Raw genomic sequence first — 57,671 nt, 5'->3', positions numbered from 1 at the left:
TCCACGCGTCGTAGTTGTCGGGACGATCCTCGAACATCTGGAACACATTGCCCCGTGCGCCTGGCTTGAGCACCTCGCGCCGGGCCGCGATGTCGTACAGACGGGTGAATGCGCCGCAGGCGTCCAGCTCCGCTTCATAGAAAGGCGTGGTAATGCGCCGCCCGTCTTCGGAGACCTGCGCAAAGGGAACGGGCGCAGAGGCACAGCCGGCAAAGCGGTAGTGCCGCCAGCCCTTGGCGGGCAGCTCTGCGGCCACAAAGCACAGCTCGCCGTCCGCCCAGCGGAAGGGCAGGGGACGGCCGTCGGCCAGCACGCCCGCGACAGGCGCTTCCACAGGCACGCGCACCAGCGCGTCCCGTGCAAAGCCGAGCTGGTTGAACACCAGAACGCCGTCGCCGTCTGCGCGCACCAGCGCGGCCAGCGCGTTTTGCGCATCGCCGATGAGCGAGGCGTCGGAGGCCAGCACCTGCTCATACTGCTCCATGGAATCCTCGTACACCTTTTCAATGGAGGATCCGGGCAGGATATCGTGGAACTGGTTGAGCAGCGTCAGCTCCCAGTTGTGGGCCAGCGCTTCGGCGGGATAGGCATGGGCTGTGCCGCAGGCCAGATTCAGCGCGCTGAACAGCTCCGCGTCGGCGTTTTTGAACTCGGCCAGGCGGTTGTAGCGCTTGTTGCGTGCCATGGTGGTGAATACGCCGCGGTGGTATTCAAAATAGAACTCGCCGCACCAGCAGGGCACGTCCTGTCCGGCAAGGCGGCGTTCCAGCTCTTCAAAGAACGCCAGCGAAGTGCTTTGGCGTGTGCGGGGCGCGCCGGGGATGCCGTAAGCAAGGCGGCGCTGCAGCTCCAGCATCTCGGCCGTGGGGCCGCCGCCGCCGTCGCCGTAGCCGTAGCATTGCAGCACGTCGTCCGTCAGCGTCTTGTCCTGGAAGCGCTGCCAGCAGCCCATCACCTGCCTGGGCGCGAGAATGCCGTTGTAGGTGGTGTTAAACGAGGGGTTAGGGTCCTTGTCCGGCTTTTTGACGTAATCTTTTGTGGAGATGAAATAAGCCAGCACCTCGCTGCCGTCGATGCCGCGCCAGTGCGTCACATCGTGGGGCATCATGTCGGTGTCGTTCCAGGCCAGCTTCGTTGTCATGAAGTAATCCGCCCCGCACTGCTTCATGATCTGCGGCAGCGCGCCGCTGAAGCCGAAGGCGTCCGGCAGCCACAGAATGCGGTTCTCACGGCCGAACGCATCGCGGAAGAACCGCTTGCCGTGCAAAAACTGGCGCACCAGGCTTTCGCCCGAGGACATGTTGCAGTCGGCCTCCAGCCACATGCCGCCCTCCGGCTCCCACCGGCCCTGGGCCACGCGCGCCCGGATGCGCTCATACAGGGCTGGGCAGTCGCGCTTGACGAAATCGTAAAGCTGGGGCTGGCTGGACATAAAGGTGTATTCGGGATAGCGTTCCATCAGGTAATCCACGCTGGCAAAGCTGCGGATGGCCTTTTCCCGCGTTTGGGCAAGGCTCCACAGCCACGCCACGTCGATGTGCGTGTGGCCCACGCAGGCTTCGGTGGCGTCTGTCCGGCCGCAGAAGCCGTCGTAAAATTCCGTGCGCAGATACTCGCGCGCGTCCCGCACGCTTTGGGCGAAGGCTCCGCTGTCCAGATCCCTCAGGTCCAGCAGGTTGAGGGCGCGGTTCAGGTGCTTCATGATGCCGATGGCACGCGTGTCGTCATCCGCAAGAAGCGCGCACACCTCGTACGGGGCGCGCAGGTCATAGTAAAGCCCCGTTACGTCGTCGTCGCGCTCGGCGGTCTCCACGCGCAGGAACACATCCCGCGCGGGTGTGTTGCAGTAGACGTACAGCGCCAGCTCGTGGCTTTCGCCGGGAACCGCGCAGGCTGCAAGGTCGAACTCGTTGTGGTTTACGTCCAGCCCGCATACCAGCCGGCCGTCCACATAGGCCAGAAACTGGGGATTGTTGTTGTTCCAGATATCGGAGGCGCCGGTGGATACCAGACAGACCACGCGTTTTCCGGCGCTGGCCTCGGGCAGCGTTACTGTGCCTTTGAAGCAGTGGTGCGCCTCCAGCCCGCCGAAAGCGTCGCCGGGGGCAAAGGGCTCCCAGCTTGCGGCATCGGCGTGTACGGTGTCCCAGCCGTGGTAGGCGCATTCGGTGCGGCGCAGGCCCTCCACCGGTGTGCGCCCGCGCAGGGAGCGTTCCTTCAGCGCCTTCAAAATGGGAGGCATGCGGTGGCGCAGTTGTTCAGTCGTCATGTGTTTCCCTCTCTTTCTCACGGGGCGTGCGGTGCGCGCCCCGGCTGTTCCGTTCCATTCCGCCGCCGCGCGGCGGCCACGGCGCATCCGCCGTGTTTTAGGCGCACCCATTATAGCACGCGCCGGAGCGCCTGGCTATCCGTTTTTTGCTTTGCTTGCGGCGGCAAGCTTGCATTCGTTGCTTTGCGGCGCACCCCTGCGCAAGCCCGCGCCGTGCCGCTCCGCCGTCAGCCGCTGCCGAGCAGGGCGTCCAGAGAACGCTCGAACACCGTGGCCGCCGCGCCGATGACGCCCGCGTCCGCGCTCACCGAAGGCTCCACGCGCACGGGCGTGCTCTCGGGCAGGGCGGCGCGCAGCGCTTCGGACACTTGAGTACAAAGCTGCATGCCCAGGGCGCCGGGCACGATGCCCGCCAGCACGCACAGCTCCACGTCCAGCGTCATCACAAGGCTGTAAACAGCGCCGCTCAGCGGGCCGCACAGATAGTCCCGCATGGCCTGTGCGCTGGCTTCGCCCGGCTGTGCGCCGTCCCGCAGCGCTGCGCCGAAGCGGCGCTCCAGCGCGGCCAGACACACGGCGTCCTCCAGCGTTTCCCGCGCGGCGCTGCGCCCGGGCGCACCCAGCGCCGGCTGCAGAAGCATCGCGCCTACCTCGCCCGCGCGGCAGCGCGCGCCGCGGCGCAGTTTTCCGTCCAGGCGCACCGCGCCGCCGCAGCCCGAGCCGATGGACAGATAAAGCATATTGGCCGCTCCGCCCGCGCCGCGCCGCAGGAATGCCTCGCCCTCGCAGGCGAGGTTCGCATCGTTTTCCAGATAGACGGGCAGCTCCACTTCCCGCCAGAACGCGGGGAATACCTGCGCAAAGGAGGTGGGCTGCTGGATGTCCATGGCCGCGTAGCTGACGATGGCCGCCGCGTCCGGGTCCAGGTTGGCGGGAAAGCCGATGCACACGCCCAGAACAGGAGCGCCGTTTGCCGCAGCGCACATGCGCCGGATGGCCGCCGCAAGGGGGGAAAGGTCCCGCGTGCGTGCGAAATCGCCCAGCTCGATGGTTTCCCGCGCCTGCACGCCGCCCGCCATATCCGCCAGCCCCACGCGGGCAAAGCGTCCCTCGCATTCCACGCCCACAGCGCGGTAAGCTCCCGGCTCAAAGCGCAGCAGGCGCCCTTTCCGCCCGGCGCCGGCCGCGGGGCCGGTTTCATCCAGCTCCACCAGCAGGCCCTTTTCCAGAAAGGCGTCCACTACCTTCATTGCGGTGGGGAAGCTCATGCCCGTGTCCCGGGTGATCTCCGCGCGGCTCATCTGGCCGCGCTCACGCAGCAGGTCGAACACGAGGCGGCGGTTTTTTCCCTTGAGATAATTCGGAAGATATGGTTCCATACGGCCCTCCCGCGCGCTGCAGCGCGCACAGATATCCAAAAGTTATGATAATCATACCATCCCTGTGCCCGGCGGTCAAAGGGGAAAGCGGCCGCCGCGGGGTGGAGAATAAATTTTTTTGCAGGAGGGCTTGCGCTCCCGGCCGCGTTATGCTATAGTGAAAACAAATTACTAAACAAACTTTAGTAATTGAAGTGCAAATGCAGATACGGACAAAATCAAAAAGCAAGGGAGCAGAGGAACGATGCATGAAGAAAAGATCGCACTGGTGGACGGCCAGGTAAAAGCAGTGCAGCAGGCTGTGGCGGCCCGCGCTGTGGAAAACGTCTATTTTGTGGCCTGCGGCGGTTCGCTGGCCACGCTGTACCCGGGCAAGTATATCCTTGAGCGCGAAACGGCGGCGGTGAGCACCGGGGCCTATACGGCGGCGGAGTTTTTGAACGATCCCCCCGCGCGCCTGGGCGAAAAGAGCCTGGTGGTGCTCAATTCCCAAAGCGGCGGCACGCCGGAGACCGCCGCGGCGGCACGGCTGGCCACCGGGCGCGGCGCGCTGACGGCGGCGTTCACCACCACGCCCGGTTCGGCTCTGGAGCAGGCGGCGGACCATATCGTTTATTACTTCGACGACCCGGCGTCCCCGTATCCCGCGGTGCTGACGATCTTTCCCGAGGTATACAAGCTGACCTACGCGCTGCTGGATGTGTGGAACGGCACGGGCCGCCTGCCGGAAGTGAACGCGGCCATGCTGCGCCTGCAGGATACCTTCGACGAAGCGTGCGCGGCCTACCGCCCCGCGGCGCGGGCGTTCGGCGCAAAATACGCTGGGGAACCCATCCTCTATTCCATTGCGGCGGGCCTGGACGCCTGCGTAGGCTATGTGCTGACGAACTGCCTGGTGATGGAATCCCTGTGGAAGCACTCCTCGCCGCTGCACGCGGGCGAGTTTTTCCACGGTGCGTTTGAGGCTGTGGATGATACGGCCGCGGTGTTTGCGCTGCTGGGTCTGGGCAAAACGCGGGCCCTGGAGGAACGCGCGGTGAAGTTTTTACAGCGCAAGACCGGGAAGCTGACTGTGCTGGACGCGGCCGCGCTGGATCTCGAGGCTTATCCCGGCTGGCTGCGTGCGCCGGTATCCGCACTGGTGCTCAACCGTCTGGCCGCGCTGTATTGCGACGAGATGTCCTATGCGATGGGACACCCTATTTCCTCGCGCCGGTACATGGGGGTGGAAAAATACTGATGAAGCTGCTTGGCATAGGAGACAACGTGCTGGACGATTACCGCTGGCGGCAGGAGCTGTACCCGGGGGGCAACAGCGTCAATGTGCCCGTGCTGGCCCGCCGCTACGACGGAAGCACAGCAGCCTATATCGGCGTGCTGGCCGATGACGGCGCGGGGCTGCATTTTGCCTCCGCCCTGCGGGAGGAAGGCGTGGATATCAGCCGCGTGCGTGTGATGCACGGCATCAGCGCGCGCAATTACATCGAGCTGGACGAGGCGGGCGACCGCCACTTTGTGGGCAACAACGGCCGGGAGACCGCGCAGTACCAGGCGCTGCTGTGCCTGACGCCCGGCGACTACGCCATGATGGAGCAGTACGACCTGGCGCACACCAGCATCCACAGCTGGCTGGATGCCTACCACCCGGCCATCAGCCGCCGGGTGCCGCTCTCTCTGGACTTTTCCGGCGAGTACGACCGGGTGAACATCGCCCAGCTCTGCCCGCTGCTGCGGTTTGCTTTCTTTTCCGGCGGCGCCGCCAGCGAGGAAGAGGTGCGGGCGCTGGCCCGCACTGCGCTGGACGCCGGAGCGCGCACGGTCGTGGTGACGATGGGCGTGCGCGGTTCTTATCTGCTGGAGCAGGGGCGTGAGCACAGGCAGGAGTGTGTGCGTGCAGACGTGGTGGACGCGCTGGGCGCGGGCGATGCGTTCATTGCGGCATTTCTTGCGGAATACCACGCGGGCGGCGGGGATCTGGCGGACGCAGCGCAGAAGGCGAGCGTATTTGCCGCGCAGTGCTGCGGCCATTACGGCGCGTTCGGCCACGCCATGCCGCATCCGGACAGGTGCGCCGGGGAGCAGGCGGATCTCTGTTTATAATATAACTTACTTTATATAAAAAACACAAAAGACGCAGAAGAGGGCCTGCCGCGGCTCCGCTTTTGCGTCTTTTATCTGTAGGGACATAGAAAGGTTACGAAATTATGACAATGCGATATTGCATTTTTTTCTTTGCCTTTTCCCGTGGAACGGGCTTTGGCAGGCGCTTTGCTGCAAAACGCACACAGATTTGATAGATTTTGATTGGGATTATTACCAATTTTGAACAAAATGCTTGATGCATTTTGCCTAAGATGAAAAATGCAAAGCAAAAAATGCAATACAATCTGAAGCAACACAGCAAAATAGGAGTAGTTTCCGCGAAAGGGCGAATGCTATACTTAAGGCACAGAAAAACGGCGGCGGCACATGCTTCCCGGGAGATGCGCGTCCCGCTGTTTTGAGGAAGAAACCTGCGCCCGCAGGGCGCAGCGGTAATCTTTAGGAGGTTTAACGTATGAAAAAGGTACTTTCCCTGCTTCTTGTTGCCGCCATGGCGCTCATGCTCGTCGCATGCGGCGGCAGCTCCAGCAGCACGCCTGCGGCTTCCGGTTCCACGGCGGCGTCCGGCTCTGCCGAGGCGCCTACGGGCCAGACGCTGAAGGTCATGCTTTCCGAGGAGCCCAGCAGCGGCGATTCCTTCACCACGACACTGAATAAATGGGCCGAGGAGACCGGCAACAGCGTGGAGCTCATGGTCATTCCCTACGACGACCAGCTCACCAAGTTCCCCCTCATGGCCAAGAACAAGGACCTGCCCGACCTCGTTTCCACCACGCGTCTGAGCCGTCTGTATCCGGATGAGTTTGTGGACCTGGGCCAGGTCGTCGACACCTCGATCTTCGAGCCGATGGCACTGGAGATCATCAGCCAGGAATATAACTCCGACAAGCTCTCCTGCCTGCCCCTGCAGTTCACCATCACCAACGTGTTCTACAACAAGGACGCTTTCGAGGCCGCCGGCCTGGAGGTTCCCACTGTGGACGACCGCTGGACGATGGATGAAGTGTACGAGGCCGCTGCGAAGCTGATGGCCGACGGCGGTGTGAAGTACGGCATGGCCGTGGATTTCTCCCGCGCCCGTTATGACAACCTGATGTATATGAACGGCGGCTCCATGGTGGAAAAGGATGGCGATTCCTTCAAGGTCGCCATCAACAGCCAGGCCAATATCGACACCCTGCAGACCTTCGTGGACAAGAACAACGAGGGCATTATGCCCAAGGCCATCTGGGCCGGCGGCTCCACCGACAACCCCGGCGATTACTTCAAGAACGGCGACGTGGGCATGTACTTCTCCGGTTCCTGGAACTACAATGCATTCACCACGGACATCACCGGCTTTGAATGGGGCGTTATGCCTTCTCCGGTCGGCTCTGTGAGCGGTTCCGCGATTCTGGGCGGCTCCGGTCTGGCCGTGCCCGAGAACTCCGCCAACAAAGATCTGGCGCTCTCCTTCATCAAGTGGTTCTATGAGGAGGAAAACTTCTCTTACTACCTCGATCTGGACAAGGGCCTGTCCTCTCTGACGGGCGTGACGTACCAGCCCGCCGACGAGAAGGCTGCCGCGGACTACACGGTCCTGCAGGCGGAAGTCGGCCAGACGACTACCCTGTTCAGCGTGGACGAATCCTCCATGTGGAGAAACTATCTGGACAATGAGTACCGCGATGCTCTGAAGCAGGCGGTGAACGGCGACATGACAGCTGAGGAAGCCCTCAATGATTTCGCCGCCGCTCTGGCCGAGAAATCCGGCTGGGCCCAATAAGCAGAAAAGAAGCGGTCATACCGCAGCGTGTTTGAAAACGCCCCGCCCGGATGGGCGGGGCGTTTTCGCACGGCAAACGGGAAGGGAGACATGCGGAATGGAAAAGCCGCAGTACACCGCTGCGCACCTGAAGGGCATGAACCGCCATGTCGTATATGATTTTATTCGGGAACGGGGAGCAACTTCCAAAGCGCAGATCGTCAAGGAAACGGGCATCAGCCCGCCCACCGTCATCAAGATCGTGTCGTACCTTGTGGAGCGGGGCCTTGTGGTGGAGGCCGGCGAGGGTGCGGCCGGCGTGGGACGCCGGCCGCAGCTGCTGGCCATCAACGGGCCGGGCCGATTTTCGGCGGTGTTCGCGCTGGAAGGTTCGTTTCTCTCCATGGGGCTGGTGGACATCTCCGGCCGTGTGCTCCACAGGCAGAAAACACGCACGGCGCAGGATTTCGGCGCGTTTCTGGCCGAGGTGCGCGACGGGCTGGTGAGCAGCCTGCTGCACGCTGCCGGAGCAGACCCTGCACGGCTGATCGGCGTGGGCGTCACGCTGCCCGGGACGTATGACCCCGCGCGCCGCGTGCTGGATTACGCGCCCGCCATCGGTGTGTTCGGGCCGGTGGAGATCGGCCCGTGGATGGACGGGATGACGCAGAAGTTCGGCGTGCCCGTTTATGTGGAAAACGACACCAACGCCCAGTGCATGGGCGAGCATGAGCTTTGCCGTGCGCGGGACCTTGTGTATGTTTCGGCGGGAACGGGCGTGGGTGCGGGGGTCATGCTGGACGGCCGCCTGCGACGGGGCGAAACGAACAAATGCGGCGAGATCGGCTACAATGTGTTTTTCGAGGATTATAAGCGCACGGCCCGCGCAGCGGGCTGCCTGGAGCAGCGCATCGGTTACCATGTGCTGGAGCAGCAGTTCGCCCTGGACCGTTTTTCCCGCCGCAGCCAGATCCCGCCCGCGCTTCTGGCGCAGATGGCGGCCCAGGTGACGAAGCCCCTGGCGCTTTGCATCGCCAACCTGACGCATGTGCTGGACTGCAGCACCGTGGTGCTGGGCGGCGAGGTAGCCGAGCTGCTGGGCGACGAGCTTCTGGACGCGCTGAACGCCAGGCTGGAGGAGCTGTGCCTCTCGCCGGTGCGGGTGCGCCGTCCGGCCAGCGCGGACGACGGCCTCATCGGCATGGCGGCCCATATCACGCGCATGGAAGTGGATGCGCTTTTGGAGGAGGAATAGGCTGTGGCATATTTAAAGTTTCCGCTGTTTCTGGGGCGATACGTCAACCGCTGGCTCGTCAGCGGCATTGCCCAGACGCCCGTGCATTTCACACCGGTGACGCTGCACGGGGATATCAACCTGTGGCTGAAAAAGGGATTTTCCGTTCATGAAAATCCCTGCAAGACAGAATTCGTACGCGCGCGCCGGGCATGCCCCGCCGCGCTGCCCGCTGTATGCGAGCCGGTGCCCGGCGGCCGCGTTGGAGACGGCGCGTCGCCCCAGACGTTTGCCGTGTACTGGCCCTTCGACGACATCAGCCTTGACATCTCCGGCGGATGGGACGCGCCCACGCATATCCGCGCCTGGGCGTATACCGAGCTTTGGGCGGACGAGGACGGCCCCGCGCCGTTCCTCTTTACGACCTGCGGCGGAGCAGCCGTGTGGCTGAACGGCGAGAAGGTGCTGGAATTTACGCCCTTCACCCGCAACATCCCCGCGGATACGCCGCTGGAGCTGACGCTGCGCAAGGGCAGAAACAGCGTGCTGGTGTTTTTTGATGACCTGGCCGAGCGGGACGCGGCGTTCCTGCTGCGTTTGTGCTGGCAGGGAACGGATGCGCCGCCGGAGCAGCGCGTGCCGGTGGGCGCGGCGAACCCCACGCTGCTGGAGCAGGGCGAGCAGGCCATGCGCAGCCTTTGCTTCAGCCGCAACCATTATGCGGCGGGCCCCGTCAGTCTGCGGTGTGAAAATCCTTTCGCCCAGCAGACGCTGCATGTAACGCTGGAGGGCGCTACGGAGGAAAACGAGCAGGCGGGCGTGCTGTTCACGCGCACAGCGGATTTTGCCCCCGGGCAGACACGGGCGTCCCTGGGGGACTGCGCCGAGTTCCCGTTCGGATTTCTTCTGCTGCAGGCCACCGCTGTGGTGGAGGGAATAGCCATCACCCGCCCCATCACCGTGGAAACGCACGCCTCGGCTCTGCTGCCCCATGCGGCGGACACCGTGGCCGGGCGCAAGCGGCAGGCGCTGGAATTCCTGGCGCACTTCGGCGAGCAGAACACCAACCGGGCCGTGGCGCTGCTGGCAACGGGCGGCAGCCCGGACGAGGCGCAGCGCCTCATTGCCGCGCAGGTGCGCTTTGTAGACCGCCGGTGCGACTGCAGTGATTTTTACCTCGTTTATTTTCCGCATATCCTGCGGGCCTGGGGCGCACAGGGCGCCGGCCTGCTCTCGCCGGAGCTGGAGCGCGCCATGCGGGCGTGCATCCTGAACTTCCGTTACTGGATGGATGAACCGGGCGACGACGTGATGTGGTTTTACAGTGAGAACCACGCGCTGATGTTTCATACCTGTCAGCTGCTGGCCGGGGAGCTGTATCCGTCGGAGACCTTTTCCAACAGCGGCATGACGGGCGTACAGATGCAGCAGAAAGCGAAGGGCCTGCTGCTGGAATGGTTCCGGGGATTTTTAAACGAGGGCTTTACGGAATGGAACTCCAGCGCTTACCTGCCCATCGACCTGCTGGGCCTGGCCAGCCTCTATGCCTGGACGCAGGACGGAGAGCTGCGGGCACTGGCAAAACGGGGCATGGACTATGTGTTTTATCTGCTGGCCGTACACAGCCGCAAAGGCTTTTTCGCAGGGTCCTCCGGACGCACGTACCTCAAGGAGCAGTTCGGAAACTGGTCCAACTGCACATCGTTCATGAGCTGGATCGGCTATGGCTGCGGCACTCCGGGCCACGCGGGCAAGGGCGTGGTTTCCCTTTGCCTGTCGGATTACGAGCCGCCGCGGGACTATGCGGCCTATTTCAATGTAGAGCCGGGTTTTGAACTTGTGTGCCGCTCCACGCATGGTTATCAGAAGCACGTAGATCTTTATACCTATAAAACGTCGGGCTATCTGATGACAAGCGCGGCGGATTTCCGGCCCGGAAATCCGGGCTATCAGGAAAATCCGCTGCAGCTCACATTCACACCCACGGCGCAGCTCTGGATCAGCCATCCGGGTGAGCGGGCGCTGTACGGCAAGGGGCGTCCGTCCTATTGGGCGGGCAACGGCACGCTGCCCCGTGTCAACCAGTACAAAGGCTTCGCCACGGTGTTTTATGATATCGCGCCGGAACACCCGGTGGATTTCACGCATCTGTATCTGCCCACAATGGAATTTTATCTGTGCCGCGTACAGGGTCCCTGGGTGTTTGCGCAGGAGGGAGACGCCTACTGTGCGGTCTATTGCTCGGCCGGGCTCACGGCCCAGCGCTTCGGCCCGAACGCCGAGCGTGAGTTCATTGCGCCCGGCCGCCGCTGCGTGTGGCTGGTGCGCGCCGCGCAGACGGATGAATTCCCCAGCTTTGCGGCGTTCATCACGGCCATGCTGGCCGCGCCGCTGGAGGTGGACGCCCAGCGGCTTGCCTGCCGCTTTGAGGACCCGGTATACGGAGTGCTGCGCAGCGGCTGGAACGAACGCCTTTCGGTGAACGGCGCGGCAATGGAATATGGCGGCAGCGACCAGTACGGCGTGCTGGAGCTGCGGGAAAAACAACAGCCTGCCGCGGATGCGCAGGCATAGGAGGAAAGAATATGCTGGACCAGAAGACCCTGCACGCGGCGCTCAAAAAGGTATCGGCCGCGATGATGCATCTGGAAAATACGGGCTTTGAGGAAAAGTACCCCATCGGCCTCATCGACATCAACCTGTGGGAATGGCCGCAGGGCGTGGGCCTGTACGGCCTTTACAATTATTATAAGCTGACGGGAGACCGCGGGACGTTCGATTTCCTGTGCGGCTGGTATGACGCGCGCATGGCCGAGGGCCTGCCCGAGCGCAACGTCAACACGACCTGCCCCATGCTCACGCTGCTGTGCGTGTACGAGGACACACAGGACGAACGCTACGGCGCGCTGTGCCGGGATTGGGCCGAGTGGGTGATGCACGGGCTCATCCGCACGGGCGACGGCGCGTTTCAGCACATGATCACCGGCGACGCCAACGACAGCCAGATGCTTATCGACACACTGTTCATGACGGTGCTGTTCCTGGCCAAAGCAGGCGTGGTGTTCGGCCGCAAGGACTATGTGGAGGAAGCAAAGCGCCAGTGCCTGGTCCACATCAAGTATCTGTATGACACAAGCTGCGGGCTGTATTTCCATGGATACGACTTCAAGGGACGCCACAACTACGGCCGTGTGCATTGGGCACGCGGAAACTCCTGGTACACCTGCGGCATCATGGAGCTGATCGGCCTTATCCCCATCGAGCCGGGGCTGCGGCAGTATTTCCTCGACACCTTCCGCGCCCAGGTGGACGCGCTGTGCGCCTGCCAGGCGGAGGACGGCATGTGGCATACGATCTTGGACGACCCGGCGTCTTATAAGGAAAGCTCGGCCACGGCGGCGTTTGCCTACGGAATGCTCAAGGGCGTCCGTCTGGGCTTTTTGCCCGCGCAGTATGAGGCACCGGCCCTGCGCGCCGTGCAGGCCGTGCTGGCCCGCGTGGATGCCGCGGGCATCGTGGGCGGCGTTTCCTACGGCACGCCTGTGGGCAATGACGCACAGTTTTATAAGGATATCCCCGTCTGTCCCATGACATACGGGCAGGCCATGGCCATCCTGATGCTGGCCGAGGCGCTGTACCACACCGGGGAGGACGCGTGATGGAAACAGGCGCGAACGTCCCTCTGTATGGGCCGTATTCCAAAAAATATCTGGGCCTTTCCAAAATCGTTCCGCGGGCGCAGGTGCCGGGCGCGCGGTTCGACCTTGTCGTTCACCCCACCTGCGTGAACGGTGCGGCGCCCGTTCCCAACACCACGTTTCCCTGTGGGTATCATCCGTGGCAGGCCGCGCCGGACGGCTCGTTTTACAGCTACCGCTGCGAGCTGCTGCCCAAGGACAGGCTGTACGCGAGCATTGCGTTTTTTCGCCTGGATGAAAACGCGTGGGGCGTGCGCACGCGGTTCCACAACCGGACAGAGCTGCCCCGAAATTGTATGCTCAACTATTTCTGCGCGCTGGAATACCCGGCTGCGCGGCGGACGCTGCCCGTTCTGCCGGAGGGCGCGGTCCGCTGGCATGCGCTGGACTATGCTTCCTATACTTACGCGCAGCCGCGTCCGTGGGACGGCCTTGCGCCCGACGCGCTCCAAAAAGGTGAGTTCCGCGACGAGGCGTTCACAGACGGCCACGGCCTGGGCGACCGCGTGCCTCACGCCCACATGCCGCGCCTTGCGGGCCTGCGTCCCTTTGGCGCGCAGGCCGGGGATGCTGTGGGCTACCGCGTCGCCGTTCCCGGGTTTGAGGATGCCGCGCTCACGGTGCGATACCGTACCGTACCGCCGCAGGGCGGGCACGGAGAAAGGGGCGCTTCGGCGGAGCCGGTGGTGTTCGATACTGCGTTCGGTCCGCTGTCCTTTCCGCCCAGCGGCGCGCCCGCGTTTGTTTCGTTCCCGCTGGGCGCGGTGCCGCCGGGGGAGCTTGCGCTCACGCTGACGGCGCGCGGTACCGGCGGCGCGGGCGTGGAGCTGGACTTTTTTGCGGTGACGGCCCGCGCCCGGGCGGCTGCCGTCGGTGTGTGCACACAGGAGCCGGATGCCAGGCCCGTATTGGAACGGGAAAGGGACGGGCAGTACCGCCTGCGCTATGCCGGCGTGGACGAAGCGTTCTGTGTGCGCGTATACGGCGAAAGGCGGCGGGAGCGCCTGCTGGAGACCGGCTCTCTGGAGGATGCGCTCATCTCCCGCCTGTCCAACCCGGACCATACCTTCGACGATGTGCTGAACCCGTTTTCCGGTTCGTTCCGGCGCAAGCACAGTGACCCGGGCTGGTATCAAAACCTGCTGGTGAGCGGGCTGTTCCTGCAGCCCGGGGCCTGCCACACAGAATACGCCGTGCTCTCGGCCACGCCCCGGACGGACACGCCGCAGGCACTGGAGCAGGTGTTCCGCGCGGGCAAGCGCCGGGCAAAGCTGCCGGCCTTCAATCCGGCGGGCAGGCGCTACCGGCTGTCGGTGCGGTGCCTGCGCGCCGCCGCGCTGACGAATGTCGTTTATCCTTTGTACCGCAGGGGTGAAATGGTGGCGCATTATACGCCGGGAAAACGGTGGGATTCTTTCTACACATGGGACTCCGGCTTCATCGGCCTGGGCCTGGCACAGGCGGACGCAGAGCTGGGCCGCCGCGTGCTGGAGCAGTATCTTTCCGGCCCGGAAAACAGCGATTTTGCCTTTGTGCACCACGGCTCGCTGGTTCCGGTGCAGTTTTACCTGTACCAGGACCTGCTGGCGCGCGCGCAGGATAAGGCCGGGCTGCTGCGGCTGTATCCGGCGATGCGGCGGTATTACGAATTTTTGGCCGGACGGGGCGAAGGCTCCACGACCGCGCGCTTTGCAAGCGGCCTGCTGACGAATTACGATTATTTCTACAACGCCAGCGGAATGGACGACTATGCGGCACAGGTGCTGATGCATGCGAAGGGCCTTTCGGGCCGCGCCGCACCCGTCCTGTTCACCGCCCATGTCATCCGCGCGGCGAAGATCCTGCGCCAGAGCGCGCGGCGCCTGGGGCTCGTGAAGGACGAGGAGCGCTGCGGGCGGGACATCGAGCGGCTTTCCGCCGCGCTGCAGTGCGCCTGGGACGGGGAATGCGGCTACTTCAGCTATGTGCTGCACGATGACGAAGGAAGGCCGCAGGGCTTTCTGCGTACGGACGCGGGCGAGAACGCAAACAAGGGGCTGGACGGTGTTTATCCGCTGGTGGCGGGCGCATGTACGGCACGGCAGCAAAGCACGGCGCTGGCACATCTGAAAAGCACGAAGGAGCTGTTCTCACCCGTTGGGCTCACAGCCGTGGACATGTCCGCGTCTTATTACCGGGATGACGGCTATTGGAACGGCGCGGTGTGGTTCTCGCACCAGTGGTTTTTCTGGAAAACCATGCTGGACCTGGGCGAGGGCGCGTTCGCATGGGACATCGCGCGCACGGCGCTGGAGGCATGGAAGCGGGAGGTGGACGACAGCTACGACACCTTTGAAATGATCAACATCGCCACGGGGCGCGGGGGCTGGTTCCACCAGTTCGGCGGGCTGTCGTGTCCGGTGTATCTGTGGGCGTGCGCGTATTTCCAGCCCGGCACGGTGAACTGCGGTTTTGACGTGTGGCTGGAGCGCGCATCCTTTACAAAGAACTGTACGGCCTGCACGCTGGAACTTTCCACCCGGGATTGTGCGCGGGATGCGCTGGTGCTGGCGGCGCTGTGCCCCGGCACACGCGTGCGCGCCGTTTTGGGCGGCACAGTGCTGCCCTGCACCGAGCGCGCGCCCGGCGCGTGGGAGGTCACGGTGCCGCACGGGCTGAAAAACGCCGTGGTGGAGCTGCGGCCGGAATGACCCCTGCATACGCGGTGTGAAGCTTCCGTGCAGAACAAGGCCCCGCCCGTCCGCATCTGCTGCGGACGGGCGGGGCCTTCCAGGTCGTCGAAAAAAAGTAAAGAAGTAAAAGAAGAGTCCGGGGAAAAAGCTGGCGGTGGCAAAGCCATGCATCTTTGCGCAGCAAAGTGCAGGCCACGCGGCGAATGCCGCCCAAAATTTAAAACAACCCCGCGACGCCCCGCACGGCCAGTGCCGAGGCGTGTAGAGCGAAGCGACCGCCGAAGGCCGCCGTGCGCGGCGGGCGGGGCCTTTTGGTGTAAGAATGCCGTTTTGTCAGGCCTCCCGGGATTCCGCCGGAAGCTGGATGTAATTGTTGGCGGGCGTGATGCCGGCGCTCCCGTTCAGCCGGAACAGGGAAGGAGAGGTGTGGCAGAATTTATTGAACACGCGGTTGAACTGGGAAAAGCTGGTGAAGCCGCAGTGCGCCGTGATGTCTGCGATTTTCATATCCGTGTACAGCAAAAGCTGCTGGGCGTTGCGCACACGCGTCATCTGGATGTAATTGATGAGCGTGAAGCCCGTGACGCTTTTGAACTGGTGGGACAGGTAGTACGGGCTGATGAAAAATTTTTTGGAGATATAATCCAGCGAGAGCTCCTGCGCATAATTGCTGTGGATATAGCTGGTGATGGAGTAGATCTTGTGGGTGATGGAATCGTCGAATTCCTGGGGTACATAAGTGTTGCGCGGGCAGGCCTGTGCGACGGCGCACAGGAATTCCACAAATTTGCTGTGGATGGCAAGCTCTGTCAGCGGCGTGCGGGGCTGCTTGCCCAGCGTGAAAATATCGTTCAGGTAGCCGAAGGCGGAGGCGCGCTCTGCATCGCCCAGGCGGTAGATGGGAACCTCCGCATCAAAGGGTGCCAGCGCCTGGCGCAGCATGCCGCCCAGGCACGGCGTGTCCGCGGGAATGGCGAAATTGATGATCAGGCGCTTGCGCGGCGCGCCCACGGGATATTCCGTTTTGTGCAGCAGCGCCGGGCGCAGAAACACGATATCATAGGGCTGCAGCGCGTAATAATCGCCCTCGATGATATGAGACGCCTTGCCGTCCAGCAGGATGTGCACCTCGTAAAACTGATGGAAATGCTGGAACTCCATATTGATGTTGTAAGAGCGCTCGTCGTAATCGAAAAAATAATACAGCGGCGCTTCGGCGTTGTTGATGGTAATGGAATAGGCCTGCTCGTAAAGCAGCGGTGCATTGTAATACATGCGCGGAGCCTCCTTTTGCGCTGTCTGCGGCCCGTTTGGGAGCCGGCGGCCGCCGGGCTGCCGGTTTTCATCCCCATTATATCGCAAAACGCAAAAAATGCAAATAGAAATGCGAATAAAGGCAAAAAGCAAGTGGTTTTTGTTATTTTGCCTGTGCTATACTGATGCTGTAAAGTTGACCATATTTTTGATGTATTTCAGGGCGGATACTGGTTATCTGCCTAAAATCTGTTTGCGCACCGCCGCCGGAAGAGCGGCTCCGGGCGCGGGAAAAACATCAAACAGGTTAGGAAGGTCCGCCACAGCGGGGCGGATACAACAAAGCAAAGGAGTTTTGGTGCATGCAGGAGCAGGAGGTAGCGCGCAAGCTGGAGCTGTGCGTCGGCAGCTTTAAAAAGGTGCTGTACGAGCCGGACGATATTTTCCTGAAAAACATGGAGAAAAACAATCTCGCGGGAGACGACATCTCAAAGTACCAGCTTTGGGAGTGGACGCAGGGCGTGGGCCTGTACGGCCTGTGGAAGCTGTTCGAGCGCACGAAAGACGGGCGGTATCTGGCGACGCTGCGGGAATATTACGACGCGCGCATCGCAGACGGCCTGCCCGGCAAAAACATCAACACCATGGCGCCCGTCCTGGCGTTGTCCTATCTATATGAATACACCGGCGACGAGACTTACGGCGCGGTGTGCAAAGAGTGGGCCCAGTGGGTCATGGACAGCCTTCCCAAAACAAAGGAAGGCGGCTTTCAGCACATCACGTCCGATACGCTCAACGACGGCGAACTGTGGGACGACACGCTGTTCATGACGGTTCTGGTGCTGGCCAACATGGGCCGTATCCTGGGCCGGCAGGACTACACCGATGAAGCGGTCTATCAATTTTTGCTGCATACGAAATATCTGGCTGACAAAAAAACAGGGTTGTGGTATCATGGGTTTACGTTCCATGGCAACCACAACTTCGCGGGCGCATTCTGGGGCCGCGGAAACTGCTGGGTCACCATCGCCATCCCGCTGCTGCTGGAAATGCTGCCCGTCGGGCAGCCTGCCCGCCGCATCCTTGTGAACGCGCTGGAAAATCAGATCGCCTCGCTGGCAAAATACCAGGACGGCAACGGCATGTGGCATACGCTGATCGACGACCCCACGTCCTACGTGGAGGCCAGCGCCACCAGCGGCTTCGGCTATGGTATCCTGAAGGCCGTGCATATGGGCCTTGTGGACGCCGCCTATGCGGAGAATGCCAAAAAGGCGCTCGCCCCCATTCTTAAATGCATCCGCGAGGACGGTATTGTGGACCAGGTGTCCTACGGTACCGCCATGGGCCGGGAGACAAAGGATTTCTACAAGCAGATCCCGCTGCGGCAGATGCCTTACGGGCAGGCCATGGCCATGCTGTTCCTGATGGAAGCGGGCGAAGAAGCCTGACGCGCGGAAGGGGTAGGGTATGAAGCACACACGCCTGACCTTTGCGGCCTTTGTTGTGCTGATGGTGGGGCTCGGCTCCAGCGACAGCCTGCGCGGCATTTTCTCGCCGGTATTCAGCAGCCATTTTGCACTTTCGGCCACGCAATTGGGGCTCATCGTCACGGTGAGCTACATTGGCAACCTGGTGTTCCTTCTGGTGGGCGGCAACGTCATTGAACGGTTTGAAAAGAAAAAAGCGCTGCTGGCGCTGACGGGCATCTGGATGGCGGCGCTGGCAGTGTTCGCCTTCACAGATAATTACTATCTGCTGCTGGCGGGTATGTTCTGCGCCATGGGCGCGTCCACGCTGCTGAACACGACGCTGAATCTCGTCACGCCGCTGCTGTTCGCGTCGTCGCCCGCGTTTTTTGTGAATCTTCTGTTTTTTACACAGGGCATCGGCACCAGCGGCAGCCAGTCTCTGCTGGGGCGTTATGCTACGGATATCGGCTTCTGGCACAAGACGAACCTGGTGCTGCTGGCGCTGGGGGCCGCGGCGGTGCTGCTGCTGGCGTTCAGCACGGTGCCCGGCCCGCGGGCGGATGGCCCGCATCCGGCAAAGCGTCAGTCCGGCGTGCTGAAAAACAGGGCCGCGCTGCCGCTCGTCTTTGTGTTCGGTTTTTATTTCATCGCCGAGCACGGTGTGATGAACTGGCTGGTGGCCTACGCCACCTCGGGCCTCGGAATGGAGCAGGCCAAAGCATCCAACTATCTGGCCGTGTTTTTCGGCGGCGTGATGCTGGGCCGTCTGGTGCTTTCGCCGCTGGTGGACAGGCTGGGCATCCTCAAGAGCATGGGCGTCTTCGGCTCGCTCTCTGCGGTGCTGTACATCGCGGGTGTTGTGGGCGGCGCGGCGGCAATGCCGCTTTGGGCGGCCAGCGGCTTTTTCCTTTCCATCCTGTATCCCACGCTGGTCATGAGCATCCGCCTGTTTTTTCCGCATGGGCAGGTGGCGGGCGCGGCCGGCACCATCATCAGTGTCGCGTCGCTGTTTGATATTCTGTTCAACGTCGGCTTCGGCCGCCTTGTGGATACGCTGGGCTACGGCGTCAGCATCTATGTGCTGCCGCTGGCCATGGCGGCGTTCATCATCACCTTCCTGGCCTTTTCACGCGGGCATGGGAAAGAACAGCAGAAGAACTGACGGCTCCGCCCTTTGCGGCTATGCGGGGGCGCTGCAACCGAAGGAGGAAATATCATGAAGATCGGTATCCGCGCGCATGATTTCGGGTGCCTGCCGCCTGTGCGGCTGGCGGAAAAAATGGCGGCCCAGGGCGTCGAGGCGGCGCAGCTGGCCATCCCAAAGGCCATTGCCGGGGTGGAGAGCTATGCGCAGGTGACGGACGGCCTGCTGCGCGAGATCGGCGCGGCTTTCCGGGAACACCACATTGATATCGCCGTGCTGGGGTGCTATATCGAGCCGTCGCTGCCCGATGAGGCTGCGCGCAAGGCGCAGCTGGATACGTTCCGCTTGGGGCTGCGCTGTGCGGCGGAGCTGGGGGCGGGCTGCGTCGGCACCGAGACGACGCTTTTTTCCGGGCCGGAGCAGGAGCGCCCGGCGGCTTATGATATCCTGCGCCGCAGCGTGGACGCCATGCTGAACGATGCGGCGAAGCTGGGTGTGACCGTTGCGGTGGAGCCGGTTGCGGCCCATACGCTCAACAGCCCGGCCCTGGCGGCCCGGCTGCTTCAGGAGTTCCGCGGCGGGGGCCTTGCGGCTATTTTCGACGCGGTGAACCTGCTCACGCCCGCTCGGATCGAAACGCAGGCGGCGCTGTGGGACGAGGCGCTGGCCGCGTTTGGCCCCGATATCGCGGCCGTTCACGTAAAAGACGCTGTGGTAAAGGACGGAGCGCTGGCCCCGGCCTTGCTGGGAGAGGGCGTGATGTGTTATGATAACATCATGCGCTGGCTGGCGCAGCATAAGCCCGGCGTGGCGCTGCTGCGCGAGGAGATCGCCCCCGAAACAGCCGCGCGTGACCTTGCCGTCATGCGTGCCTGGGCGGGCAGATAAGCCAAATACGATGCGCGCAGAACGTACTGTTCTGCGCGCCGTTGTTTACAGAGGAGGAAAACGGAAGATGGAATACTGTATCGGCATTGACCTGGGCGGCACCAACATCGCGGGGGGCGTCGCCACGCTGGACGGCCGTCTGGTGCACACACAGAGCGTCAAAACCGGCATGCCGTGCACGCCGGATGAAATTGCGGACCGCATCGCCGCGCTGTGCCGCAGTCTGGCGCAGGCGGCGCAGACGCCGCTGGAGCAGATGGCGTGGATCGGCGTGGGCGCGCCCGGCAGTGTGGACAAAGATACGGGCGTAGTGGAATATGCCAACAATCTGGAATTCTATAATGTGCCTTTGGGCGCGATGCTGCGCACCCGTCTGGGCCTGCCCGTCTATGTGGACAACGACGCCAATGCGGCGGCCTGGGGCGAATACCGGGCGGGCGTTGGCAGGGGCTGCTCCAGTATGGTGATGGTGACGCTGGGCACGGGCGTAGGCGGCGGCATCATTGAAGACAGCCGCATCGTCACGGGCTGCAACTGGGCCGCGGGCGAGCTGGGCCACTTTGTCATCGATATGAACGGTGAACCGTGCAATTGCGGCCTGCGCGGCTGCTTTGAGCAGTACGGCAGCGTTACGGCGCTCATCGCACAGACGCGGGCCGCCATGCGGGCCGCGCCGGACAGCCTGCTGTGGGAGCAGGCCGGCGGCAGCGAGCAGCTGGTGAACGGCCGCACGGCGTTCGACGCCATGCGCCGGGGCGACGCGTCCGCGAAAGCAGTGGTGGACGGATATGTGCATTACCTGTGCGTGGGCATCACGAGCATCGTCAATATCTTCCAGCCCGAGGTGCTGTGCGTGGGCGGCGGCATCAGCCGCGAGGGCGAGGCCGTAATGGCGCCGGTGCGCGCCTACGTGGGAAAATACGGCTATGCGCGCGGCAGCGCAAAGCAGCCGCGCATTGTGGCCGCCAGCCTTGCAGGAGACGCAGGCATCATCGGCGCGGCGCTGCTGGGCACCGAGAAAAAATAAAAGCAGAAGAGAAGAACCGTGCGTGTTCCGTACACGCACGGTTTTTTATGCAGCGGGTCACCTATGCAGCGCACGGAGAAACAGCTTCTTAATATGGTTTTAACATCAGAGAAAAAATCTTTATGCCGTGCAAAACTGCGGATACTGACATTCCGTTCGGAAAACGCTATAATGAGATGGATCGAAGGCGCCGGGCAGGGCCCGGCCGGCTTGCGGAAGAAAGGGGACCCGGATGTTCGGACGGTGCGGTGCAGAACAAGAAACAGGACGCCTGCGTATGGAGGGGGCGCTGACGCTTTCCTGGCGGGATATGGGCAGGACGGCGGGCATTCTGTGCGCGGCCTCCCTCGTCGGGCTGCTTTTTTACAAAGCGGGCATCACCGAGGCAAATATCGTTACGGTATATCTGCTCGCCGTGCTGTGTACGGCGTTGGCCACAGACGGACGGGTGTACGGCATTTCTGCGGCTGTTGCAAGCGTGCTGGTTTTCAATTATCTGTTTACCGTGCCGCGCTTTACGCTTAAGTTCAATGATGTGAGCCGGTATTCGGTCACGTTTCTTGTGATGTTCATTGCCGCGTGCATCACCAGCACGCTGACCATGCGTGTGAAAACACAGGCGCGCCAGGCGGCGCGCAAGGCGCACCGCAGCGAAGTCCTGCTGGAGACCAGCCAGGCGCTCCAGCGCGCGGAGGGAGAACAGCAGATATTCACCGCGGCGGCAGAGCATCTTTCCCGCCTGCTGCGTGCGGGCGTTTCACTGTATCCGGTGCGGGACGGCGCGCTGCAGCCTCCTCTGGTTTGCGACGCGCAAGGGACGGAGGCCGCGCCCTGTACAACGGAACGGGAGCTGCGTGCCGCCCGGACCGTGCTGCGCTGCGGCGGCCAGGCGGGGGCCCGTACGGCCGCCTGCCCGGATGCGGAATGCCTGTATCTGGCCGTGGGTGCGTCTGTTCCGCCGCTGGCCGTGGCGGGGGTTGCCCTGCGAAAGGGACACATTCCGGATGATTTTGACAGAAACCTGATGGCGGCGCTGCTAAACGAATGCGCGCTGGCGCTGGAAAAAGAGCGCATCGCCCGCGAAAAATCGGACGCGGAACTGCAGGCCCAGCAGGAGCAGCTGCGGGCGAACCTGCTGCGCACCATCTCCCATGACCTGCGAACCCCGCTCACCAGCATCTCGGGCAACGCGGGCGTACTGATGGAGAATTCCAGCGTGCTGGATGAGGCGAAAAAACAGCGCCTGTATGCCGATATCTACGACGACTCCATGTGGCTCGTCCAGCTTGTGGAAAATCTGCTTTCCATCACCCGGCTGGAAAACGGCGGGTTGGATCTCCGCATCCAGCCCGAGCTGCTGGAGGAGGTGGCGGGCGAGGCGCTGCAGCATCTGAACCGGCGCAGCGCCGAGTATCCCATCCGTGTGGATATCGAGGACGACCTGCTGATGGCGAAGATGGATTCCCGCCTGATCACGCAGGTCATCATCAATATCGTGAACAACGCCGTCAAATACACGCCGCCCGGTACGGACATAACCCTCAGCGCGCGCCGCGGGGGAGACACGGTGCGGGTGGAGATCGCGGATACAGGCCCCGGCATTCCGCAGGAGGCACAGGGCAGGCTGTTCCAGATGTTCTATACCGCGGGCAACGACCGCGGCGACGGACGGCGGGGGCTGGGCCTGGGCCTGGCGCTGTGCAAGTCCATTGTGGAGGCGCACGGCGGGAAGATCGGCATGCGGGCCAACGAGCCCCACGGCTCCGTATTCTTTTTTACCCTGCAAGCAGAGGAGATAAAGCTATGAACAAAGCAAAAATACTGGTGGTGGAGGACGACAAGGCCGTGCGCAACCTGATCACCACTACACTGGAGACGCAGAATTACCAGTACCACACGGCGGAAAAAGGCAGCGAGGCGCTGCTGGAGGCTGTTTCCTTTCAGCCGGATGTGATGCTGCTGGATCTGGGCCTGCCGGATATGGACGGCATTGCCATCATCGAAAAGGTGCGCGGCTGGTCGGGCATGCCCATCATCGTCATCAGCGCCCGCAGTGAAGACAGGGACAAGATCGACGCTCTGGATGCCGGTGCAGACGATTATCTGACAAAGCCCTTCAGCGTGGACGAGCTGCTGGCCCGCCTGCGTGTTGCGCTGCGCCGCGCGCGGCAGGACAGCGGACACGCGGGCGCGCCCGAGGCGGTGTTTACCAATGGTGAGCTGAAGATCGATTATGCCGCGGGCTGCACCTATCTGGCCGGGCAGGAGGTGCACCTCACCCCCATCGAGTACAAGCTGCTGTGCCTGCTGGCAAAGAACGTGGGCAAGGTGCTCACGCACAACTTCATTTTGAAGGAGGTGTGGGGCAGCGCCCTGCCGGGGGATACGCCTTCGCTGCGTGTGTTCATGGCTACGCTGCGCAAAAAGATCGAGCCGGTGCCGGCACAGCCAAAATACATCCAGACCCATGTGGGCGTGGGTTACCGGATGCTGCGCATTGCAGAGGGAGAGCCCGTACAGAAAAACGGATGATATTTGATGCGGAACCGTCTGCCCCGTCGGGGCAGGCGGCTTTTTTTCCTTCGGCGGGATTTTGCTGTTGACGGAAGACTGTTTCCATATTATACTAAAATAGTATAATACGAACGGAAGAAGGGGACCTGATGAGGAACATCATCAAACGCGACGGCACGGTGCGGCCCTACGAGCCGGAGAAGATCATCACGGCCATGGGCAAGGCCTTCCGCGAAACGGCGGCCGGGACGAGCCGGGAGGAGATGGAACGCCTGCTGCGCGCGGTGGAAAAGGAAATGGAGCACAAAGACGGCGGTTGGGCCGTGGAGGACATACAGGACGCTGTGGAACGGGTGCTGATGGAAAACGGCCGTTACGAGGAAGCAAAGCGGTATATTTTGTACCGGCACCGGCGCAACGAGCAGCGCGCGGCGCGGCGCGCCATGGCTCAGGCGGCGGGCGTTCCGGCACTGGACGGCGTGCTGGCCAAGATCGAAAAGGATTTCCCCGGCGAGGCGTATGCGCTGACCGTGCTGAACACAAAGTTTCAGAGCTTTGTCAAGCCGGGCATGGGCGCGGACGCGGCGCTGGAGGCGCTGGTGAAGGCGGCTGTGGAGCTGACGAGCCAGGAGGCCCCGCGCTGGGAATTCATCGCGGCGCGCCTGCTCAATGCACGGTTTGGCCGCAGCCTGGAGGAGCAGCTGCGCAAGCGGGGCATCGGCGGCTTGTACGACAAGCTGCGCCGCCTGACGGACGAGGGGCTGTACGGCGAATACATCCTGGCGCATTACAGCCGGGAAGAGATCGAGCAGGCGCAGAATTTTCTGCGGCCGGAGCGGGATGAGCTGTTTACATACTCCGGGCTGGACCTGCTGCTCAAGCGATATGTCATCCACGACCGGGCCCACGCTCCGCTGGAGACTCCGCAGGAGATGTTTCTGGGCATCGCACTGCATCTGGCCATGCGTGAAAAGCGGGACCGCATGGCCTGGGTACAGAAATTTTACGATATGCTCAGCCGGATGCATGTGACGATGGCCACGCCCACGCTGTCCAATGCGCGCAAGCCCTATCATCAGCTCTCCAGCTGCTTCATCGATACGGTGCCGGACAGCCTGGAAGGCATTTACCGAAGCATCGACAACTTTGCACAGGTAAGCAAATACGGCGGTGGCATGGGCATGTATTTCGGAAAGGTGCGCGCGGCGGGCGGCAGCATACGCGGCTTTGAGGGCGCGGCCGGAGGTGTGGTGCGGTGGATCCGCCTGGTGAACGACACCGCCGTAGCGGTAGACCAGCTGGGCATGCGCCAGGGCGCTGTGGCCGTGTATCTGGACGCCTGGCACAAGGACCTGCCGGAGTTTTTGCAGCTTCGCACCAACAACGGGGACGACCGCATGAAAGCCCACGACGTGTTCCCGGCAGTGTGCTATCCGGACCTGTTCTGGAAGCTGGCCAAAGAGGACATCGACGCCGAATGGGCGCTGCTGTGCCCCCATGAGGTGCTGACGGTAAAGGGCTATGCGCTGGAGGATTACACCGGCGCGGAGTGGGAGCGCCGTTACCGCGACTGTGTGGCGGACGCGCGCATCTCCAAACGTGTGGTCACGGTCAAGGAACTGGTGCGCCTCATCCTCAGATCCGCCGTAGAGACAGGCACGCCCTTTGCTTTCAACCGGGACGCCGTCAACCGCGCGAACCCCAACAGCCACAAGGGTGTGATCTACTGCTCCAACCTGTGCACGGAGATCGCCCAGAACATGGCGCCCATCGAGACCGTGAGCCGGGAGGTGGAAACACGGGACGGCGATACTGTGGTCGTCACCACCACGCGCCCGGGCGAGTTTGTGGTGTGCAACCTTGCCAGTCTCTCTCTTGGACATCTGCCTGTGGAGGACGACGCAGTGCTGCGGGACACCGTGCGCACCGCTGTGCGTGCGCTGGACAATGTCATCGACCTAAATTTCTATCCGCTGCCCTATGCGGAGCTGACGAACCGGCGCTACCGCAGCATCGGGCTGGGGGTGTCCGGCTACCACCACATGCTGGCCAAGCGCGGCATCCGGTGGGAGAGCGGCGAGCATCTGGCCTTTGCGGACGATGTGTTTGAACGCATCAACCGCGCGGCCGTGGAGGCTAGCGCGGACCTTGCGGCGGAAAAAGGAAGTTACGCCTATTTTGAAGGCAGCGACTGGCAGACCGGCGCCTATTTTGAAAAGCGGGGCTATACCTCGCCGGAATGGCGTGCGCTGGCGCAGAAGGTGGCGGCGCAGGGCATGCGCAACGCGTACCTGCTGGCCGTTGCGCCAACCAGCTCCACCAGCATCCTTTCCGGCACCACCGCCGGTGTGGACCCGCTGATGAAGCGTTTTTTCCTGGAGGAGAAAAAGAGAGGCATGCTGCCCCGCGTTGCGCCGGAGCTTTCCATGGATACCTATTGGTACTACAAAAACGCCCATACCATTGACCAGAAGTGGAGCGTGCGCGCCTGCGGCGTGCGCCAGCGCCATATCGACCAGGCCCAGAGCGTGAACCTGTACATCACCAACGAATATACGCTGCGGCAGGTGCTGGAGCTGTATGTGCTGGCCTGGGAGTGCGGCGTCAAGACCGTATACTATGTGCGCTCCAAATCGCTGGAGGTGGAGGAATGCGAGAGCTGCTCCTCCTGAAGCAGCCCTCTGCGGGCGGAACGGACAGGAAGAACAAAGGCCCCGTACCGGGGCGGGAAGAGGAGAAAGAGCGATGGAGATGCTGGCAAAAAAACCGCTGTTCAACCCGGACGGAGACACCGACGTCCGGCTGCGGCGGATGATCGGCGGCAATACGACCAATCTGAACGATTTTAACAACATGCGGTATTCGTGGGTGAGCGGCTGGTACCGTCAGGCCATGAACAATTTCTGGATCCCGGAGGAGATCAGCCTGGCGCAGGACGTGAAAGATTACCCGCGCCTGGACGCGGCCGAGCGTACGGCCTACGATAAAATACTCAGTTTTCTGGTGTTTCTGGACTCCATCCAGACGGCGAACCTGCCGAACCTCGGCGAATACATCACAGCCAACGAGGTGAATCTGTGCCTCAACATCCAGACATTCCAGGAATGTGTCCACAGCCAGAGTTACAGCTATATGCTGGACACCATCTGCAGCCCCACACAGCGTGACAATATCCTTTACCAGTGGAAAACCGACGAGCATCTGCTGCGCCGTAACACGTTCATCGGGGAATGCTACAATGCGTTCCAGAGCGAGAAAAGCCCCGAAGCGCTGCTCAGGGCACTGATGGCGAACTACATTCTGGAAGGCGTGTATTTCTACTCCGGCTTCATGTTTTTCTACAACCTCAGCCGCAACGGCAAGATGCCCGGCTCCGCACAAGAGATCCGCTATATCAACCGGGACGAGAACACCCATCTGTGGCTGTTCCGCAATATCATCCTGGAGCTGCAGAAAGAACAGCCCGAGCTGTTCGGTACGGAAAACGTGCGCATGATGCGCGAGCTGCTGGAGGAGGGCGTGCGGCAGGAGACCGCGTGGGGCCATTATGTCATCGGCGACGTGATCCCCGGCCTGACGCGGCAGATGGTGACGGATTATATCAGGTATCTGGGCAATCTGCGCTGGACGAGCCTGGGCTTCGGCACGCTGTATGAGGGTTATGAGGCCGAGCCGGCCAACATGGCCTGGGTGAGCCAGTATTCCAACGCCAACCTGGTGAAAACGGATTTCTTTGAGGCAAAGAGCACGGCCTATGCGAAAAGCACCGCTCTGGTAGACGACCTGTAAGCTGCTGCTCCGTAAAAAAGAGGCCCCGGCAGCAGCCGGGGCCTCTTTTTGCGCTTGCTTTAAAAGATGGAATAGGTGAGGAACAAAACCGCCGCCAGAGAACTGACCAGCGAAACGACGGTGATCTGTGTGTTGATGGACGGCCCGGCGGTGTCCTTGAACGGATCGCCCACGGTGTCGCCGATGACAGCGGCCTTGTGTGCGTCGCTGCCCTTGCCGCCGAAGTGGCCGGATTCAATGTACTTTTTCGCGTTGTCCCACAGGCCGCCCGCATTGCTCATCAAAAGCGCCAGCAGCAGGCCGGAGATGATGTTGCCTGTCAGGTACCCGCCGATGGCCTGCACGCCACCGATGAAGCCCACCAGCAGCGTGGCGGCAATGGCTGTAAGGCCCGCGGGGACCAGCTCACGGATGGCGCCCAGCGTGGAAATATCGATGCAGCGCGCATAATCCGGTTTGCCGGTGCCTTCCTTCAGGCCGGGGATCTCTTTGAACTGGCGGTGGATCTCTTTCACCATCAGCTGGGAGTTGCGGTTTACGCCCATAATGAGCATGGCCGAGAACACGGCCGGGATGGCTGCGCCCACCAGCATGCCGAAGAACACCAGCGGGTCCATCAGGTCGAACGTGATCTCCACGCCCGCAGCCTGGACCACCTCGCGGAACGCGCCCAGCAGGGCGATGACGGTCAGGCCCGCCGCGCCGATGGAAAAGCCCTTGGTGATGGCCTTTGCGGTGTTGCCGGCTGCATCCAGCTCGTCGGTGATCTCCAGAACCTCATCGCCAAGGTCCGCCATTTCCGCCACGCCCCGGGCGTTGTCCACGATGGGGCCGTAGGCGTCGCTGGAGATGATCATGCCCACGATGGAAAGCATGCCGATGGCCGCACAGGAGATGCCCAGCATCTCATACCCTGCGCCCAGGGGCGCGCACAGCTTGTAGGAAATGAGCGCCGCAAGCCCAATGCCCACCAGCGCGGGCAGCGCGGACAAAAGCCCATAGGAAAAACCGGAGAGGATGGTGAACGCCGGGCCGCTCTGGCAGGCCTCGGCCACCTTGGCAACGGGCTTCTTGTCGTCGCCCGTGAAGAAATCGGAGGTGATGCCGATGATGACACCCGCCAGCATACCCACCATGGCCGCGCCCCAGAGGCGCAGCTCAAAGCCGGAAGCAAGGCAGGCGATGAAAGTGAGCGCCGCGAACACACCGCAGGTGAGATAGGTGCCGCCGTTCAGCGCGCGGGAAGGATTCCCGTTTTTGCCCAGGCGGGCGCACAGCACGCCCACAACAGAGGCCAGCAGGCCCAGCGTGGTGACGCAGAACAGGAAGGGCACCTCGCCCAGGGAAAGGGCGATGACGATGGTGGCGGCCATGGCGGCTACATTGGAATCGAACAGGTCGGCGCCCATGCCGGCCACGTCGCCCACGTTGTCGCCCACATTGTCCGCGATCACGGCGGGGTTGCGCGGGTCGTCCTCGGGGATGCCCAGCTCCACCTTGCCCGTCAGGTCGGCCGCGATGTCGGCCGTTTTGGTGAAGATGCCGCCGCCCGCTTTGGCAAACAGCGCCAGAGAGCTTGCGCCGAAGCTGAACGCCATAATGACGTCCGCGTCACGGGAGATGATATAAATGAGCGCCGCGCCTGCCAGAGAAGTGCCGATGACGGCCATGCCCATCACCGCGCCGCCGCGGAAGCCCGCCATAAAAGATTTCTGGATGGATTCCCGCGCGGCCGTGGCCGCCTTCAGGTTGGCGATGGTGGCGATGGAGATGCCCACGTAGCCCGCCAGCGCCGAAAGCACGGTGCCGCACAGGTAGGCAAACACCATCAGCAGATTTTTGCCCACGCCCGCGCCGGCCCAGACAGGCTGCGGAAAGAACAAAAAGATAACGGCCATCACGATGATGGAGAAAAGCCCCAGCACACGGTATTCCCGCCTGAGGAAGGTGAACGCGCCCTCGCGGATCAGCGCGCCGACCTCATCCAGCTTCGGATTGGCCGTGGGCAGTTTTTTTACCCAGTTGTAGAAATACGCCGCGACAAAAAAGGATACGAGCGATACGGCAAGCGCCGCATAGACCCAGAACATGATAAATATACCCCCTTGAACGATAAAGTGTCCCCGGGGCGGCCGCGTTTTGGGGCGAGCCGTCGCCGGGCCGGATGCTCCGTTTTAAATGCAGGGGCAAGGCGGCGCATGGCCTCCGCGCCGTTGAGAAAGCAGGCAGGGCCGGTGGCTGCGACGGGCCCGGCAGGCGTGCCGGCAGTGCACAAGGCAGCGCCACAGGGCGCCGACGCCCACGGCGGCTGCCGCACACGCTGCGCGCTGCGGCGGCATGCCGCGCCGCGCGGGCGCGCTGAAAGCGGCGCCGGGAGCGGCCAGCAGGCAGCTGTCCTGCTCCTGTATGCGCTCCTGGGCAAGGAGGGGAAGGCTGTCCGGCGTATCGCTCCCGTCGGCCTGCGGCACGGACGGGCAAAGCGCGAACAGGCAGACGGCGCACAGCACAAGCCGCAAAAACAGCATGAGAAAACGCATTTCACCCCCTCCTTTCCCAAAACTCAAAACAACAAAAACAAAACTTTTCACCCAATATAACATATTAGTGTAAAAGGCAACAAAAAGAAAGGGGTGGTGACTATTTTTGGCAGAACACACAAAAACCCGGCAGATGTTTTTACACATCTGCCGGGCATGGCGTTGCAATGGAAAAGGGGAACGGGCCGCGGCGTCATTCCACCCTGATATTGGGCCTGTCCTGGTCCCCGTCGGCCTTGAACATCGTGAAAGCAGCGGGTTCGCTGGTGAAGAAATAGTATTCCGTATTTTCGCAGAGCGGCGGCGTCAGATAATTGGGGATAATGTTGAGGTCGTCCTCCGTGCGGGCACAGAAGCCCGCTTCGACCATCGTCTGCGCGGGAATGCCCCAGCAGTAGCAGTCGGCGTATTCCGCGCCGCAGTCCGCCATCAGCCGGCTGACGGCCGCGCCCAGCCGGGAGAAGGCCTCCGGGACGCCGGTATAATCCACGATGCGCAGCACGCACGTGCCGTTTACGGGGATGCACCGCGTTGCCAGCAGCGCTTGTACCGCACCGCATTCCTCAACGGCCCACACATCGTACCGCTGGCGCGGGTAGTGGAAATACCGCCGCGCCAGATACCAGAGGTCTTTATAAGGCCTGCGGGCGGGGTCGGGCGTATAGCCGCATTTCCGCAGCGCGTCCTCGTCCGGCAGAAGGCGCAGCACGGCGCTGCCTCCCGCGGGAAGGATATCCCTGCGGGCCACGCGGGCCACGGCGTAGCTGGCCTTATCGGCCAGACGGTAATAGTGGGGCAGGCGCTCTGCGGTGTAACCCAGAAAGGTGTAGAACGCCATGGTCCTGGGCCGGATGTTGTTGCAGGCCATCACGCGGGCGTTTGTCAGGCCCGGCAGCGCGGCCATCAGTTCCAGTCCGCTGCCGTTGTGCCCTTTGACGGCACACCAGATGGACACCCAGATGTCGGGCGTTTCCAGCGCGTTGGCGCGGATATATCCCACGATGGCAACGGGCGCGCCGTCCTGCTCGGCGAAGGCGAACTGGAGCGGGCCGTCCGGGCCGAAGGGCCGGTAGTAGAAATCAAAAAAATCGGGCAGATGCACCAGCGGGTGCTTTTCGCCCCAGTGCGCGTCCAGAAATGCAGCGACGGCCGGGCCCTCGTCCGGCCGTGCAAGGCGGAAAGTCAGCGGGGAAGTGCTCATAAAAACGCGCTCCCTCCCGTGACGGGCAGTGTTACGCCCGTGATAAAGCCCGCTTCCTCGGAAAGAAGGAACGCCATGGCGGGCACCACGTCCTCCACACGGGCGTTGCGCTTCATGGGGTTGGCTTCCGCGCTGGCCTGTACGATCAGGTCGCTGGTGTCGGCCAGGAATTTCGTTTCCATCATGCTGGGCATCACGCAGTTGACGGTGACGCCGAAGGAGGCGTAGTCCGCCGCAAGGCTTTTGGCAAGGCCCTGCAGCGTGCTTTTCACCATTACATAGGCCGCCGTATTTTTGGGCGGCGCACCCAGCAGATAGCTCGTCAGCATGAACAATACGCGCCCCTGCCGCGCCTTCGCCATGGCGGGCAGGAACGTTTTGCACAGCTTCACCGCGCTGCGGATCTGCACGCTCATGTCCCGCTCAAAGCGGTCCTCGTCAAAATTCTTGAACCTGGTATTTACGACGCGCAGCGCGGGCAGGTGCACGAGGTGCGTGGGCGTGGGGTAACGCGCCGCCACATCCCGGACGAACAGCTCCAGCGCGGCCGGGTCCGTCAGATCCACATCGTAGGTCTTGATGGCGCCGGGGTATTTCCGGCACAGCGGGGCCAGGTGGGAAAGGTCGCCCGCGCCCTGGGCAATGAAGACGTCGCCCTCCCGGTACAGACGGTCGATGAGCGCGGTGCCCACGTCGCTGGACGCGCCGGTGATGAGATAAACAGACATGGCAGAACCTCCGTTTTGTGTTTCGGTATGGGAGCGCACGGTTTTTCACGCGCGGCGGTCAACACGCGTTGCCCGCCGCACCCCATGCGCCCGGAAAAACAAGGCAAAACGCGGGGCGCGGCTCAGACGGCCACGCCCGCGCGGATGACGCCGCGCGTCACCTTCTGCCCGTTCTGGTTGGTGATGACGGCCTTGACGGTGATCTCGCGGAACGTCTCGTTCACCTCCGTCACAGTGCCGCTGACGGTGAGCACATCCCCAATGAACACGGGCCTTGCGAATTTGCATTCCACGCCGTGGAGCAGGCAGTGCTCACCGGGCAGATATACGCCCGCCAGCGTGGAAAACAGGCTCGCGCCCAGCATGCCGTATACCACGCGGCCCGGATAGCCGCGCCTTTGCGCATAGGCCTCGTCCATGTGGATGGGGCTGCAGTCGCCTGTCAGTTCGTAAAACAGCGCCATTTTTTCAGCCGTAACCTCCAGGGTAAAGTCCGCCGTCAGGCCGGGCGAAATGTCTGCGAGCGTATAGCTGTTCATAGAAATATTCCTCCATCTGTCCGGCGCGCCGTGGGCCGGGATGTAAAAAACGGGACGGGCGCAGTGCCCGCCCCGGGAAACGGTACAAAAGGGGAAAAAGCCGCGCGCATCAGCCCCGCAGGCGGATGATCAGATCCACCATGTCGCCCACATTGGCAAGCCCGCGCACATCGTCCAGCTTGAACTTGACGCCGAATTGCTTTTCCATGGCCGTCAGCAGGTTGATCTGCTCCAGGCTGTCCCAGTCCTCGATATCGTCCGCGGTGGTCTCCCGCGTAAGCACAAGGGAATCGTCGTCAAAATTGTCGCGGAAGATATTCTGTACCGCGTCAAAGATCTGCTGTTCATTCATGCGTGTCTGCTCCTTATTATAAAAGTACGGTCTCCATCACCGTGTTCAGCGGTGTACGTTCGGCGGGCACCGTATAGCGGAATACCGAGCCCGTTTCGCCGCCGCTTATTTTTTCAAAGCCAATTGTAGCATAAAAATCCGCCACCAACAAGTTCTTTGCCGTGGGAAGATAGATGCCGTTGATGGTTTTTATGCCGCGCTCCCGGCACACGTCCACCAGACGGTCGAACAGGGCGTATTCCAGATTGCGCTTGAAGGTTCGGCAGCTCATGATCCAAAGCTCGATGTCCAGCGCGTCGCCCGTCTGGCGGCCGATGAGCGCCGTCACGATGCCGTTGTCGCCGAACTTGTCCAGCAGCCGTCCGTAAAGCGTCACGCAGGCCGGGTCGTTCATCAGCGCCTCCACCTCGGCGGCGGTGTAGCGGCGCGTGGTGAGATTGAACTGGTTGGTTTTATTGATGAGCTGTGTGATGCGCTCGGCGTGAGGCGTGTCGAAGGGGCCCAGCTCGCAGCGCATCTCAAGGCTGCGCAGATAGTCTTCGTAATTGCCGAAGCTCTGCCGGGCCGCGGCGCGCTGCAGGTTCTGCCGGTACATCTCGCCGCGCCGCCGGTCGTCGGCGGAGACGGCCGTGGCTTCAAACCATCCGCCCCGGTCCAGCACGCGGGCATATTCCTCGGGAGCTGCCAGCTCGGGCACCGTTACGGTGGGCAGCTCCTGCCGCACGATCTCCCGCTCCGCCGGGTTATCATCCAAAAATACCAGGCTGTCGGGCAGGATATTGATCTCCCCGGCAATGGCGTCGATGTTGCGGGACTTTGGCTCCCAGTTGGCCTTGAAGCACAGGAAGTCGTCCGCTTTGAGCACGCTGTCCGCCCGTTCAAAGCCGGCCTTTGCCGCGGCTTCCTCATTTTTGCTGCAAACATTCAAAAGCACGCCCATGCCGGAAAGCTCTTTTAAGTAGCTCTGGAACGCGGTGTAGGCCATGCCTGTGGGCGTCTCATTGCCCAGCTCGACGCCCTCGGGGCCGTCGTCGCCGATGACGCCGCCCCAGAGCGTGTTGTCCAGGTCCAGCACAACGCCCTTTTTGTTTTTGCCGAAAATGCTTTTGATGATATTGGCCACGCTGTGGCACAAAAGAGGGATGTACTGCATATCCAGCGCATATTTGTAGGCGTACCACGCCGCGGGCGCGCACCAGCTGTCTACGCCCACGCTGGCCGAGAGCCAGCACAGATCATGCAGATAGAAATTGGGCGTGGCCGCGGCCCAGTCCGCCAGCATGGCGTTCATGCGGTTGACAAAGCGCACCCGGCCATGGGGGTCCACGGCGTCCATGCTGCCCATCACGCGCAGGCCGGGCAGCTCAAAATTGTTCTGGACGACCGGGCAGCCGAAGCGGGCCGCCGCCTTCCACATGCCCTGCCAGCGGGCGCATTCCGCGGCGAATTTTTCTTCCGCCTGTTCGGGTGTGTCCGTCTGCAGCGGCAGATTGCCCAAATTGCGCGCCGAGGTGTGGACGTAGATGACGTCGGGTGCAAAGGCGGCCAGCGCGCCGTCGGCGTCGAACGTCAGTTCTTCGTAGAACAGGGCGTAGCCGCCCACATAAAACTCGGGCCGGATGCCTGCGTTGAGCAGGAACAGCTCCAGGATATTTTTGATCTCGCCCACCGTGGAGCCGCTGAGAATGGCCACCTTTTTGGGCACAAGGCCCTCGGAGGCCAGCAGCTCGCGGCGCAGAGCGCGTTTTTTTTGCAGAATGAAAGCGGGGTCGAACGGATAATCAAAGCAGCGCAAATGTTTCCCTCCCAAAACAAGGTTACAATTTGGTGAAAAAACCGTTGGTATCAATCACCATTATAGCCGAAAAACGGCATAAAAACAAACCTTTTGTCGCGGGACAAAAGGCTGTTTGGGCGCGTAAGCCGCGGTTTTCACATTTACAGCCTTGAAAAGCAGGCGCGCCGCGTGCTAAAATAACTCCGTATTGTGCCGCGTTTGCTCGGCATCGTGCATTTTTGCGCGCAGCGGCGCGAAGCGTGAAATATTCTGCGCGCCTGATTCGTTTATTTTTGTGTACCAGCCTGAACGGCGGGAGGAGCACCATGCAGTTTACATTCGCACACAACAATTTCAACGTGGCCGACCTGGATGCGAGCCTGGCTTTTTATGAAAAGGCGCTGGGCCTGCGGGAGGTGCGGCGCCACGCCACTGATGCGTTCACCCTCGTTTACCTGGGCGACGGCGTCACGCCCCACCAGCTGGAGCTGACATGGCTGGCGGACCGCGCCGAAGCCTACGACCTGGGTGAAAACGAGTTCCATCTGGCGTTCACCGTGGACGATTATGCGGCCGCTCACGCTCTGCACAAGGAGATGGGCTGTATCTGCTTTGAAAACGAGGCCATGGGCATCTATTTCATCGCGGACCCGGACGGCTACTGGCTGGAGATCGTGCCCGCCAGGAAATGACCCGGCATGCATGCGGCGCGGGCCGTTACGCGCCGAAATCCTCCAGATAGCGGCGCAGCTCTTTCTGCGTGGCGACAGGGATGCCCTGCTGCAGGGCGGCGACGTCCTGCTCGGGCAGAAGCCCGGTGTAGATCTCATACCGTGTCACCGGGGTGTTTTCGCCGGTTTTGAACAGCGCCAGCTTGCCGGAATCCTCGCCCAGCGTGTAGGAAGGAGGCTCGGCGGCGCCGGCCCGGCCCGGATGGGCCAGCAGCAGAAACAGCCCCACGCTGACGGCAAAAACAGCAATGGGAACGATCACGAGCACGGCGATTCGTTTCGCGCTCATAGCAATCACCTCACGCCCACAGTATGGGCACAAACAATTTGTCCTATTCCTGTATGGACGGATGTCTGGCAGCCGAAAATGTGGTATACTACTATGGCGTAAGCACCATGCGGGAACATACAATTTTCCCCGTCTTTGCGCATGCGGCGCGCGGGAAGTACTTTTGGGAGGCGACTCATCATAGAAAACAATAAAAACGGCGCGCAGCGCCCGGCGCAGGGCGCGCCCCGGGGCGCACAGGGCTCCGGCGGCCCGCGCAGGAACAAAAAGAAAAAAATGACGGCGGGCAGAGTACTGGGCGCGATCATGCGCTTTATTGCAAGCTGCCTGTGTGTGTGCATCATTCTGGGCTCCGTCGCGGCAGTGGCTGTCAGCCTGTATGTGGTGAAAGAGACGCAGGGCGACAGCGACCTGCTGGACCTGACGCAGCTTGAGCTGGCGTATACCACGATCATTTACAGCCAGCAGATCAACGACCAGGGCCAGCCCGAGTGGGTGGAGTACCAGCGTCTGCAGAGCCCGGAGGAAAACCGCATCTGGAAGCCGCTGAATGAAATATCCCCGTATATTCAGCACGCGTTCGTCGCGGTGGAGGACGAGAATTTTTACACGCATCCGGGCTTCAGCTTTAAGCGCACGGTGCTGGCGGCCATCAACGAGGTGTTCCGCAAGCTGACGGGCAGCTACCTGACGGGCAGCCAGCTGGGTGCGTCCACCATTGAACAGCAGCTCATCAAAAACATCACCGGCGAGGATGAATCCTCCGGCATCGAGGGCTACGCCCGTAAGGTCAAGGAGATCTTCCGCGCCATCGCGCTGGACAACCGTTTCAGCAAGGAAGAGATTCTGGAAGCGTACCTGAACACCATCGGCCTGACGGGCAATACCGCGGGCGTGGAGGCGGGCGCGAACCAGTACTTCGGTAAATCGGCGGCGGACGTCACCATCGCCGAGGCGGCCAGCATTGCGGCCATCACAAAGAACCCTTCGCGCTTCAACCCCTATACCAACCCGGAGGAGCATTTGAAGCGCCGCGACGACATCATCCTGTTCATGCAGCAGCAGGGCTATATCACGCAGGCTGAAGCGGAGGCGGCGTGGGCCACGCCGCTGAATCTGGTGGAAAAGACCACGGACGAAAACGCCGCTGTGCAGACGGATTACTCCTGGTTCACCGATCAGGTCATCAGCGAGGTCATCGACGATCTGGTGGCGGAAAACCCGCTTGGCAGGGAAAATTGGGATCGCAAGGCGGCCAGCGATTATCTGTACAACGGCGGCCTGCGCATCTATGCGACGGTGGACACCGAGGTGCAGACCGCACTGGAGAACGTGTGGCTGGAGGGCAAGTATTGGGAGTCCATGCCCATTGAAAATTACGACGACCCCAATAACCCGGACGATACCCCGCGCACCATCACCACGCAGGCGGCCGGCGTCGTCATCAATTACAAGGGGGAGCTGTGCGGCGTCGTGGGCGGCCTTGGCCAGAAGACGGAGAACCGCGGCTTCAACCGCGGCACCGAGATGGAGCGTCAGGTCGGTTCCACCATGAAGGGCGTCGCGGCCTACCCGTTGGGCATTGATATGGATTTGATCAACTATTCTTTCGTGCTGATGGACGATTATTTCCCCATTTCCGACGGCAAGGGCGGCACCCGCACCGACTGGCCCAGCAACTGGTCCGGACGGTACAGCCATAGCATGACGACTGTGTACGAGGCGCTCAAGCAGTCTCTGAATACGGTGGCCGTGCGCGTGGGCGATATGGTGACGCCGCGCACGATGTTCGAGTTTGCACGGGACACGCTGGGCATCACGACCCTGGACGAGAATTCGGACGTAGACCTGGCGCCGATGGTGCTGGGCGCGACCACCACCGGCCTTTCGCCCTATGAGCTGGCCGGCGCATATATGATGTACGGCGACGGCGGCCGCATGACGAGTCTGCACAGCTACACCTCGGTGCGCGATTATCAGGGCAACGAGATACTGGAAAAGGACATTGTCACCACGCAGGCCATCGGCGAGGACACCGCGTATATCATGAACCGTCTGCTCCACAGCGTTTTGTTCGATGCCGGCGGAACGGCGCGCGGCATCCACCCGGATGCTAACGTCATGGATTCCATCGGTAAGACAGGCACCACCAACGACAACAAGGACGTGTGGTTCGTGGGCCTGACGCCCAAGTATGTGATGGCCACCTGGTACGGTTATGACGAAAACGAGCCGATGGATGATTACAACAATTATTATATCTACAAAAACAAAGGCAGCCAGAAGGGCCATCCGGGCGCTTCCGCCTTTGCTGAAGTGATGGACACCGTACAGGCCGACGACGAGATCGTCACCTGGGACATGCCGGAAACTGTGGAAAAGGGTGCATTCTGCACCATCTCGGGCGATATTCCCACCGACGGGTGTCCCCGCGGCACCGGCTACTACAAAGTTGGCGTGCAGCGCGGTGTATGTACGGGTATCCATGCAACCGATCCCGCCGCCTGACGCAAAAACAGAAACGATAGATAAACACCCGCATGGCAAAGCCGTGCGGGTGTTTTCGCGTGTCTGTCCGGCGGTTGGGCAGAGGAAAGCTTGATTGTCCCTGCATGAAATACACTTTGCGCGTGTCCGGCGTGCGAAAAAATGCCGATTTTTCGCCGGTGCAGCCAGGCGATTTTGTGCAAACCCGAAAAAACATGCGCGCGGCCCGCGGCGGTGCTTGTGCCCGGTGGGCAAACATGTTATAGTGTCTTTATCGAAAAACATATGTGCATCTGTTGCGTACATGGAGAAGGGATAGAGGTGAAGAATTTGGAGCGACGTTTTCTGCTGGTGGATGTGAGCGTTCTGCCGGAGGTGTTTTTGAAGGTGTTAAAGGCCAAGGAGCTTCTGGCGGCGGGCAGCGCGAAGAATGTTTCGGCCGCTACTAAGATGGCCGGACTTTCCCGCAGTGCCTTTTACAAGTATAAGGACTGTATTTTTGACGCGGAAAACAGCAAGGAAGTGCTGACGGTGAACGCCACGCTTCTGGACGAGACGGGGGCGCTGCAAAGCCTGCTGGCGGGCATTTCGGCGGCGGGCGCGTCCATCGTCACCATCAACCAGGCCACGCCGGAAAACGGCGCGGCACAGGTGGCCGTGTCCATCCGCACGGGCGGTATGCAGGGCACGCTGGAGGATATGCTGGCGCAGCTGAAAAAACAGCGCACCGTGGTGGACATCCGCCGGGGCGTGTAAAAAAGCAGGGCTTTCGGAAAAGCCCGGAAACAAAACGCGGAGGGCGCGCGCCCTCCCGGTACAGGGGGAGAACAATGGCAACCATAGCGATCCTGGGCTACGGCACGGTGGGCAGCGGCGTGTTGGAGGTGCTGCGGCGCAACGCCGCCAGCATCGAGCGGCGCGCGGGCCAGCCCGTCACGGTAAAATACATCTGCGACATCCGGGACTTTTCGTCCCACCCGGACGCGGCGCTGTTCGTCAACAACATCGACGTGATCCTCAGCGACCCGGAGGTCACCGCCGTGGTGGAGACCATCGGCGGCCTGAAGCCCGCGTACTTTTATGTGAAATCCGCGTTGGAGAGCGGCCGCCATGTGGTCACCTCCAACAAGGAGCTGGTGGCCACCCACGGCGCAGAGCTGCTGGCCATTGCACGCCGCAGGGGCGTGTGCTTTCTGTTCGAGGCCAGCGTGGGCGGCGGCACGCCCATCATCACGCCCATGCACCAATGCATGGCGGCCAACGTCATCAGCGAGATCGCGGGCATCGTCAACGGCACCACGAACTTCATGCTCACGAAAATGGCGCGGGAAAATATGGATTTCGGCGCGGCGCTGAAGCTCGCCCAGAGCCTGGGCTACGCCGAGACCATCGACCCTTCCGCGGACGTGGACGGCATCGACGCCCAGCGAAAGATCTCCATTCTGGCCAGCCTCGCCTTCGGGCGGCATTTTTTCCCGCAGAACGTGCCCACCCGGGGCATCCGGGACGTGTCTGTGAAGGACATCGCGCTGGCGGCGCGGCAGGGCGCGGCGGTGCGGCTCATCGCATGGGCGCGGCGCGGGGACGACGGCAGCGTGGCGCTGGCCGTGGAGCCGATGCTCATCCCGCGGGAAAACCAGCTTGCGGGCGTGGAGGACGTGTTCAACGCCGTGCTGGTGAAGGGCGACATGCTGGGCGACGTGGTGTTCTACGGCAAGGGCGCGGGTAAGCTGCCCACGGCCAGCGCCGTGGTGGCGGACGTCATCGACGCGCTGAAAAACGGCGTGAAGATACACGACAGCCTGTTCTGGCAGGAATCCGCGCCCATCGAGGGCCTTTACGGCGACAGCACGCCGGCGGACCATTACGTCCGGCTGGAAAACGCGACCGAGGCGGTGGCAAAGGACCTGTTCGGCCAGCAGATCGAAATGCTGGATACCTCGGACGGCGAGGCCGTGTTTACGCTGCGCGGCGTGACAAGTGGGCGTCTTGCGGAGCTGTGCGCCAAGGCGCGGGCCGCCGGCGTGCGCGTGGGCAACACGCTCAAGTGGATGGCGGAATAGGGGGCGCGGTATGGTAAAAGTCAGCGTTCCGGCCACGAGCGCGAATATCGGCTCGGGCTTCGATTCCTGCGGGCTTGCCCTCTCGCTGTACAATACGGCGGCGTTTGAGGAATTTGACGGCGTGGACATCACGTCGTCCGACGGCACGTTCGTGCCCAGCACGCCGGGCAACCTGATCTACCGCACGGCCAAGGAGGTATACGCGCTGTGCGGCAGGCCGTTCCACGGCCTGCGCATCGTGCAGACGAACCCCATCCCCATGGCGCGGGGCCTGGGCTCCAGCAGCGCGTGCATCGCAGCGGGCATTCTGGGCGCCAACGCCCTGCTGGGCGGCCCGCTGGAGGAAAAGGACATCCTGACGTTCGCCACCAAGCTGGAGGGGCACCCGGACAATGTGGCCCCGGCGCTGCTGGGCGGCTTCGTGGTTTCGGCCTATGACGAGGGGCATGTCTACTCGCTGAAGAAGACCATCGCGCCCGGGATCACCTTCGCGGCGTTTATCCCGGATTTCAAGCTGCTGACGGAAAAGGCGCGGGCAGCGCTGCCCAAAATGGTGTCCCACGCAGACGCCGTGTACAATCTTTCCCGCGCGGCGCTGCTGGCAACGGCCTTCTGCGAGGAGCGGTACGACTTTTTGCCCGTGGCCGCCAAGGACAGCCTGCACCAGCAGTACCGCCTGCCGCTCATCGAGGGCGGCGAGGCTGTGTTCGCGCTGGCGGACGGCCTGGGCGCGCTGGCCACGTTTATCAGCGGCGCGGGGCCGACCATCCTTTCCGTTGTGCGCACGGCCGAGGCGAACGTGTTTTTTGAGCGCGCGCAGGCGGCGCTGGAGAGCGACGAGGAGCTGGCGCATTTTACACTGCACCGCTTCGTGGCGGACAACGTGGGGGCAAAGGTCGTCTGAACGGCCGCGCCGGCAAAATGAAAAAAGCAGGAGCGCGTATGCCGCGCCCCTGCTTTTGATAGAGGGATAGGGGAGAACAGATATGGCACTCATCGTACAAAAATTCGGCGGCAGCTCCGTCGCGGACCGCGACCGCATTTTTAATGTGGCGCGCATCGTGGCGAACACGCACGCCGCCGGCAACGACGTGGTGGTGGTGGTATCCGCCCAGGGCGATACCACCGACGACCTCATCGCCAAAGCGGGCGAGATCACCCACGACCCGTCCCAGCGCGAGATGGATATGCTGCTGGCCACGGGCGAGCAGATCAGCATTTCGTTGCTGGCCATGGCGCTGGGCGAGACAGGCTGCCCGGCCATCAGCCTGACGGGCTGGCAGGCGGGCTTCCATACGGACCGCGCCTACACGCGCGCACGCATCAAAAACCTGGACACCGAGCGCATCGAGAGCGAGCTTTCCAAAAACCGCGTCGTGGTGGTTGCGGGCTTCCAGGGCCTGAACCGCTACGACGACATCACCACCCTAGGACGCGGCGGCTCCGACACCAGCGCCGTGGCCATTGCGGCCGCGCTGCACGCGGACCTGTGCCAGATCTACACGGACGTGGACGGCGTTTACACCGCGGACCCGCGCCTGGTGCCGCGCGCGCGCAAGCTGGATGAGATCACCTTCGACGAGATGCTGGAGCTTGCCAGCCTGGGCGCACAGGTGCTCAACAACCGCAGCGTGGAGCTTGCAAAGAAATATTCGGTCAATCTGGAGGTGCGCTCGTCGCTCACCGATCTGCCCGGTACAATCGTGAAGGAGGTCACAGACGTGGAAGGTATGCTGATCAAGGGCGTCGCAAAGGACAAGGACGTCGCCGTCATTTCGATTTTGGAGGTGCCCGACGTTCCGGGCGCTTCGTTCAAGGTGTTCAGCCTGATGGCGCAGAAGAAGATCAACGTGGATATTATTCTGCAGTCCTCCGGCAAGGAGGGCCACAAGGACGTTATTTTCACCGTGCCCCTGGGCGACGCCGAAACAGCGCTTGCGCTGCTGGAGGAAAACCGCCAGCGCTTCGGCTGCAGGGACATTGTTGTGGACAAGGACGTGGCGAAGGTGAGCATCGTGGGCGCGGGCATGCAGAGCCATTCCGGCGTGGCGTCCCGCATGTTCGAGGCGCTGTTTGAGGCAAACATCAACATCCGCATGATCTCCACCAGCGAGATCAAGATCTCGGTGCTGATCGCCAAGGCGGACGCGGACCGTGCGGTGAACGCCATCCACGACGCGTTCCTGAACTGAAAAAAGAGTGCGGAAAGCGTGAAAAACACTCCGCTGCCGTAGACATCGGGCAGCGGAATGGGTATAATGAAAGACAGGCATTTTTGCGGCGCAGGCCGGGAAAGGCCTGTCTTTTGTTTTCGGCGCGGCCGGGGAATGCTGCATAAAATGCGCGCGGCCCGCCTGGCGTAGATATTCTGCGCCGATACTCGTTTTATCAGTGTGACCGGAAAAAGGAGAAAAAATATGCAGAACCAACAGCCGCCGCGCCGGCGCCGGCCCATGACGCCTGAGGAGCGCGCCATGGCCGCGGAGCGGCGCCGGCAGAAAGAGATCCTGCGCAGGCGTGCCATGCGCCGGTATTACGCCTTTCTGGCGCTGCTGGGTGCGTTGGCGCTGGCAGCCCTGGTGGGGCTGTTCTTCCTGATAAAAGCCGCGGCGGGCTGGGCGCGGGGCGGGCAGGCTTCGTCCGTCAGCGCGGCGCAGAGCGTTTCGGCCTCCGCGCCGCCCGCATCCTCCGGTGAGCCGGCGGCGGACCCCAACGCCCCCGCAGACCCCGCGCTGTGGAGCCTGATCCTGACGAACACCACGAACCCGCTGCCCGAGGGCTACGCACCGGAGCTTGCCAGCGTGGGCAGCAACAGCCGCAACGGCGAGCAGTTTATGGACGCCCGCGTGAAGGAGCCGCTGGAGCAGATGTTCGCGGCCGCAAAGGCAGACGGCATCGAGCTGGTGGCGCGTTCGGCCTATCGTTCCACACAGGAGCAGACCACGCTGTTCAACAGCATGAAACAGGATTATATCAATCAGGGCATGTCCGAGGAAGAGGCCTTTGCGGCCACCAAGCAGTGGCGCAACGAGCCGGGCACCTCGGAGCATGAGACGGGCCTGGCCGTGGACATCGTGGGCGCGGCGGACATCAACGCCGCCCTGGTGGAGAGCCTGGAGGAGCGCGACTGGGCCGTGTGGCTCAGGGAGCACGCCCCGGAATACGGCTTCATCCTCCGCTATATGAAAGACAAAACCGATATCACGGGAACCTCCTTCGAGCCGTGGCACTACCGCTATGTGGGCGTGGAGGACGCGCAGAAGATCACGGCCCAGGGCGTGTGCCTGGAGGAGTATCTGGGCCGGACGGAATGACACAGACAGGCGCGGGCGGGCCCGCGCGGAACACCCCACCGCCGGAACGGCGGATATTTGAACAAAAAGGACGTATCAAATGGAACGCATTACCCTTGCGCCGGGCGCGCACATCAACGTGCTTCCGGCGGAAAAATTCAACCGCTGCCGCATTTCCATCAACTTCATCTGGCCCGCCGCCCGGGAGTGGGCCACGGCCGAGGCCCTGCTGCCGCTGGTGCTGGAGCGGGGCTATCAGGGCTGCCCGGATATGACGGAGCTTTCCAAAAAGCTGGCCCGCCTGTACGGAGCGGCCCTTTCCGTGGACGGCACCATGAGCGGCCAGAGCCGCGTGCTGACGGTGTCGCTCTCGGGCATCCGGGACGCGTTTGCGCTGGCGGGCGAGCCGCTCAGCCGCGAATACGCGGACATCGCCTTCGGCACGGCGTTCGAGCCGTACCGCGTGGACGGCGTGCTGGACGCCGAGGCCGTCGCCATTGAAAAGGAGCAGCTCCGCGAGCTGCTGGAGGGCGAGATCAACGAAAAGCGCAGCTATTGCATCCGGCAGGCGCGGCGCAGGTTTTACGGCGATTCCCCCGCCGGCATTGAGCGCAACGGTTATCTGGACGAGGTGGACGGCCTGACGGCCGACGCGGTGACAAGGGCTTACGCGCGCATGGTGGAGCAGGCGCAGATCGAGGTGTTTGTGCTGGGAGCGGACGTGGACGCGGTGGCGCAGCGCCTGCGCACGGCGCTGTCGGGCCTGCGCCGCGCCCCGGAGGAGCTGCCCGCGCCCATCGCCATGCCCGCCGAAGAGCCGCGCAGCTTTGAAGAACCGCTGCCCACCGTGCAGGGCAAGCTGTGCATGCTGTTCACACCGGGCGAGCCCTTTGCGCCGCAGGACCTTTCCGCGCTGCGGGTGGCCGTGGCGCTGCTGGGCGGTACGCCCACCTCGCGCCTGTTCCAGAACGTGCGCGAAAAGCAGAGCCTGTGCTATTACTGCGCGGCGTCCTACACTTCGCTCACCGGCGCGCTGTGTGTGGACAGCGGCGTGGAGCACGCCAACGCCGCGGCGGCCCGGGAGTCCATCCTGAAAGAGCTGGCCGCGCTGTGCGCCGGGCCGGTGGAGGACGGGGAGCTGGCCGACACGAAGCGCGCGCTGAAAAACCAGCTCGCCGCCGTGGGCGATACGCTCCAGGGCCTGGAGGGCTGGTATTTTGCCGAGCGCATGCGCGGCGCGGACAAGGCGCCGGAGCAGGTGGCCGCCGAGGTGGACGCCGTGACGGCGGACGACGTGCGCCGCGTGCTGTCGCGCTTCAGGCTTTCGGTATGCTACACTTTGACGAAGGAGGCGGGCGCAGATGCATGATCCCTCTTTGCAGGCGGTGCGCAGAGCCGCGGCGTTTGAAAGCACGGTGCTGGAAAACGGCCTGACGGTGCGCGTGCATACGATGCCGGGCTTTACGGGCGTACACGCGGTATACGGCACGAAGTTCGGCAGCATCGACCGTGCTTTTGCCCTGGACGGCAAACGGGTGGACCTGCCCGCGGGCATCGCCCATTTTCTGGAGCACAAAATGTTTGAGAACGAGGAGGGCGACGCGTTCACACTGTATGCCCGCACGGGCGCCAGCGCCAACGCCTACACCAGTTTCGACAAGACCTGCTACATTTTTACGGCTTCCGGCAACGTGGCCGAAAATTTGGATATTCTGCTGGGCTTTGTCTCCCGGCCGTATTTTACGGCGGCAACCGTGGAAAAGGAACAGGGCATCATCGGGCAGGAGATCAAGCAGTATGACGACGCGCCGGACTGGCGGCTGATGTTCGCCATGTACGAGTGCCTGTACACCGCGCACCCGGTGCGGGACGACATCGCGGGCAGTGTGGAGAGCATCGCGCAGATCACGCCTGAAATTTTGTATGCCTGCACGGACGCCTTTTACCGCCCGCAGAACATGGTGCTGGCCGTGGCGGGCAATGTGACGATGGACGAGGTGCTGGCGGCCTGCGCCCGCGCGGACATCCCCGTAAAGACGGGCACGGTGGAGCGCCTCGCCTCCGCCGAGGGGCCGGACGTGGCCGAGCCGTACCGCGAGTTTTCCATGGCCGTGGCAAAGCCCCTGCTGGGCGTTGGCTTTAAAGAAACGCCGCCCGCGGGCGACGCGCTCAAGACGGAGATCATCTGCGACATGCTCACGGAGCTTATCTGCGGCAGCATGACGCCGCTGTACCGCAGGCTTTACGACGAGGGGCTGGTGAGCCCGGGCTTCTCGGGCGAGATACTCAGCCTGCCGGGGGCGCTTTCGTTCCTGTTCGGCGGCGAGACGCCGGAGCCGGAGACGGTGCGCGGCCTGCTGCTGGACGAGATCGCCCGTTTGAAGCGCGAGGGCGTGGACGAGGAACTGTTCACGCTGTGCAAAAACCAGCTTTATGGCGAGCTGGTGCAGGACCTGGAGAACATTGAGGACGTGGCCGGCGCGCTGGCATCGTCGTTTTTCCGGGGCCGAACGCCCGCCGACGAGATCGAGACGCTGGCCTCCGTTACGCTTTCGGACGTGAACGGCGCGCTGCGCGCCATGCTGTGCACAGAACGCAGCGCTACCGTCATCATCCGCCCGGCGCAGTAATACGGCGCGGGCTGCGGGCGCGGCACAGGCCGCCCCGCATATCAGGAAGGAGCGACCCTTTTTATGACTTATCATGTGCAGTTCCCCGGCCTGGGGCTGGAATTTACGCTGGACCGCGTGGCGTTCACCGTGTTCGGCATGCCGATCTACTGGTACGGCATCCTCATCGCCACGGGCCTGGCGCTGGCCATCGTGTTCGCATTCAGCCATGCGCGACGTTTCGGCATTGATTCCGACCGCATGGTGGATGTGATCCTCATCGGCACCGTGTGCGCCGTCATCGGCGGACGCGCGTTTTATGTGGCCACTGCCCCGTTTGAATACGCCAGCTTTGCCGAGATGCTGGACATCCGCCTGGGCGGCGTCGCCATTTACGGTGCGGTCATCGCGGCGTTCCTCAGCGGTTATTTTGCCTGCAGGTGGCGCAAGGTTCCCATTCTGCCGATGTTCGATCTGGCGGGCATGGGTTTTCTGCTGGGGCAGGGCATCGGCCGCTGGGGAAACTTTGTCAACCAGGAGGCGTTCGGCACCAACACCACGCTGCCCTGGGGCATGTACAGCGAAGGCACCTGCAATTACCTCTCAAGCGTGCAGGAAACGCTGGCCGCGCAGGGCGTTGCGGTGGACCCGTCCCTGCCGGTGCACCCTACGTTTTTGTATGAATCCATCTGGTGCCTGCTGGGCTTTTTCCTGCTGTGGGCATATATGAAGCGCCGCAAATTCCACGGCGAGCTGATCTTGATGTATGTGATGTGGTACGGCGCGGAGCGCTTCTTTGTGGAGGGCCTGCGCACCGACAGCCTGATGGTCGGCAGCTTCCGCATCAGCCAGGTCATTGCGGCGGTGTCCGTCATCGCGGCCCTGTGCATTTGGCTGGCGCTGCGCAAAAAGTACAAAGACAAACCGCTCACCGTCACTTATACGGCGCTTGTAAAGGAAGACGGCAGGCAGGTCCCCTATGAGTTCTCCTGGCTGTCCGGCGAGACGCCTCCCACGGACGCGGAGATGAAAGCCGAGATCGAGCGCCGCCGCGCAGCCCGCGCGGCGGAGGAAACCGCGCAGGCGGAAGAAAAAGCGCCTGAAACAGAAGAAAGCGGCGAGGCGTCCGGCGTCCGGGAGCAGCGGGAAGCGGAGGCGGACACCCAGGCCGCGCCCGAAGAAGAGCAGGCGGCGCCTGCGCAGGAGGCCGCCGCGGATGCAGCGGAAAAAGACGGCTCCGATGCGGAGCCGAAGGAATAACAGCGGTAAAACGGAAACGGTATGAGGGGAACAGGAGGATAAAAATGGCGGAACTGATCAGCGGAAAAACACTGGCGGCAAAACTCAAGGCGGAGGCCGCGGCAGAGGCGGCGGAGCTGCGGGAAAAGGGCGTTCACGCCCGCCTGGCCGTCGTTATCGTGGGGGAGAACCCGGCCAGCAGGACATATGTGGCGGGCAAGGCGAAGGACTGCGCCGAATGCGGCCTGCTGTCCGACGTCATCGCGCTGCCGGAAGAAACCACCGAGGCCGCGCTTCTGGAAAAAATCGCGGCGCTGAACGCGGACAAGACGGTCCACGGCGTGCTGGTGCAGCTGCCGCTGCCCGGGCATATCCGCGAAAAGCGCGTCATCGACGCCATCTCGCCGGACAAGGACGTGGACGGCTTCACCCCAGTGAACGTGGGCCGCATGGTCATTGGTGAGGAGTGCTTTCTGCCCTGCACGCCCGCCGGCTGCATTGAAATGCTGAAAAGCACCGGCGTTCCCATCGCAGGCAAGGACGCTGTGGTCATCGGCCGCAGCAACATCGTGGGCAAACCCGCGGCGCTGCTGCTCACGGCCAACAACGCCACCGTCACGCTGTGCCATTCCAAAACCAGGGATCTGAAGGCCAAATGCGCCGCGGCGGATATCATCGTGGCGGCCATCGGCAAGGCGGGCTTCGTCACCGCCGATATGGTGAAGGAGGGCGCCGTTGTGATCGACGTCGGCATCAACCGGAACGCTGAGGGCAAGCTGTGCGGCGATGTGGACTTTGCGCCCGTGGCGGAAAAAGCCGCTTACATCACTCCGGTGCCCGGCGGCGTGGGCCTGATGACGCGGGCCATGCTGATGAAAAACACCGTCAAGGCGGCCCGCCTGCAAAGCGGGCTGTGAGCGCGCGGCACATGGGGCGGAAAACCGCGCCGCACCGCGAAAAAAACACTTGCATGGGGCAAATATTTGTGGTATAGTATTAAAGCCGCATGGTTTGGGCATTTGAAGCGGCGCGTCTGCGCCCGCCTACTAGTCCAGCGAGACTTATACAAATGAGGGTAAATTATGTACGCAGTGATCGTGACCGGCGGGAAACAGTACCGCGTGGAAAAGGGCGACGTCATTTTTGTGGAAAAGCTGAATGCCGAAGCCGAGAGCGAATTCTCTTTTGACACCGTGCTTGCGGTGGGCGAAGAGGGCAATGTGAAGTTTGGCAACCCCACGGTTGCGGGCGCCAAGGTCACAGGCAAGGTCGTAAAAAACGGCAAGGGCAAGAAGCTGAACATCCTGACATACCGCCCCAAGAAGGGCAGCATGCGCAAGATGGGCCACCGTCAGCCGTATACAAAAATCGAAATCACCGAGATCGTCGGTTAACAGGGGAGGGCATTTGAAATGGCACATAAAAAAGGCGTAGGTTCTACCAAAAACGGCCGCGATTCCGAGTCCAAGCGCCTCGGCGTAAAGCGCGCCGACGGCCAGTTCGTGTTGGCCGGCAACATTCTGGTGCGTCAGCGCGGCACCCACATCCATCCGGGCGAGAACGTGGGCCGCGGCAGCGACGACACGCTGTTCGCCCTTGCCGACGGTAAGGTCTGCTTCGAGCGCGTCGGCCGCGACCGCAAGAAGGTCAGCATCAAGCAATAAGCCTTGCAGAAGGCAGTCGGCCGGGCCCGTGTTGGCCCGGCCTTTTTTGATAATCAACGGGAATGGTGAAACGCTAAAGGTACGCCCGGGAGCGGGCTTTGGCTTTTCCGCCCCGCTCAGCGGCAATCAGATGCCGGAGGTTTTTTTATGTTCATTGATACCGCAAAAATAAACATCAAAGCGGGCAACGGCGGCAACGGCTCGGTGTCGTTTCACCGGGAAAAGTATGTGGCCGCGGGCGGGCCGGACGGCGGCGACGGCGGACGCGGCGGCAACGTGGTGTTCGTGGCCGATTCCAATCTGTCTACGCTGATGGATTTCCGTTACAAGCGCAAATATGCCGCCCAGAACGGCGAGGACGGAAGAGCCGCCCGGTGCAGCGGCAAAAATGCGCCGGACCTTATCATCCGCGTGCCTCGCGGCACGCTGGTGCGCGACGCGCAGAGCGGCCTTGTCATCGCGGATATTTCAGGCGACGAGCCCGTGGTGGTGGCCCGCGGCGGGCGCGGCGGCTGGGGCAACGTGCATTTTGCCACGCCCACGCGCCAGATCCCGAAATTTGCGAAGCCCGGCGGAAAGGGCGAGGAGCTGGAGGTGCGTCTGGAGCTGAAGCTGATTGCGGACGTGGGCCTGGTGGGCTTTCCGAACGTGGGCAAGAGCACCATCATTTCTGTCATCAGCGCGGCCAAGCCCAAAATCGCCAACTACCATTTCACCACTCTTTCGCCTGTGCTGGGTGTGGTGCGCGTAGGGCCGGAAGCCAGCTTTGTGGCTGCCGACATCCCGGGCCTCATCGAAGGCGCGGCCGACGGCGTTGGCCTGGGGCACGACTTTCTGCGCCATGTGGACCGCTGCCGCCTGCTTTTGCATGTGGTGGACGTCTCCGGCAGCGAAGGGCGCGACCCAAAGGACGATTTTGAAAAGATCAATACCGAGCTTGCCAACTTTTCGCAGGAGCTGTCCGCGCGGCCTCAAATCGTGCTGGGCAACAAATGCGACATCGCGTCGCCGGAGCAGATCGCGGAGTTCCGTGCGTTCATCGAGGAAAAGGGGCTGGTGTTCCTGCCCGTCTCCGCGGCCACGCGGCAGGGGCTGGACAAGCTGCCGGGCGTTGTATATGAGCGGCTGCAGCAGCTGCCGCCCGTCACCGTGTACGAGCCGGAGTACGTCCGGCCCGACCCTGCATTGAAAGACCCCCGTGCGTTCGAAATCGCCCGCGCCGACGACGGCGCGTGGGACATCGACGCGCCCTGGCTGGAAAATATTCTGGAAGGCTCGGATGTATCCGACTACGAGAGCCTGCAGTATTTCCAGCGCCAGCTCATGGATTCCGGTGTCATCGACAGGCTTGTGGAGATGGGCGTGCAGGAAAACGACACCATCCGCATCGGGGAATTTGAGTTCGATTATGTATTTTGACCGTGGCCGAGCGGAAAAACGGGCCGCCTGAGCGGCGCTCCGCGGCGGAATGGAAAACAGGCAGGGGGAGACGGCCGCAGTGTTATTTGAAGCAAAGCCGGAGATAGACATCCATGAGCAGTCGCCCATAGCGCTGGCGTTCGTGGGGGACGGCGTGTTCGAGGTGCTGGTGCGCGCGCGCCTTGTGGAACGCACGCGCCTTGTGCCGAACCGCCTGCATGCGGCGGCGGTGAAATTTGTGTCCGCCAAAGGGCAGTATGCGGCGCTGGAGGTCATTGCGCCGCTGCTGGACGAGGCCGAACAGGCCGTGGTGCGCCGCGGTAAAAATTCCACAAAGGCCACTGTGGCGAAGCATGCCACCCCGCAGGAGTACCGGGCGTCCACGGCGCTGGAATCCCTGTTTGGCTGGCTGTATCTGCAGAACCGGGGCGCGCGCATCGAAGAACTGTTCGATGTGATCTGGAATGCGCTGGCGCCCGGTTTCGCGCTGCAGGCGGAATGAAAACAAAAAGGGGCTGCGGCGTATTTCCCAAACGCATAAAACGGGTTTGGAAAACGCGCCGCAGCCTTTGCATTGGGCCGCCGGGATTATTTACACTGGGTGTTGCCCTTGCGGTTCGTGCTGTTCGAGCTGTTCTTCGCGTTGCTGGTTTTGTCAGAGCTGCGGTCCTGGGCGTTGCTGCTCTTGGCGTTGCAGTCCCGGGAAGAACTGGTCTTGTTGGAAGCATTGCTGGCCTTGTTTGTGCTGTTGGAAGACTTGTTGCTCGCGTTGCGGGCGTTCTGCGTTTTGTTTTCCATCTGGTCTCACCTCCCTTGCTGATACTATTATTCACAGGGAGCATCCATGATATTCGCGGACCGATACGGTCTTTTTTTGATTTACGGCGAGAGGGAGGATGCCTGTGCCGGGAGAATATTTTGAAGCGCGGGAGCGCGCGCTGCTGGGCACACGGTACGACGTGCTGTACGCCGCGCCGTGCGCCGTGCGCCGCGGCGTTACAGTAAACGGCCTGCGCTGTGCGCCGCAGGAGTTCGCCGCGGCGGTGGATTTCGGTTTGGAGCCGTCGCCTTTTTGTGACGCGGCATTTCTGCTGACGGACCCGCAGCTGCGCCCGGGCCGCCATGCGTACCACCACGCGGGCGTGTTCTATGTGCAGGAGCCGTCGGCCAGCGTGCCGGCGGGTTTGCTGGGCGTGCGCCCGGGCGAACGTGTGCTGGACCTGTGCGCGGCGCCCGGCGGCAAAACAAGCCAGCTGGCCGCCGCTCTGCGCGGGGAGGGACTGCTGGTGGCCAATGAATATGTGGCGGCGCGGGCCGGCGTGCTGAAAAGCAATCTGGAGCGTATGGGTGTAACAAACGCCCTTGTGCTGAATGAGAGCACCGCGCGTGTGGCGGCGGCATTTCCGGCATTTTTTGATAAGGTTCTGGTGGACGCGCCCTGTTCCGGCGAGGGGATGTTCCGCAAGGAGCCGGAGGCTCTGCGCCAGCATTCGGCGGCGCTGGTGGCCCAATGCGCGGCGCTGGGCGCGTCCATTCTGGACGACGCGGCCGCAGCGCTGCGGCCCGGCGGCCTGCTGTGTTATTCCACCTGTACCTTCGCGCCCGAGGAAGACGAGGCCCAGGTGGGCGCTTTTCTGGCGCGGCATCCGGAGTTCACGGTGCTGCCCGCGCCGACGAACGCGGGCGCGCCCGGGGAGGCGGCCCGATGCGGCGCGCACCCCTTCGCGGCAGAGCATACCCGGCGCATTTACCCCTGCCACGGCGGTGAGGGCCATTTCATGGCGCTGCTGCAAAAGCGCGGGGACGGCGCGCCGCCGGAGGCGGAGCAGGCCCGGCCGCGCGCGGCCCGCGGCCAGCGCGGCGCAAAGCGCGGCCGAGACATGCGCGCCTGCCGCCCGGCGCAGGGCGGAAACGGCGTTTCCCGGGCGGAGGCAAGAGCCGAGGGAGAGGCTTTTCTGCGCGAGTATTTCCCCGGCGCCGCACAGCTTCCGCTGGAGTGCCGCGGAACCGAGCTGTTCGTGCTCCCCCGGGAAGGATGCGGCCCGGCGGAAGGCCTGCGCGTGGTGCAGGCGGGCGTATGCGCGGGCAGCGCGGCACGGGGACGTTTTGTGCCGGCGCATCACCTGTTTATGGCATACGGCGCGCAATGCGCCAATGCCGAACGCCTGACGCTGGCGGACCCGCGCACGGCCGCGTGGCTTCGCGGCGAGGCGATCCCGGCGGAAACCGCCGCGCCCGGCTGGGCGGCGGTGCTGGCGGACGGCTTCCCGCTGGGATTCGGCAAGCAGAGCGGGGGCGTGGTGAAAAACCACTACCCCAAGGGCCTGCGGAATCTGAAGTAAACCGGCTGCATGCTCCCCGCACCCGGCTGCAGGAGAAGGGTGAAATGCCGGAAAATCCCGTCGCCAGGCCGAAAATCTTGCGCCGGTGCGGGATGTGTGCTATAATCTATTAGTTAGACTGCAACTTCAATACTGAACATATTTTTTAGGGGGTTCCTTTTATGTCAGGGCACAGCAAATGGAATAATATCAAGCGGAAAAAGGAAAAGACGGACGGCCAGCGCGCCAAGATCTTCACAAAGATCGGCCGTGAGATGTCCGTGTGCGTAAAGGCGGGCGGCGGCGACCCCAACGTCAATACCAAGCTGCGGGACCTCATTGCCAAGGCCAAGAGCATGAACGTCCCCAACGACAACATCCAGCGCATCATCAAAAAGGCCGAGGGCGGCGAAAAGGACGATTACGAGAGCATCACCTACGAGGGCTACGGTCCCTCCGGCGTGGCCATGATGGTGGAGACGCTCACCGACAACCGCAACCGCACGGCGGCCAATCTGCGCCACTATTTCGACAAATTCGGCGGCAACCTGGGCAACACGGGCTGCGTGGGCTTTTTGTTCAGCCAGCAGGGCGTTATCGTTCTGGACGTGGAGGGCAAGGACGAGGAGACCGTGATGGAGGATGTGTTCGACGCGGGCGCCGAGGACTTCGACATGGGCGACGGCGTGGCGGAGGTGACCACTACCCCGGCCGCGTTCAGCGACGTGCGCGCCGCGCTGGAGGACAAGGGCTATGAATTCATTTCGGCGGACGTGGCCATGGTGCCCTCCACCTACACCGCCCTGTCCGACCCGGATGACCTGAAAAAAATGGGCATCCTTCTGGACCATCTTGAGGATGACGACGACGTGCAGAACGTGTGGCATAACCTCGAAAACGAAGAGGACCTTGACCGCTGATGGCGCGCAACATGAGCCGGAACAGAAAGGGGATATAAGCCGTGGGCGAACAGATCGTTTGCAGCAACTGCCTGTCCAACGCGGATTCGGGCCTGCCCGCGTGCCCGTACTGCGGGCAGAGCTTTGAGAATACCAATCCCGCCGGCACGCTGCCCGTCAACACGCTGCTGGCCGGGCGCTATACCATCGGCCGTGTGCTGGCGCTGGACGGCGAGGGCGTTTTGTACGCTGCCATAGACAACAGCGCCACGCGCCGCGTGGTTATCAAGGAATATGTGCCCGTCACCATCTGCGCCGCGCGTTCCCGCGACGGCAGCGTCATACCGCGCCAGGGCCGCGAGGTGCTGTTCAAGACGACGCGCATGGATTTTGTGGACCTGTACCGCAGCCTTGTCGCGCTGGGGCGCAACGACGGCCTGGTGCAGGTGCTGGACCTGATTGAGGAAAACAATACCGCTTACGCTGTGCGCGAGCCGGACGAGGGCACGCCGCTGCTCACTTATCTGGAGCAGCGGGCCCAGCCGCTGACGCAGAGCGAGGCGCTTCTGTTGCTGCGCCCGGTGGTCTATGGCGTGGAGGCCATGCACCGCATGGGCCTGCTGCACCGGGGCATCAGCCCCGAGACGGTGTTCATCACCAAAACGGGCTCGGCCAAGCTTTCGGGCTATGCCACGCTGGGCCTGCGCACCGCGGACAGTGAGCTGAAGAGCCAGATGTTCGACGGTTATGCTGCGCCGGAGCAGTACGCCGTGGCGGAATTTGACGGAAAATACACCGATATCTATGGCTTGGGCGCGCTGTTTTACCGCGTGCTCACGGGCAAGACGCCCGTGCCGGCCAACCTGCGCCGGATGAACGATACCCTGCCGCCCGCCCATACGGTGGATAAGGAGATCCCGGGCTTTGTCTCGGCGGCCATCGCGCGGGCCATGCGCCTTGCTCCCGGCGAGCGCATGCAGTCTGCGTCCGACCTTCTTGCGGCGATCACTGCGCCGGAAAAGGACGAGGGCGGCTTCAGGCTGACGCAGCGTCAAATCAAATTTCTCGCGCTGGGCGCGGCGGGGCTTGTGCTGGTGGCGGCTGTGTCCATCTGGGCCATCGTGTCCGCCTCCGGTGGTGGAGAAGCATCTTCATCGTCGTCGGCCTCCTCGTCCTCCAGCACCTCCGTGAGCTCCGGCAGTTCTGAAGTGGAGGTCTTTACGGTCCCCAGCTTTGTTGGTAAAAAATATACGGACCTGGCTTCGAACCAGGCCTATACGAAATACGTCAGTTTTCTTACGGAGCACGAGTTCAGCAACGACTATAAAGCGGGCGAGGTCATGCGCCAGAGCCATCCCCAGGGCACGCAGGTAGCGGTGGGCACCGTGATCACGCTGACGGTGAGCGACGGCCCGGAAACGGCCGTGATGCCCGAGGTGCTGGGCCGTCCGCAGGCGGATGTGGAGGCGGATCTGAAGGCGCTGAAGATCAAATACGCGCTGTATCCGCTGGTGAACGACGGCAGCTATGTCGCGGGGACCGTCGCGCGCAGCGACACGGACAAGGGCACCGTAGTGGAGATCGGAAAGACAACGGTGACGCTGTACATCGCGGGCGAAGCGCCCAAGCAGCCGGACAGCAGCTCGTCCTCCCAGACGGCGCCCCCTGCCGGAGACAGCGAGGTCACGCCGCCTCCGGTATCGCCCGACACCACGGCGCCGTCCGGCGACGCGGGCGCGGGCGGAGAAACAGGCGGCGGGGGCACGCCCGAAGGCTGACGCCGCCCCACGCTCAGATAAAATGCGAAATGCAGCTCATACAAGCAGCGCCCCGGAACCAGAGGTTCCGGGGCGCTGCTGCGTGTTACGGGGCGGCCTGCGCGCTGCCGTGCAGGTCGTAATAAAACATATACTGCTGCAAAATGCCCGCACAGCCCGCGTAGCGGCGGAAGGGGAAGCCCTTGGGATAATGCGCGGACAGGATCTGTTTTACATGGGTGTCGACCGGAAATGCATCCACATGATGCAGACCGAACAGGCAGATACAGTCCGCTACCTTGGGTCCAACCCCCTTTACGGCGCGCAGCGCCGTGTGCGCTTCCGGATAGGACATGGCGCGCAGTGCATCCAGCGCGCCCGCCTGTGTAAAGTGCGCGCCTGCGGCACACAGGTATTCCGCGCGGTAGCCCAGGCCAAGGGCGCGCAGCGTTTCCGACTGCGCCGCCGCCAGTGCAGCGGGCGTGGGGAAGGCGCCGCCCTGCATGGCGCACAGGTCCCTTAGGTTTTTGCGGATGCGCGGGATGTTGTTGTTCTGGCTGACGATGAAGCTGACGATGACCTCCCACAAGTCCTGCCGCAGGATGCGCATGCCCCAGCCATAGGCTACGGCGGCCTGAAGATATGCGTCCCGGGGCGCCACGCGTGCCTTTATGGCGGCGTAATCGGTGTCCAGATCAAAATAGCTGTGCCACAGGGCGTCGAATTCCCCGGCGCCGCAGGAAAAATCGAAAACGCCGTCTGTCTGCCGTACAGTGAGCGTGCGCCCGAAAGCCGGGATGCGGTATGTATCCTGCCCCAGCGGTTCCCAGCGGAAGCACTGGCCGGACTCGTAGATGTGGCGGAGGTTGAGGTCGGGTATGGAAAGCTGCATGGGATGCTCCTTTGCTTTTTTGAAAACGGCCGCACACACCGGCACGGCGCTGTGACCAGTATATCATACACCTGCGCCCGTGGGAAGCCGGGGCATTTCCAGTCCTTTGGAAATGCGGCCGAAAAAATTTTTCCCGCAGTGGAAATATATTCCGGAAAAAGCTTGACAACACAAACTGTAATGTGTATGATTACAGATAGAAACTGTAATACAAAAAAGTTCAGTTCCGGGACGCGCGGCAGAGGCCGTCCTTTTGCAAAAGGGCGGGGTATCGCTGCCGGGGGCGCATATACTATTTACAAAGCACGGCGCAAAGCAGCGCCGTGCCCGATCAACAAAGGAGGCAATTGCACATGTCTGCATTCAATGTGACGAAAGAAAATTTCAAAACCGAAGTATTGGAGGCAAAAACGCCCGTTCTGGTGGACTTTTGGGCGCCGTGGTGCGGCTACTGCCGCCGCATTGGCCCGGCGGTGGACGCTTTGGCCGCAGAGTACGCGGGTAAGGTTGCCGTGGGCAAGGTGAACGTGGACGAACAGCCCGAGCTGGCCGAGCAGTTCAAGGTGATGACTATCCCCTCGCTGTTCGTGTTCCAAAACGGCGAGCATGGCGAAGCCATCATCGCGCCGGGCTCCAAGGCGCAGATCGAGGAATTCATGCGGGCGCAGGGCGCGCTGTAACGGGAGAAAAGGCGCGCGGGAGCAGCGCGGGAAAACGGAGGGACGATAAAATGGAACAGATCTACGACGTGGCGGTGTTGGGCGGCGGCCCCGGCGGCTATACGGCGGCGCTGTATTGCGCGCGGGCGGGGCTTTCAACCGTGGTGCTGGAAAAGCTTTCGCCCGGCGGCCAGATGGCGACCACCAGCAACGTGGAAAACTATCCCGGCTTTGCCGAGGGCGTGGACGGCTTCGATCTGGCCATGCAGATGAAAGACGGCGCGGAGCGGTTCGGCGTGGAAACGCTGTTTGCGGACGCAACGGCTGTGGCGCTGGAAGGCGGCGTGAAAACCATCACCACCTCCTCCGGCGAGCGCCGGGCGCGCACCGTCATTCTGGCGACCGGAGCAGACCCGCGTCCTCTGGGCGTGCCCCATGAGGATGAGCTGCGCGGGCGCGGCGTGGCGTACTGCGCCACCTGCGACGGTATGCTGTACCGCGGCAAGACGGTTGTTGTGGTGGGCGGAGGCAACTCGGCGGCGGAGGATGCACTGTTCCTGTCCCGCGTGTGCAAAAAGGTGTATCTGGTGCACCGGGGCGCCGTGCTCACCGCCTCCAAAAGCTATTGGACGGCGCTGCAAAAGGCTGAAAACGTGGAATTCATCTGGAACTCCCGTGTGGTGGAGCTGCTGTACGGCTCCGTGGTGACGGGCGTTGTGCTGGAAGGTGTGGAGAGCGGCAACCGTTCGGAACTGGCCTGTGACGGCGTGTTCATCGCGGTGGGACGCATTCCAAACACCGGGCTGTTTCACGGCGTGCTGGAGATGGACGCGGCGGGATATCTTATCGCGGACGAGACCACGCGCACGGCGCTGCCGGGCGTGTTCGCGGTGGGCGACGTGCGCACGAAGCCCCTGCGCCAGATCATCACAGCGGCGGCGGACGGCGCTGTGGCCTCCAAATATGCAGAAGCCTATCTGGCCGAACAGGAGGACTGAAGAAAACCAAAACAGGCGCGGCCACAAAAA

General features: G+C 62.6%; 48 protein-coding genes (1 of these 48 running past the window's edge). 35 read left to right on the top strand and 13 right to left on the bottom strand.

What is annotated here, in order from left to right; genetic code table 11:
* Nucleotides 1–2,269 carry the 5' portion of an alpha-mannosidase gene (locus TQ39_RS14425; protein WP_050006030.1) on the bottom strand. Its footprint begins 881 nt before the window's first position, so the window shows 2,269 of its 3,150 coding nt (coding positions 1–2,269); the start codon lies at nucleotides 2,267–2,269; its stop codon lies off the left edge, out of view.
* Between the two features lie 227 nt (nucleotides 2,270–2,496).
* Nucleotides 2,497–3,648 (bottom strand): ROK family protein, encoded by a 1,152-nt coding sequence (locus TQ39_RS14420; RefSeq protein ID WP_133304167.1) that lies wholly within the window; start codon nucleotides 3,646–3,648, stop codon nucleotides 2,497–2,499.
* Nucleotides 3,649–3,892: 244 nt separating this feature from the next.
* Between TQ39_RS14420 and TQ39_RS14415 the strand changes: the two genes are divergently transcribed.
* From TQ39_RS14415 to TQ39_RS14385, 7 genes are all read left to right on the top strand, one after another.
* Entirely contained in the window at nucleotides 3,893–4,888 is a 996-nt protein-coding gene (locus TQ39_RS14415; RefSeq protein WP_050006028.1) for an SIS domain-containing protein, read from the top strand.
* The gene (locus TQ39_RS14410; protein WP_050006027.1) at nucleotides 4,888–5,748 is read left to right on the top strand and encodes a PfkB family carbohydrate kinase; all 861 of its coding nucleotides are present in this window, start codon (nucleotides 4,888–4,890) and stop codon (nucleotides 5,746–5,748) included. The genes TQ39_RS14415 and TQ39_RS14410 overlap by 1 nt, the downstream gene beginning before the upstream one ends.
* A 457-nt stretch (nucleotides 5,749–6,205) precedes the next feature.
* Nucleotides 6,206–7,516, top strand: coding sequence for an ABC transporter substrate-binding protein (locus TQ39_RS14405; protein ID WP_009322420.1), 1,311 nt, complete (start codon nucleotides 6,206–6,208; stop codon nucleotides 7,514–7,516).
* A 97-nt stretch (nucleotides 7,517–7,613) separates the two neighbouring features.
* Nucleotides 7,614–8,750 carry an ROK family transcriptional regulator gene (locus TQ39_RS14400; protein ID WP_050006026.1) on the top strand — a complete coding sequence of 379 codons (1,137 nt, stop codon included), beginning with the start codon at nucleotides 7,614–7,616 and terminating at the stop codon, nucleotides 8,748–8,750.
* A 3-nt stretch (nucleotides 8,751–8,753) separates the two neighbouring features.
* Nucleotides 8,754–11,303: a hypothetical protein gene (locus tag TQ39_RS14395; RefSeq protein WP_050006025.1), complete on the top strand. Its 2,550-nt coding sequence runs from the start codon at nucleotides 8,754–8,756 to the stop codon at nucleotides 11,301–11,303.
* Nucleotides 11,304–11,314: 11 nt separating this feature from the next.
* Entirely contained in the window at nucleotides 11,315–12,388 is a 1,074-nt protein-coding gene (gene bglB, locus TQ39_RS14390; RefSeq protein ID WP_050006024.1) for a beta-galactosidase BglB, read from the top strand.
* Nucleotides 12,388–15,117, top strand: coding sequence for an MGH1-like glycoside hydrolase domain-containing protein (locus TQ39_RS14385; RefSeq protein WP_050006023.1), 2,730 nt, complete (start codon nucleotides 12,388–12,390; stop codon nucleotides 15,115–15,117). The genes bglB (TQ39_RS14390) and TQ39_RS14385 overlap by 1 nt, the downstream gene beginning before the upstream one ends.
* 315 nt (nucleotides 15,118–15,432) lie before the next feature.
* Here TQ39_RS14385 and TQ39_RS14380 read toward each other — a convergent pair whose 3' ends face one another.
* Nucleotides 15,433–16,374 (bottom strand): helix-turn-helix transcriptional regulator, encoded by a 942-nt coding sequence (locus TQ39_RS14380; RefSeq protein ID WP_050006022.1) that lies wholly within the window; start codon nucleotides 16,372–16,374, stop codon nucleotides 15,433–15,435.
* 341 nt (nucleotides 16,375–16,715) lie between these two features.
* Here TQ39_RS14380 and bglB (TQ39_RS14375) point away from each other — a divergent pair, with 341 nt between their 5' ends.
* From bglB (TQ39_RS14375) to TQ39_RS14340, 8 genes are all read left to right on the top strand, one after another.
* The gene (gene bglB / locus TQ39_RS14375; RefSeq protein ID WP_009322426.1) at nucleotides 16,716–17,804 is read left to right on the top strand and encodes a beta-galactosidase BglB; all 1,089 of its coding nucleotides are present in this window, start codon (nucleotides 16,716–16,718) and stop codon (nucleotides 17,802–17,804) included.
* 19 nt (nucleotides 17,805–17,823) lie between these two features.
* Entirely contained in the window at nucleotides 17,824–18,987 is a 1,164-nt protein-coding gene (locus TQ39_RS14370) for an MFS transporter (protein ID WP_009322427.1), read from the top strand.
* Between the two features lie 54 nt (nucleotides 18,988–19,041).
* Nucleotides 19,042–19,857, top strand: a complete 816-nt coding sequence (locus tag TQ39_RS14365; RefSeq protein WP_009322428.1) for a sugar phosphate isomerase/epimerase family protein — start codon at nucleotides 19,042–19,044, stop codon at nucleotides 19,855–19,857.
* 67 nt (nucleotides 19,858–19,924) lie between these two features.
* Nucleotides 19,925–20,884, top strand: coding sequence for an ROK family protein (locus tag TQ39_RS14360; protein ID WP_050006021.1), 960 nt, complete (start codon nucleotides 19,925–19,927; stop codon nucleotides 20,882–20,884).
* Between the two features lie 277 nt (nucleotides 20,885–21,161).
* On the top strand, nucleotides 21,162–22,691 hold the full coding sequence (locus TQ39_RS14355) for an ATP-binding protein (protein ID WP_167541540.1): 1,530 nt from the start codon (nucleotides 21,162–21,164) through the stop codon (nucleotides 22,689–22,691).
* Nucleotides 22,688–23,416, top strand: a complete 729-nt coding sequence (locus TQ39_RS14350) for a response regulator (RefSeq protein ID WP_009322431.1) — start codon at nucleotides 22,688–22,690, stop codon at nucleotides 23,414–23,416. The genes TQ39_RS14355 and TQ39_RS14350 overlap by 4 nt, the downstream gene beginning before the upstream one ends.
* A gap of 131 nt (nucleotides 23,417–23,547) precedes the next feature.
* Nucleotides 23,548–26,070, top strand: coding sequence for a ribonucleoside-diphosphate reductase subunit alpha (locus tag TQ39_RS14345; RefSeq protein WP_050006019.1), 2,523 nt, complete (start codon nucleotides 23,548–23,550; stop codon nucleotides 26,068–26,070).
* A gap of 73 nt (nucleotides 26,071–26,143) precedes the next feature.
* Nucleotides 26,144–27,187, top strand: coding sequence for a ribonucleotide-diphosphate reductase subunit beta (locus TQ39_RS14340; RefSeq protein ID WP_050006018.1), 1,044 nt, complete (start codon nucleotides 26,144–26,146; stop codon nucleotides 27,185–27,187).
* 59 nt (nucleotides 27,188–27,246) lie between these two features.
* Here TQ39_RS14340 and TQ39_RS14335 read toward each other — a convergent pair whose 3' ends face one another.
* The 7 genes from TQ39_RS14335 to TQ39_RS14305 form a co-directional block, all read right to left on the bottom strand.
* Nucleotides 27,247–29,277: a sodium-translocating pyrophosphatase gene (locus TQ39_RS14335; RefSeq protein WP_050006017.1), complete on the bottom strand. Its 2,031-nt coding sequence runs from the start codon at nucleotides 29,275–29,277 to the stop codon at nucleotides 27,247–27,249.
* An 84-nt stretch (nucleotides 29,278–29,361) separates the two neighbouring features.
* A complete protein-coding gene (locus tag TQ39_RS14330) occupies nucleotides 29,362–29,724 on the bottom strand; it encodes a hypothetical protein (protein ID WP_050006016.1) in 363 nt (120 codons plus the stop codon).
* Between the two features lie 193 nt (nucleotides 29,725–29,917).
* Complete coding sequence (locus TQ39_RS14325; RefSeq protein WP_050006015.1) at nucleotides 29,918–30,925, bottom strand: hypothetical protein; 1,008 nt, start codon at nucleotides 30,923–30,925, stop codon at nucleotides 29,918–29,920.
* A complete protein-coding gene (locus tag TQ39_RS14320; protein WP_009322437.1) occupies nucleotides 30,922–31,653 on the bottom strand; it encodes an SDR family NAD(P)-dependent oxidoreductase in 732 nt (243 codons plus the stop codon). Before TQ39_RS14320 ends, TQ39_RS14325 begins: the two co-directional genes overlap by 4 nt.
* A gap of 122 nt (nucleotides 31,654–31,775) precedes the next feature.
* A complete protein-coding gene (locus tag TQ39_RS14315) occupies nucleotides 31,776–32,192 on the bottom strand; it encodes a MaoC family dehydratase (RefSeq protein WP_009322438.1) in 417 nt (138 codons plus the stop codon).
* A gap of 109 nt (nucleotides 32,193–32,301) precedes the next feature.
* Nucleotides 32,302–32,544, bottom strand: a complete 243-nt coding sequence (locus TQ39_RS14310; RefSeq protein ID WP_009322439.1) for an acyl carrier protein — start codon at nucleotides 32,542–32,544, stop codon at nucleotides 32,302–32,304.
* Nucleotides 32,545–32,560: 16 nt separating this feature from the next.
* The gene (locus tag TQ39_RS14305; protein ID WP_050006014.1) at nucleotides 32,561–34,339 is read right to left on the bottom strand and encodes an HAD-IIIC family phosphatase; all 1,779 of its coding nucleotides are present in this window, start codon (nucleotides 34,337–34,339) and stop codon (nucleotides 32,561–32,563) included.
* Between the two features lie 308 nt (nucleotides 34,340–34,647).
* Between TQ39_RS14305 and TQ39_RS14300 the strand changes: the two genes are divergently transcribed.
* Nucleotides 34,648–35,013, top strand: coding sequence for a VOC family protein (locus TQ39_RS14300; protein WP_009322441.1), 366 nt, complete (start codon nucleotides 34,648–34,650; stop codon nucleotides 35,011–35,013).
* A 25-nt stretch (nucleotides 35,014–35,038) separates the two neighbouring features.
* Here the strand turns inward: TQ39_RS14300 and TQ39_RS14295 are convergent, their stop codons facing one another.
* Entirely contained in the window at nucleotides 35,039–35,341 is a 303-nt protein-coding gene (locus TQ39_RS14295) for a BofC C-terminal domain-containing protein (protein ID WP_009322442.1), read from the bottom strand.
* Between the two features lie 276 nt (nucleotides 35,342–35,617).
* Here TQ39_RS14295 and TQ39_RS14290 point away from each other — a divergent pair, with 276 nt between their 5' ends.
* From TQ39_RS14290 to TQ39_RS14225, 14 genes are all read left to right on the top strand, one after another.
* The gene (locus TQ39_RS14290; protein ID WP_167541539.1) at nucleotides 35,618–37,849 is read left to right on the top strand and encodes a transglycosylase domain-containing protein; all 2,232 of its coding nucleotides are present in this window, start codon (nucleotides 35,618–35,620) and stop codon (nucleotides 37,847–37,849) included.
* 300 nt (nucleotides 37,850–38,149) lie between these two features.
* Nucleotides 38,150–38,584, top strand: coding sequence for an ACT domain-containing protein (locus tag TQ39_RS14285; protein ID WP_117461533.1), 435 nt, complete (start codon nucleotides 38,150–38,152; stop codon nucleotides 38,582–38,584).
* Nucleotides 38,585–38,658: 74 nt separating this feature from the next.
* The gene (locus TQ39_RS14280; RefSeq protein WP_009322445.1) at nucleotides 38,659–39,891 is read left to right on the top strand and encodes a homoserine dehydrogenase; all 1,233 of its coding nucleotides are present in this window, start codon (nucleotides 38,659–38,661) and stop codon (nucleotides 39,889–39,891) included.
* Nucleotides 39,892–39,901: 10 nt separating this feature from the next.
* Nucleotides 39,902–40,795, top strand: a complete 894-nt coding sequence (gene thrB, locus TQ39_RS14275; RefSeq protein ID WP_050006012.1) for a homoserine kinase — start codon at nucleotides 39,902–39,904, stop codon at nucleotides 40,793–40,795.
* 82 nt (nucleotides 40,796–40,877) lie between these two features.
* Nucleotides 40,878–42,083, top strand: a complete 1,206-nt coding sequence (locus tag TQ39_RS14270; protein WP_009322447.1) for an aspartate kinase — start codon at nucleotides 40,878–40,880, stop codon at nucleotides 42,081–42,083.
* A gap of 225 nt (nucleotides 42,084–42,308) precedes the next feature.
* A complete protein-coding gene (locus TQ39_RS14265) occupies nucleotides 42,309–43,205 on the top strand; it encodes a M15 family metallopeptidase (RefSeq protein WP_050006011.1) in 897 nt (298 codons plus the stop codon).
* A 79-nt stretch (nucleotides 43,206–43,284) separates the two neighbouring features.
* A complete protein-coding gene (locus TQ39_RS14260; protein WP_050006010.1) occupies nucleotides 43,285–44,553 on the top strand; it encodes a M16 family metallopeptidase in 1,269 nt (422 codons plus the stop codon).
* Entirely contained in the window at nucleotides 44,546–45,814 is a 1,269-nt protein-coding gene (yfmH, locus tag TQ39_RS14255) for an EF-P 5-aminopentanol modification-associated protein YfmH (protein ID WP_050006009.1), read from the top strand. Before TQ39_RS14260 ends, yfmH begins: the two co-directional genes overlap by 8 nt.
* Before the next feature lie 63 nt (nucleotides 45,815–45,877).
* Complete coding sequence (lgt, locus tag TQ39_RS14250; RefSeq protein ID WP_050006008.1) at nucleotides 45,878–47,053, top strand: prolipoprotein diacylglyceryl transferase; 1,176 nt, start codon at nucleotides 45,878–45,880, stop codon at nucleotides 47,051–47,053.
* 44 nt (nucleotides 47,054–47,097) lie between these two features.
* Nucleotides 47,098–47,949 carry a bifunctional 5,10-methylenetetrahydrofolate dehydrogenase/5,10-methenyltetrahydrofolate cyclohydrolase gene (locus TQ39_RS14245; protein ID WP_050006007.1) on the top strand — a complete coding sequence of 284 codons (852 nt, stop codon included), beginning with the start codon at nucleotides 47,098–47,100 and terminating at the stop codon, nucleotides 47,947–47,949.
* 165 nt (nucleotides 47,950–48,114) lie between these two features.
* Nucleotides 48,115–48,426 (top strand): 50S ribosomal protein L21, encoded by a 312-nt coding sequence (rplU, locus tag TQ39_RS14240; protein ID WP_009322453.1) that lies wholly within the window; start codon nucleotides 48,115–48,117, stop codon nucleotides 48,424–48,426.
* A gap of 18 nt (nucleotides 48,427–48,444) precedes the next feature.
* Nucleotides 48,445–48,696 (top strand): 50S ribosomal protein L27, encoded by a 252-nt coding sequence (gene rpmA / locus TQ39_RS14235; protein ID WP_009322454.1) that lies wholly within the window; start codon nucleotides 48,445–48,447, stop codon nucleotides 48,694–48,696.
* Nucleotides 48,697–48,843: 147 nt separating this feature from the next.
* Nucleotides 48,844–50,115 (top strand): GTPase ObgE, encoded by a 1,272-nt coding sequence (gene obgE, locus TQ39_RS14230; RefSeq protein ID WP_009322455.1) that lies wholly within the window; start codon nucleotides 48,844–48,846, stop codon nucleotides 50,113–50,115.
* Nucleotides 50,116–50,194: 79 nt separating this feature from the next.
* The gene (locus TQ39_RS14225; RefSeq protein ID WP_009322456.1) at nucleotides 50,195–50,617 is read left to right on the top strand and encodes a Mini-ribonuclease 3; all 423 of its coding nucleotides are present in this window, start codon (nucleotides 50,195–50,197) and stop codon (nucleotides 50,615–50,617) included.
* 86 nt (nucleotides 50,618–50,703) lie between these two features.
* On the opposite strand, the gene TQ39_RS14220 is transcribed toward TQ39_RS14225, so the two are convergent.
* Nucleotides 50,704–50,913: a hypothetical protein gene (locus TQ39_RS14220; RefSeq protein WP_009322457.1), complete on the bottom strand. Its 210-nt coding sequence runs from the start codon at nucleotides 50,911–50,913 to the stop codon at nucleotides 50,704–50,706.
* Nucleotides 50,914–51,017: 104 nt separating this feature from the next.
* Between TQ39_RS14220 and TQ39_RS14215 the strand changes: the two genes are divergently transcribed.
* The 3 genes from TQ39_RS14215 (at nucleotide 51,018) to TQ39_RS14205 (ending at nucleotide 55,113) form a co-directional block, all read left to right on the top strand.
* Nucleotides 51,018–52,457 (top strand): RsmB/NOP family class I SAM-dependent RNA methyltransferase, encoded by a 1,440-nt coding sequence (locus TQ39_RS14215; RefSeq protein WP_050006031.1) that lies wholly within the window; start codon nucleotides 51,018–51,020, stop codon nucleotides 52,455–52,457.
* Between the two features lie 161 nt (nucleotides 52,458–52,618).
* Entirely contained in the window at nucleotides 52,619–53,356 is a 738-nt protein-coding gene (locus tag TQ39_RS14210; protein WP_009322460.1) for a YebC/PmpR family DNA-binding transcriptional regulator, read from the top strand.
* Between the two features lie 41 nt (nucleotides 53,357–53,397).
* Nucleotides 53,398–55,113, top strand: a complete 1,716-nt coding sequence (locus TQ39_RS14205; protein ID WP_050006005.1) for a serine/threonine-protein kinase — start codon at nucleotides 53,398–53,400, stop codon at nucleotides 55,111–55,113.
* A gap of 85 nt (nucleotides 55,114–55,198) precedes the next feature.
* Here TQ39_RS14205 and TQ39_RS14200 read toward each other — a convergent pair whose 3' ends face one another.
* Complete coding sequence (locus tag TQ39_RS14200; RefSeq protein ID WP_050006004.1) at nucleotides 55,199–55,984, bottom strand: DNA-3-methyladenine glycosylase family protein; 786 nt, start codon at nucleotides 55,982–55,984, stop codon at nucleotides 55,199–55,201.
* Between the two features lie 353 nt (nucleotides 55,985–56,337).
* Here TQ39_RS14200 and trxA point away from each other — a divergent pair, with 353 nt between their 5' ends.
* Both trxA and trxB read left to right on the top strand, forming a co-directional pair.
* Complete coding sequence (gene trxA / locus TQ39_RS14190; protein WP_050006002.1) at nucleotides 56,338–56,664, top strand: thioredoxin; 327 nt, start codon at nucleotides 56,338–56,340, stop codon at nucleotides 56,662–56,664.
* A gap of 50 nt (nucleotides 56,665–56,714) precedes the next feature.
* Nucleotides 56,715–57,641: a thioredoxin-disulfide reductase gene (gene trxB / locus TQ39_RS14185; protein ID WP_009322464.1), complete on the top strand. Its 927-nt coding sequence runs from the start codon at nucleotides 56,715–56,717 to the stop codon at nucleotides 57,639–57,641.
* Nucleotides 57,642–57,671: the final 30 nt, after the last annotated feature.

Origin of the sequence: Ruthenibacterium lactatiformans (genome assembly GCF_000949455.1) — a bacterium.
Classification (GTDB): Bacteria; Bacillota; Clostridia; order Oscillospirales; family Ruminococcaceae; genus Ruthenibacterium; species Ruthenibacterium lactatiformans.
Note: the sequence above shows the minus strand (reverse complement) of the source record. Positions and strands in the feature narration are given on the sequence as shown.

What these genes read in the sequence shown, in the direction of transcription:
- TQ39_RS14380 (WP_050006022.1), bottom strand. Translation starts at nt 16,374, where the DNA reads ATGTATTACAATGCACCGCTGCTTTACGAGCAGGCCTATTCCATTACC.
- TQ39_RS14405 (WP_009322420.1), top strand. Translation starts at nt 6,206, where the DNA reads ATGAAAAAGGTACTTTCCCTGCTTCTTGTTGCCGCCATGGCGCTCATG.
- TQ39_RS14340 (WP_050006018.1), top strand. Translation starts at nt 26,144, where the DNA reads ATGGAGATGCTGGCAAAAAAACCGCTGTTCAACCCGGACGGAGACACC.
- bglB (WP_009322426.1), top strand. Translation starts at nt 16,716, where the DNA reads ATGCAGGAGCAGGAGGTAGCGCGCAAGCTGGAGCTGTGCGTCGGCAGC.
- TQ39_RS14310 (WP_009322439.1), bottom strand. Translation starts at nt 32,544, where the DNA reads ATGAATGAACAGCAGATCTTTGACGCGGTACAGAATATCTTCCGCGAC.
- TQ39_RS14365 (WP_009322428.1), top strand. Translation starts at nt 19,042, where the DNA reads ATGAAGATCGGTATCCGCGCGCATGATTTCGGGTGCCTGCCGCCTGTG.
- obgE (WP_009322455.1), top strand. Translation starts at nt 48,844, where the DNA reads ATGTTCATTGATACCGCAAAAATAAACATCAAAGCGGGCAACGGCGGC.
- bglB (WP_050006024.1), top strand. Translation starts at nt 11,315, where the DNA reads ATGCTGGACCAGAAGACCCTGCACGCGGCGCTCAAAAAGGTATCGGCC.
- lgt (WP_050006008.1), top strand. Translation starts at nt 45,878, where the DNA reads ATGACTTATCATGTGCAGTTCCCCGGCCTGGGGCTGGAATTTACGCTG.
- TQ39_RS14315 (WP_009322438.1), bottom strand. Translation starts at nt 32,192, where the DNA reads ATGAACAGCTATACGCTCGCAGACATTTCGCCCGGCCTGACGGCGGAC.
- TQ39_RS14320 (WP_009322437.1), bottom strand. Translation starts at nt 31,653, where the DNA reads ATGTCTGTTTATCTCATCACCGGCGCGTCCAGCGACGTGGGCACCGCG.
- TQ39_RS14300 (WP_009322441.1), top strand. Translation starts at nt 34,648, where the DNA reads ATGCAGTTTACATTCGCACACAACAATTTCAACGTGGCCGACCTGGAT.
- TQ39_RS14350 (WP_009322431.1), top strand. Translation starts at nt 22,688, where the DNA reads ATGAACAAAGCAAAAATACTGGTGGTGGAGGACGACAAGGCCGTGCGC.
- TQ39_RS14210 (WP_009322460.1), top strand. Translation starts at nt 52,619, where the DNA reads ATGTCAGGGCACAGCAAATGGAATAATATCAAGCGGAAAAAGGAAAAG.
- TQ39_RS14360 (WP_050006021.1), top strand. Translation starts at nt 19,925, where the DNA reads ATGGAATACTGTATCGGCATTGACCTGGGCGGCACCAACATCGCGGGG.
- TQ39_RS14420 (WP_133304167.1), bottom strand. Translation starts at nt 3,648, where the DNA reads ATGGAACCATATCTTCCGAATTATCTCAAGGGAAAAAACCGCCGCCTC.
- TQ39_RS14415 (WP_050006028.1), top strand. Translation starts at nt 3,893, where the DNA reads ATGCATGAAGAAAAGATCGCACTGGTGGACGGCCAGGTAAAAGCAGTG.
- trxB (WP_009322464.1), top strand. Translation starts at nt 56,715, where the DNA reads ATGGAACAGATCTACGACGTGGCGGTGTTGGGCGGCGGCCCCGGCGGC.
- trxA (WP_050006002.1), top strand. Translation starts at nt 56,338, where the DNA reads ATGTCTGCATTCAATGTGACGAAAGAAAATTTCAAAACCGAAGTATTG.
- TQ39_RS14385 (WP_050006023.1), top strand. Translation starts at nt 12,388, where the DNA reads ATGGAAACAGGCGCGAACGTCCCTCTGTATGGGCCGTATTCCAAAAAA.
- rpmA (WP_009322454.1), top strand. Translation starts at nt 48,445, where the DNA reads ATGGCACATAAAAAAGGCGTAGGTTCTACCAAAAACGGCCGCGATTCC.
- TQ39_RS14265 (WP_050006011.1), top strand. Translation starts at nt 42,309, where the DNA reads ATGCAGAACCAACAGCCGCCGCGCCGGCGCCGGCCCATGACGCCTGAG.
- thrB (WP_050006012.1), top strand. Translation starts at nt 39,902, where the DNA reads ATGGTAAAAGTCAGCGTTCCGGCCACGAGCGCGAATATCGGCTCGGGC.
- rplU (WP_009322453.1), top strand. Translation starts at nt 48,115, where the DNA reads ATGTACGCAGTGATCGTGACCGGCGGGAAACAGTACCGCGTGGAAAAG.
- TQ39_RS14295 (WP_009322442.1), bottom strand. Translation starts at nt 35,341, where the DNA reads ATGAGCGCGAAACGAATCGCCGTGCTCGTGATCGTTCCCATTGCTGTT.
- TQ39_RS14245 (WP_050006007.1), top strand. Translation starts at nt 47,098, where the DNA reads ATGGCGGAACTGATCAGCGGAAAAACACTGGCGGCAAAACTCAAGGCG.
- TQ39_RS14370 (WP_009322427.1), top strand. Translation starts at nt 17,824, where the DNA reads ATGAAGCACACACGCCTGACCTTTGCGGCCTTTGTTGTGCTGATGGTG.
- TQ39_RS14280 (WP_009322445.1), top strand. Translation starts at nt 38,659, where the DNA reads ATGGCAACCATAGCGATCCTGGGCTACGGCACGGTGGGCAGCGGCGTG.
- TQ39_RS14330 (WP_050006016.1), bottom strand. Translation starts at nt 29,724, where the DNA reads ATGCGTTTTCTCATGCTGTTTTTGCGGCTTGTGCTGTGCGCCGTCTGC.
- TQ39_RS14335 (WP_050006017.1), bottom strand. Translation starts at nt 29,277, where the DNA reads ATGTTCTGGGTCTATGCGGCGCTTGCCGTATCGCTCGTATCCTTTTTT.
- TQ39_RS14220 (WP_009322457.1), bottom strand. Translation starts at nt 50,913, where the DNA reads ATGGAAAACAAAACGCAGAACGCCCGCAACGCGAGCAACAAGTCTTCC.
- TQ39_RS14200 (WP_050006004.1), bottom strand. Translation starts at nt 55,984, where the DNA reads ATGCAGCTTTCCATACCCGACCTCAACCTCCGCCACATCTACGAGTCC.
- TQ39_RS14400 (WP_050006026.1), top strand. Translation starts at nt 7,614, where the DNA reads ATGGAAAAGCCGCAGTACACCGCTGCGCACCTGAAGGGCATGAACCGC.
- TQ39_RS14345 (WP_050006019.1), top strand. Translation starts at nt 23,548, where the DNA reads ATGAGGAACATCATCAAACGCGACGGCACGGTGCGGCCCTACGAGCCG.
- TQ39_RS14410 (WP_050006027.1), top strand. Translation starts at nt 4,888, where the DNA reads ATGAAGCTGCTTGGCATAGGAGACAACGTGCTGGACGATTACCGCTGG.
- yfmH (WP_050006009.1), top strand. Translation starts at nt 44,546, where the DNA reads ATGCATGATCCCTCTTTGCAGGCGGTGCGCAGAGCCGCGGCGTTTGAA.
- TQ39_RS14325 (WP_050006015.1), bottom strand. Translation starts at nt 30,925, where the DNA reads ATGAGCACTTCCCCGCTGACTTTCCGCCTTGCACGGCCGGACGAGGGC.
- TQ39_RS14355 (WP_167541540.1), top strand. Translation starts at nt 21,162, where the DNA reads ATGGAGGGGGCGCTGACGCTTTCCTGGCGGGATATGGGCAGGACGGCG.
- TQ39_RS14260 (WP_050006010.1), top strand. Translation starts at nt 43,285, where the DNA reads ATGGAACGCATTACCCTTGCGCCGGGCGCGCACATCAACGTGCTTCCG.
- TQ39_RS14270 (WP_009322447.1), top strand. Translation starts at nt 40,878, where the DNA reads ATGGCACTCATCGTACAAAAATTCGGCGGCAGCTCCGTCGCGGACCGC.
- TQ39_RS14290 (WP_167541539.1), top strand. Translation starts at nt 35,618, where the DNA reads ATGACGGCGGGCAGAGTACTGGGCGCGATCATGCGCTTTATTGCAAGC.